Source organism: Sphingopyxis sp. J-6 (assembly GCF_046603995.1).
Classification (GTDB): domain Bacteria; phylum Pseudomonadota; class Alphaproteobacteria; order Sphingomonadales; family Sphingomonadaceae; genus Sphingopyxis.
In genome coordinates, this window is record NZ_CP145810.1 from 3,674,249 (window position 1) to 3,728,019 (window position 53,771).

The 53,771-nt window shown below is 66.3% G+C and carries 62 protein-coding genes (2 of these 62 running past the window's edge); 15 read left to right on the top strand and 47 right to left on the bottom strand.

Translation table 11 applies throughout. From position 1 onward, the window contains the following. A protein-coding gene (locus V6U71_RS17520) for a dipeptidase (protein WP_411339635.1) crosses the window boundary here: on the top strand, positions 1 to 346 show its final stretch. 788 nt of this gene lie to the left of the window's left edge; the window shows 346 of its 1,134 coding nt (coding positions 789-1,134); its start codon lies off the left edge, out of view; it ends in the stop codon at positions 344 to 346. Between the two features lie 7 nt (positions 347 to 353). Here the strand turns inward: V6U71_RS17520 and V6U71_RS17525 are convergent, their stop codons facing one another. Further along, complete coding sequence (locus tag V6U71_RS17525; RefSeq protein WP_411339636.1) at positions 354 to 1,331, bottom strand: NAD(P)H-quinone oxidoreductase; 978 nt, start codon at positions 1,329 to 1,331, stop codon at positions 354 to 356. Between the two features lie 160 nt (positions 1,332 to 1,491). On the opposite strand from V6U71_RS17525, the gene V6U71_RS17530 reads away from it, so the two are divergent. Continuing rightward, positions 1,492 to 1,689: a DUF1192 domain-containing protein gene (locus tag V6U71_RS17530; protein ID WP_411339637.1), complete on the top strand. Its 198-nt coding sequence runs from the start codon at positions 1,492 to 1,494 to the stop codon at positions 1,687 to 1,689. A gap of 16 nt (positions 1,690 to 1,705) precedes the next feature. Here V6U71_RS17530 and V6U71_RS17535 read toward each other — a convergent pair whose 3' ends face one another. Both V6U71_RS17535 and V6U71_RS17540 read right to left on the bottom strand, forming a co-directional pair. Next, positions 1,706 to 4,615, bottom strand: a complete 2,910-nt coding sequence (locus tag V6U71_RS17535) for a M16 family metallopeptidase (protein ID WP_411339638.1) — start codon at positions 4,613 to 4,615, stop codon at positions 1,706 to 1,708. A 41-nt stretch (positions 4,616 to 4,656) separates the two neighbouring features. Next, entirely contained in the window at positions 4,657 to 5,802 is a 1,146-nt protein-coding gene (locus V6U71_RS17540; protein ID WP_411339639.1) for a GGDEF domain-containing protein, read from the bottom strand. A gap of 151 nt (positions 5,803 to 5,953) precedes the next feature. Between V6U71_RS17540 and V6U71_RS17545 the strand changes: the two genes are divergently transcribed. Further along, a complete protein-coding gene (locus tag V6U71_RS17545) occupies positions 5,954 to 7,957 on the top strand; it encodes a lipoxygenase family protein (RefSeq protein WP_411339640.1) in 2,004 nt (667 codons plus the stop codon). An 82-nt stretch (positions 7,958 to 8,039) separates the two neighbouring features. On the opposite strand, the gene purC is transcribed toward V6U71_RS17545, so the two are convergent. Then, positions 8,040 to 8,819: a phosphoribosylaminoimidazolesuccinocarboxamide synthase gene (purC, locus tag V6U71_RS17550; protein ID WP_054589128.1), complete on the bottom strand. Its 780-nt coding sequence runs from the start codon at positions 8,817 to 8,819 to the stop codon at positions 8,040 to 8,042. Between the two features lie 239 nt (positions 8,820 to 9,058). Between purC and V6U71_RS17555 the strand changes: the two genes are divergently transcribed. Next, positions 9,059 to 9,958: a crotonase/enoyl-CoA hydratase family protein gene (locus V6U71_RS17555; RefSeq protein WP_411339641.1), complete on the top strand. Its 900-nt coding sequence runs from the start codon at positions 9,059 to 9,061 to the stop codon at positions 9,956 to 9,958. A gap of 78 nt (positions 9,959 to 10,036) precedes the next feature. Here the strand turns inward: V6U71_RS17555 and V6U71_RS17560 are convergent, their stop codons facing one another. From V6U71_RS17560 to V6U71_RS17700, 29 genes are all read right to left on the bottom strand, one after another. Then, complete coding sequence (locus V6U71_RS17560; protein ID WP_411339642.1) at positions 10,037 to 10,573, bottom strand: hypothetical protein; 537 nt, start codon at positions 10,571 to 10,573, stop codon at positions 10,037 to 10,039. Positions 10,574 to 10,769: 196 nt separating this feature from the next. Beyond that, positions 10,770 to 11,297 carry a hypothetical protein gene (locus V6U71_RS17565; RefSeq protein WP_411339644.1) on the bottom strand — a complete coding sequence of 176 codons (528 nt, stop codon included), beginning with the start codon at positions 11,295 to 11,297 and terminating at the stop codon, positions 10,770 to 10,772. Between the two features lie 201 nt (positions 11,298 to 11,498). Beyond that, positions 11,499 to 12,377, bottom strand: a complete 879-nt coding sequence (locus V6U71_RS17570) for a glycine zipper domain-containing protein (RefSeq protein ID WP_411339645.1) — start codon at positions 12,375 to 12,377, stop codon at positions 11,499 to 11,501. Between the two features lie 123 nt (positions 12,378 to 12,500). Further along, positions 12,501 to 12,998, bottom strand: coding sequence for a GAF domain-containing protein (locus V6U71_RS17575; RefSeq protein WP_054731369.1), 498 nt, complete (start codon positions 12,996 to 12,998; stop codon positions 12,501 to 12,503). Positions 12,999 to 13,014: 16 nt separating this feature from the next. Next, positions 13,015 to 14,154: a hypothetical protein gene (locus V6U71_RS17580; RefSeq protein ID WP_411339647.1), complete on the bottom strand. Its 1,140-nt coding sequence runs from the start codon at positions 14,152 to 14,154 to the stop codon at positions 13,015 to 13,017. Further along, the gene (locus V6U71_RS17585; RefSeq protein WP_411339648.1) at positions 14,130 to 16,283 is read right to left on the bottom strand and encodes a prolyl oligopeptidase family serine peptidase; all 2,154 of its coding nucleotides are present in this window, start codon (positions 16,281 to 16,283) and stop codon (positions 14,130 to 14,132) included. The genes V6U71_RS17580 and V6U71_RS17585 overlap by 25 nt, the downstream gene beginning before the upstream one ends. 97 nt (positions 16,284 to 16,380) lie before the next feature. Continuing rightward, a complete protein-coding gene (locus tag V6U71_RS17590) occupies positions 16,381 to 18,036 on the bottom strand; it encodes a DUF4166 domain-containing protein (protein ID WP_411339650.1) in 1,656 nt (551 codons plus the stop codon). 2 nt (positions 18,037 to 18,038) lie between these two features. Next, positions 18,039 to 18,458, bottom strand: a complete 420-nt coding sequence (locus V6U71_RS17595) for a thiol-disulfide oxidoreductase DCC family protein (protein ID WP_411339651.1) — start codon at positions 18,456 to 18,458, stop codon at positions 18,039 to 18,041. After that, entirely contained in the window at positions 18,451 to 19,128 is a 678-nt protein-coding gene (locus V6U71_RS17600) for a DUF4166 domain-containing protein (RefSeq protein ID WP_411339653.1), read from the bottom strand. The genes V6U71_RS17595 and V6U71_RS17600 overlap by 8 nt, the downstream gene beginning before the upstream one ends. A 10-nt stretch (positions 19,129 to 19,138) precedes the next feature. Beyond that, on the bottom strand, positions 19,139 to 19,714 hold the full coding sequence (locus tag V6U71_RS17605) for a GbsR/MarR family transcriptional regulator (RefSeq protein ID WP_411339654.1): 576 nt from the start codon (positions 19,712 to 19,714) through the stop codon (positions 19,139 to 19,141). Positions 19,715 to 19,868: 154 nt separating this feature from the next. Next, a complete protein-coding gene (locus V6U71_RS17610) occupies positions 19,869 to 20,198 on the bottom strand; it encodes a helix-turn-helix domain-containing protein (RefSeq protein WP_411339655.1) in 330 nt (109 codons plus the stop codon). A gap of 187 nt (positions 20,199 to 20,385) precedes the next feature. Next, positions 20,386 to 20,805: a 50S ribosomal protein L17 gene (rplQ, locus tag V6U71_RS17615; RefSeq protein ID WP_411339656.1), complete on the bottom strand. Its 420-nt coding sequence runs from the start codon at positions 20,803 to 20,805 to the stop codon at positions 20,386 to 20,388. A 106-nt stretch (positions 20,806 to 20,911) separates the two neighbouring features. Further along, positions 20,912 to 21,970 (bottom strand): DNA-directed RNA polymerase subunit alpha, encoded by a 1,059-nt coding sequence (locus V6U71_RS17620; protein WP_054589141.1) that lies wholly within the window; start codon positions 21,968 to 21,970, stop codon positions 20,912 to 20,914. A 100-nt stretch (positions 21,971 to 22,070) separates the two neighbouring features. Next, a complete protein-coding gene (gene rpsK / locus V6U71_RS17625; RefSeq protein ID WP_003040416.1) occupies positions 22,071 to 22,460 on the bottom strand; it encodes a 30S ribosomal protein S11 in 390 nt (129 codons plus the stop codon). 104 nt (positions 22,461 to 22,564) lie between these two features. Then, positions 22,565 to 22,933 carry a 30S ribosomal protein S13 gene (gene rpsM, locus V6U71_RS17630; protein ID WP_411339657.1) on the bottom strand — a complete coding sequence of 123 codons (369 nt, stop codon included), beginning with the start codon at positions 22,931 to 22,933 and terminating at the stop codon, positions 22,565 to 22,567. A 219-nt stretch (positions 22,934 to 23,152) separates the two neighbouring features. Further along, complete coding sequence (locus tag V6U71_RS17635; protein ID WP_411339658.1) at positions 23,153 to 23,944, bottom strand: inositol monophosphatase family protein; 792 nt, start codon at positions 23,942 to 23,944, stop codon at positions 23,153 to 23,155. Between the two features lie 11 nt (positions 23,945 to 23,955). Then, positions 23,956 to 25,299 carry a TldD/PmbA family protein gene (locus V6U71_RS17640; protein ID WP_411339659.1) on the bottom strand — a complete coding sequence of 448 codons (1,344 nt, stop codon included), beginning with the start codon at positions 25,297 to 25,299 and terminating at the stop codon, positions 23,956 to 23,958. Between the two features lie 138 nt (positions 25,300 to 25,437). Beyond that, the gene (locus V6U71_RS17645) at positions 25,438 to 25,758 is read right to left on the bottom strand and encodes a hypothetical protein (protein ID WP_411339660.1); all 321 of its coding nucleotides are present in this window, start codon (positions 25,756 to 25,758) and stop codon (positions 25,438 to 25,440) included. Between the two features lie 243 nt (positions 25,759 to 26,001). Further along, positions 26,002 to 27,741 carry a hypothetical protein gene (locus V6U71_RS17650; RefSeq protein WP_411339661.1) on the bottom strand — a complete coding sequence of 580 codons (1,740 nt, stop codon included), beginning with the start codon at positions 27,739 to 27,741 and terminating at the stop codon, positions 26,002 to 26,004. Between the two features lie 57 nt (positions 27,742 to 27,798). Next, on the bottom strand, positions 27,799 to 28,413 hold the full coding sequence (locus V6U71_RS17655) for a hypothetical protein (protein WP_411339662.1): 615 nt from the start codon (positions 28,411 to 28,413) through the stop codon (positions 27,799 to 27,801). A gap of 83 nt (positions 28,414 to 28,496) precedes the next feature. Continuing rightward, complete coding sequence (locus V6U71_RS17660) at positions 28,497 to 29,012, bottom strand: demethoxyubiquinone hydroxylase family protein (RefSeq protein WP_054731389.1); 516 nt, start codon at positions 29,010 to 29,012, stop codon at positions 28,497 to 28,499. Next, positions 29,009 to 29,488 (bottom strand): disulfide bond formation protein B, encoded by a 480-nt coding sequence (locus V6U71_RS17665; protein ID WP_411339663.1) that lies wholly within the window; start codon positions 29,486 to 29,488, stop codon positions 29,009 to 29,011. The genes V6U71_RS17660 and V6U71_RS17665 overlap by 4 nt, the downstream gene beginning before the upstream one ends. A gap of 11 nt (positions 29,489 to 29,499) precedes the next feature. Further along, positions 29,500 to 30,891, bottom strand: coding sequence for a S41 family peptidase (locus tag V6U71_RS17670; RefSeq protein WP_411339664.1), 1,392 nt, complete (start codon positions 30,889 to 30,891; stop codon positions 29,500 to 29,502). Between the two features lie 130 nt (positions 30,892 to 31,021). Continuing rightward, entirely contained in the window at positions 31,022 to 32,236 is a 1,215-nt protein-coding gene (locus V6U71_RS17675) for a murein hydrolase activator EnvC family protein (protein WP_411339665.1), read from the bottom strand. Then, a complete protein-coding gene (locus V6U71_RS17680; protein ID WP_411339666.1) occupies positions 32,233 to 32,661 on the bottom strand; it encodes a 23S rRNA (pseudouridine(1915)-N(3))-methyltransferase RlmH in 429 nt (142 codons plus the stop codon). The genes V6U71_RS17675 and V6U71_RS17680 overlap by 4 nt, the downstream gene beginning before the upstream one ends. 33 nt (positions 32,662 to 32,694) lie before the next feature. Then, positions 32,695 to 33,105, bottom strand: a complete 411-nt coding sequence (gene rsfS / locus V6U71_RS17685) for a ribosome silencing factor (protein WP_084758460.1) — start codon at positions 33,103 to 33,105, stop codon at positions 32,695 to 32,697. Beyond that, complete coding sequence (locus tag V6U71_RS17690) at positions 33,102 to 33,755, bottom strand: nicotinate-nucleotide adenylyltransferase (protein WP_411339667.1); 654 nt, start codon at positions 33,753 to 33,755, stop codon at positions 33,102 to 33,104. The genes rsfS and V6U71_RS17690 overlap by 4 nt, the downstream gene beginning before the upstream one ends. Further along, entirely contained in the window at positions 33,752 to 34,396 is a 645-nt protein-coding gene (locus tag V6U71_RS17695; RefSeq protein ID WP_411339668.1) for a hypothetical protein, read from the bottom strand. The genes V6U71_RS17690 and V6U71_RS17695 overlap by 4 nt, the downstream gene beginning before the upstream one ends. Further along, a complete protein-coding gene (locus tag V6U71_RS17700; RefSeq protein WP_411339669.1) occupies positions 34,393 to 35,676 on the bottom strand; it encodes a glutamate-5-semialdehyde dehydrogenase in 1,284 nt (427 codons plus the stop codon). The genes V6U71_RS17695 and V6U71_RS17700 overlap by 4 nt, the downstream gene beginning before the upstream one ends. A gap of 78 nt (positions 35,677 to 35,754) precedes the next feature. Between V6U71_RS17700 and V6U71_RS17705 the strand changes: the two genes are divergently transcribed. The 6 genes from V6U71_RS17705 to V6U71_RS17730 all read left to right on the top strand — a co-directional run bounded on the left by V6U71_RS17705 (position 35,755) and on the right by V6U71_RS17730 (position 40,220). After that, complete coding sequence (locus V6U71_RS17705) at positions 35,755 to 36,888, top strand: DUF3667 domain-containing protein (RefSeq protein ID WP_411339670.1); 1,134 nt, start codon at positions 35,755 to 35,757, stop codon at positions 36,886 to 36,888. 66 nt (positions 36,889 to 36,954) lie between these two features. Continuing rightward, a complete protein-coding gene (locus tag V6U71_RS17710; RefSeq protein ID WP_411339671.1) occupies positions 36,955 to 38,586 on the top strand; it encodes an alkaline phosphatase D family protein in 1,632 nt (543 codons plus the stop codon). 56 nt (positions 38,587 to 38,642) lie between these two features. After that, on the top strand, positions 38,643 to 38,966 hold the full coding sequence (locus V6U71_RS17715; RefSeq protein WP_411339672.1) for an ArsR/SmtB family transcription factor: 324 nt from the start codon (positions 38,643 to 38,645) through the stop codon (positions 38,964 to 38,966). Next, positions 38,963 to 39,385, top strand: a complete 423-nt coding sequence (locus tag V6U71_RS17720; protein ID WP_411339673.1) for an SRPBCC family protein — start codon at positions 38,963 to 38,965, stop codon at positions 39,383 to 39,385. Before V6U71_RS17715 ends, V6U71_RS17720 begins: the two co-directional genes overlap by 4 nt. Positions 39,386 to 39,408: 23 nt before the next feature. After that, positions 39,409 to 39,819, top strand: coding sequence for a DUF1801 domain-containing protein (locus V6U71_RS17725; RefSeq protein ID WP_411339674.1), 411 nt, complete (start codon positions 39,409 to 39,411; stop codon positions 39,817 to 39,819). Continuing rightward, positions 39,816 to 40,220, top strand: coding sequence for a DUF1801 domain-containing protein (locus V6U71_RS17730; RefSeq protein ID WP_411339675.1), 405 nt, complete (start codon positions 39,816 to 39,818; stop codon positions 40,218 to 40,220). The genes V6U71_RS17725 and V6U71_RS17730 overlap by 4 nt, the downstream gene beginning before the upstream one ends. Here V6U71_RS17730 and V6U71_RS17735 read toward each other — a convergent pair whose 3' ends face one another. Further along, positions 40,221 to 41,150, bottom strand: a complete 930-nt coding sequence (locus V6U71_RS17735; RefSeq protein WP_411339676.1) for an isopenicillin N synthase family dioxygenase — start codon at positions 41,148 to 41,150, stop codon at positions 40,221 to 40,223. Positions 41,151 to 41,269: 119 nt separating this feature from the next. On the opposite strand from V6U71_RS17735, the gene V6U71_RS17740 reads away from it, so the two are divergent. Then, positions 41,270 to 41,695, top strand: a complete 426-nt coding sequence (locus V6U71_RS17740) for an EVE domain-containing protein (RefSeq protein ID WP_054731410.1) — start codon at positions 41,270 to 41,272, stop codon at positions 41,693 to 41,695. Here the strand turns inward: V6U71_RS17740 and V6U71_RS17745 are convergent, their stop codons facing one another. The 7 genes from V6U71_RS17745 to V6U71_RS17775 all read right to left on the bottom strand — a co-directional run bounded on the left by V6U71_RS17745 (position 41,696) and on the right by V6U71_RS17775 (position 45,999). Then, the gene (locus V6U71_RS17745) at positions 41,696 to 42,019 is read right to left on the bottom strand and encodes a PilZ domain-containing protein (RefSeq protein ID WP_054731412.1); all 324 of its coding nucleotides are present in this window, start codon (positions 42,017 to 42,019) and stop codon (positions 41,696 to 41,698) included. 89 nt (positions 42,020 to 42,108) lie between these two features. After that, positions 42,109 to 42,696 (bottom strand): SOS response-associated peptidase family protein, encoded by a 588-nt coding sequence (locus V6U71_RS17750; protein ID WP_411339677.1) that lies wholly within the window; start codon positions 42,694 to 42,696, stop codon positions 42,109 to 42,111. A 10-nt stretch (positions 42,697 to 42,706) separates the two neighbouring features. Continuing rightward, a complete protein-coding gene (gene arfB, locus V6U71_RS17755; RefSeq protein WP_411339678.1) occupies positions 42,707 to 43,108 on the bottom strand; it encodes an alternative ribosome rescue aminoacyl-tRNA hydrolase ArfB in 402 nt (133 codons plus the stop codon). Further along, a complete protein-coding gene (locus V6U71_RS17760; RefSeq protein ID WP_411339679.1) occupies positions 43,101 to 43,784 on the bottom strand; it encodes an RluA family pseudouridine synthase in 684 nt (227 codons plus the stop codon). The genes arfB and V6U71_RS17760 overlap by 8 nt, the downstream gene beginning before the upstream one ends. 6 nt (positions 43,785 to 43,790) lie before the next feature. After that, a complete protein-coding gene (locus tag V6U71_RS17765) occupies positions 43,791 to 44,609 on the bottom strand; it encodes a DODA-type extradiol aromatic ring-opening family dioxygenase (RefSeq protein WP_411339680.1) in 819 nt (272 codons plus the stop codon). Between the two features lie 4 nt (positions 44,610 to 44,613). Next, entirely contained in the window at positions 44,614 to 45,210 is a 597-nt protein-coding gene (locus V6U71_RS17770) for an FMN-dependent NADH-azoreductase (protein ID WP_411339681.1), read from the bottom strand. Between the two features lie 90 nt (positions 45,211 to 45,300). Then, positions 45,301 to 45,999, bottom strand: coding sequence for a pirin family protein (locus tag V6U71_RS17775; RefSeq protein ID WP_411339682.1), 699 nt, complete (start codon positions 45,997 to 45,999; stop codon positions 45,301 to 45,303). A 135-nt stretch (positions 46,000 to 46,134) separates the two neighbouring features. Between V6U71_RS17775 and V6U71_RS17780 the strand changes: the two genes are divergently transcribed. Together V6U71_RS17780 and ctrA are read left to right on the top strand one after the other, a co-directional pair. Continuing rightward, a complete protein-coding gene (locus V6U71_RS17780; protein WP_411339683.1) occupies positions 46,135 to 47,082 on the top strand; it encodes a LysR family transcriptional regulator in 948 nt (315 codons plus the stop codon). 203 nt (positions 47,083 to 47,285) lie between these two features. After that, on the top strand, positions 47,286 to 47,993 hold the full coding sequence (ctrA, locus tag V6U71_RS17785; RefSeq protein WP_054589165.1) for a response regulator transcription factor CtrA: 708 nt from the start codon (positions 47,286 to 47,288) through the stop codon (positions 47,991 to 47,993). Positions 47,994 to 48,078: 85 nt separating this feature from the next. Here ctrA and V6U71_RS17790 read toward each other — a convergent pair whose 3' ends face one another. The 6 genes from V6U71_RS17790 to ald all read right to left on the bottom strand — a co-directional run bounded on the left by V6U71_RS17790 (position 48,079) and on the right by ald (position 53,001). After that, on the bottom strand, positions 48,079 to 48,513 hold the full coding sequence (locus V6U71_RS17790) for a PilZ domain-containing protein (RefSeq protein WP_411339684.1): 435 nt from the start codon (positions 48,511 to 48,513) through the stop codon (positions 48,079 to 48,081). Positions 48,514 to 48,711: 198 nt separating this feature from the next. Continuing rightward, on the bottom strand, positions 48,712 to 50,514 hold the full coding sequence (gene sdhA, locus V6U71_RS17795; RefSeq protein ID WP_411339685.1) for a succinate dehydrogenase flavoprotein subunit: 1,803 nt from the start codon (positions 50,512 to 50,514) through the stop codon (positions 48,712 to 48,714). Between the two features lies 1 nt (position 50,515). Then, positions 50,516 to 50,923, bottom strand: coding sequence for a succinate dehydrogenase, hydrophobic membrane anchor protein (sdhD, locus tag V6U71_RS17800; RefSeq protein WP_054589168.1), 408 nt, complete (start codon positions 50,921 to 50,923; stop codon positions 50,516 to 50,518). Continuing rightward, on the bottom strand, positions 50,916 to 51,365 hold the full coding sequence (sdhC, locus tag V6U71_RS17805; protein WP_411339686.1) for a succinate dehydrogenase, cytochrome b556 subunit: 450 nt from the start codon (positions 51,363 to 51,365) through the stop codon (positions 50,916 to 50,918). Before sdhC ends, sdhD begins: the two co-directional genes overlap by 8 nt. 266 nt (positions 51,366 to 51,631) lie before the next feature. After that, positions 51,632 to 51,865, bottom strand: coding sequence for a hypothetical protein (locus V6U71_RS17810; RefSeq protein WP_411339687.1), 234 nt, complete (start codon positions 51,863 to 51,865; stop codon positions 51,632 to 51,634). A gap of 20 nt (positions 51,866 to 51,885) precedes the next feature. Beyond that, on the bottom strand, positions 51,886 to 53,001 hold the full coding sequence (gene ald, locus V6U71_RS17815) for an alanine dehydrogenase (RefSeq protein ID WP_411339688.1): 1,116 nt from the start codon (positions 52,999 to 53,001) through the stop codon (positions 51,886 to 51,888). 161 nt (positions 53,002 to 53,162) lie between these two features. Here ald and V6U71_RS17820 point away from each other — a divergent pair, with 161 nt between their 5' ends. Further along, a complete protein-coding gene (locus V6U71_RS17820) occupies positions 53,163 to 53,636 on the top strand; it encodes an Lrp/AsnC family transcriptional regulator (protein ID WP_411339689.1) in 474 nt (157 codons plus the stop codon). 128 nt (positions 53,637 to 53,764) lie between these two features. Further along, positions 53,765 to 53,771, top strand: partial view of a methyl-accepting chemotaxis protein gene (locus V6U71_RS17825; RefSeq protein WP_411339690.1) — the 5' portion only. 1,346 nt of this gene lie beyond the right edge of the window; the window shows 7 of its 1,353 coding nt (coding positions 1-7); it begins with the start codon at positions 53,765 to 53,767; its stop codon lies beyond the right edge, outside the window.

Consider the following 53,771-nt stretch of genomic DNA (forward strand, 5'->3'; position numbering starts at 1 on the left):
GATGGTGAAGCGCGATTTCCCGGTGACGATGGAACATTGGCTCGATCACGTCGATCATATCGTCAAGCTGGTCGGCGTCGATCATGTCGGTTTCGGCACCGACACGCTGATCCGCGGCTGGCCGACCGATCCCAAGCAGAAACAGGAATTCCTCGACGCCTATGGCGAGCCCTATTTCAAGTCGAGCTATCGCTTCCGCTATCCGTTCGGGACCGAGGGTATGAACGACGCGAAAAAGTGGCGCTTCGCGACGGCCGGCCTGATCAAGCGCGGCTACAAGGAAGCCGATATCGTCAAGATCCTCGGCGGCAACTGGCTGCGTATCATCGCCGACGTCGTCGGCTGACGGTCGTTCAGGCCGTCAGGACGATCTTGCCGACATGCTCGCCCGCCTGCATGCGGGCGTGCGCGGCGCCGGCTTCGGCGAGCGGGAAGCTCCGGTCCATCGCCGGTTTCCACGCCCCGTCCGACAGGCGCGGCCAGACGGTGCGGTGAATCTCGTCGGCGAGCGCCGCCTTGAAGTCGGCGCTGCGCGCCCGCAGCGTCGATCCGGTCATCGTCAGGCGCCGCCGCATGAGCTGCGAAATGTCGATCTCGGCCTTCGCGCCGCGCTGGAAGGCGATGGTGACGTGGCGCCCGTCTTCGGCAAGGCAGGCAAGGTTGCGCGGCACATAGTCGCCGCCGACCATGTCGAGCACCGCATCGACGCCGCGCCCGCCGGTAAAAGCTTTCACCGCCTCGACATAGTCCTCGGTTGAATAGTCGATGGCGAGATCGGCTCCGAGAGCGCGCGCCGCATCGCATTTCGCGGCGCTGCCGCAAGTGACGATCACCTTGATATCGAACAGCCCGCAAAGCCCGATCGCGGTGGTCCCGATGCCGCTGGTGCCGCCATGGACGAGCACCGTATCGCCTTCCTGCACCCACGCGCGCTCGAACAGATTGTGCCACACGGTGAAGACGGTTTCGGGGAGCGCCGCGGCCTCGGCCATCGAAAAGCCCTGCGGCACCGGCAGGCAGCTTCCCGCTGGCGCGGTGCAATATTCGGCATAGCCGCCACCGGCGACGAGCGCGCACACCGCCTGCCCCAGATGCTCGGGATCGCCGCCCGGTCCGACCGCGACGATCGTGCCCGCGACCTCGAGCCCCGGCAGGTCGGATGCGCCCGGCGGCGGCGGGTAAAAGCCCATGCGCTGCAGCACGTCGGGACGGTTGACCCCCGCTGCGGCAACCCGGATCAGCACCTCGCCCGGTCCCGGCTGCGGCACGGGGCGTTCCACCGGCTGCAACGTCTCGGGCCCGCCCGGCTCGCTGATCGCGATGGCGGTCATGCTTGTCGGCACGCTGGTCACGCTAAATCCCCCACTTTCCACGCCAAAGTCTGGCTCGGATCCCTCGGCCCGCCTTATTGACAGTGCGGGGCCGCGGGTCAACAGTCGCGCACCTTCAATCAGGGCCAGGACCGGACCGACTGGCGAGAAAGGAAACGCCATGGACGATGACGACCTTCCCCGCCGCCGCGACGATGTGCTCGCGGCGTTGACGCGGCAGCCGCTCGATCCGCTGTCGGTCGACGAACTCGACGAGCGCGTGGCGCTGCTCGAAGCCGAGATCGAGCGCGTGAAGGCGCACAAGGCTGCCGCGACGAGCCACAAGGCGGTCGCCGAGGCGCTGTTCAGGAAGGGGTGACGTCCGGTTCCGGGCGTTATTGCCCCGCCGCCGGTTTTCCTGCCTTGTCGCTCACGGCCTTGATCACCAGCGCCTTGTCGTCGACGAGATAGCGCCGGGCGAGCGTCTGCAATTGCGTGGGCGTCGCGGCCGCGACTTCGGCGATGCCGTTGCGGCTGCGGTCGAGGCGCGCCGCGTGGGTTGCCGCTTCGGTGACATAGGGCAGCCAATAGGCATTTTCGCGCCGCGCCTTGGTCATCGCCTCGACGAGCGGCTTGCGCGCGCGGTCGAGCAGGTCGGCATCGACGGGCGTATCGCGCAGTTCCTTCGCAATGGCGAAGATTGCGGCGCGCGTCGTCGCAAGGTCCTTGTAATCGATGTTGCTGGCGGCGAGGAGGAAGCCATAGCCCGGATAGTCGCTCGACAGGCTTGCCGCGGCGCCGGGGCTGTAGCTTTCGCCGAGCTTCTCGCGCAGTTCCTCGGTCAGCTTCAACTGCATGACGCGCGACAGCAGGTTGAGCTGCATCGCCTCGGCAAGGTCGCTGTCATCGCGCGCCGGCCAGTATACGCGCAGTTCGGCCTGCTCGGCCGGCCCCTTGTGGACCAGTGTGCGTTCGCTCAGGTCGGCCGGATATTGGCGGACCCGCGCGTCGGTGCGCGGGTCGAAGGCAGCGCGGCGTTCGGGAAGCGCCCCGAAGGTCGCGGCGATCGCGTCGATTGCCGCCTGTTCGTCGATGTCGCCGACGACGCCGATCTCGATCGCGCCATGCGCGAGGCTGTCGCTCATCGCCGCCTTGAGCCCGGCCCAGTCGAGCGCCATCACCTTGGCGAGCGGCGGCGTCACCTCGCGCGGATCGTCGTTCGCGAGGATACCCCCCGCGTCGCGCGCGATCACCGCCGACGGCGTCGCATCGTTCGCGGCATATTGCTGCGGCAGGAAGCGGCGGATCAATGCGAGCCCGTCGGCGCGATAGCCAGGATGGGTGAGGAAGGCCGCCATCAGCTTTGCCTGCAGCGCGAAATCGTCGGGCGAGGTCAGCGCGCTGCCCCCGAAGGCGTCGGTATCGCTGCCGAAGGCCGGGCTCACCGTCTTGCCGGCGAGGATCGTGCGCAGTTCGTCGACGCTGTGCGCCTCGAGCCCGCCGAGGCTGATCGATCCCGCGAGAGCGACCTTGGTCGGATCGTCCTTCGTCGCCAGCAGTTCGCCGCCGTCGACGCGCAGCGACAGATAGACCTTGTCCTTCTGGAAGTCGGTCTTCTTGATGTTGAGCATGACATTGTTGGCGAAGCGGACGCGGCGGATGCCGAGGTCGTCGATCCGGTTGTCGGCGACGATTTTTCCGGGCGTGCCGAAATCGTCATAGGCGAAGGCGCTGCTTGCCGCTTCGGACGGCGCCGCGACGGCGACCTGCTGTGACGCCCGCAATTCGGCGAGGATCGCGGGGGTGCCGCCCTCGACCGGCTTTTTCGATGTCACATGCGCGAGCGGCGCGCTCAGCCCGTCGACGCGCTTGCGGAACGCCGCACTGACTGCCGCGGCATTCAGCGACGGCGCGGTCGCGTCGAACAGCGCCTGCGTCGTTTCGGGCCGGACGACGACGAAATCGCCCTCCGCGGCCGACAGGAGGACGTCGGCCATCGTCTCGCTGCGCCGGGTCGTCACCCCCGCGACCGCATTCTTGAGCGCGGTGCGGCGGATGGCGAGCTGTTCGTCAACCTCGGCCTGCGTGAAGCCATGTTCCACGGCGCGGCGCAATTCCTGTTCGACGAGCGCCAGCGCTTCCTTCCACGCGCCTTCCTTGGCGACCGCGCCGACGGTCACCTGATCGAAGACCTTCCAGCCCGCCGCTTCACTGAAATAGCCGGCGAGGATCGGCGAATCCTCGTTGAGCGCGATCTTGGCGAGGCGGCGGCTGACGATCGCCTCGCCCACCTCCTCGGCCAGATTCTTCGCGCGCTTCGCCTTGGTGTCGGGCTCCTGCACCCACGGCTTGAATGCGGTGACGGTCACCGCGTCCTGAATCGCGGGATCGACGAAATCGTCGGCCGCCGACGGCCGCTTATAATCGACCGTGCCGAGATCGGGGTCGGGCCCGGCCGGGCCGCGGCCTTTCCAGTCGGAGAAGCGCGCCTTGATCTTCGCTTCGACCGCCGCCGGGTCGAAATCGCCGACCAAGACCAGCGTCGCGCGCTCGGGGCGGTAATAGCGGTCGTAAATGTTGCGGATGCGCGCCGCGGGGGCGGTCCTGATCACCTCTTCCGTGCCGACCGGAATGCGGCTCGCAACGCGCATGCCCTCCATCTGGAAACCGAGCTGGTCGATCAGGCTGCGCAACTGATAGGTGTCGCGCGCGCGGCGTTCGGACAGGATGATCCCGCGCTCGCGGTCGACCGCGGCGGGATCGATTGTCACCTCGCTCGCCGTCTCGCGCATCAGCATCAGCCCGGTGTCGATCAGGTCGTCGGTCGCATTGGGCAGGTCGAGCTTGTAGACCGTATCGTCGAAGCCGGTCACCGCGTTGGTGTCGGCGCCGAAGGCCAGCCCCTTGCGCTCGAGCAGCTTGACCATCTCGCCCTCGGGGACGTTGGTCGACCCGTTGAACACCATATGCTCGAGGAAATGGGCCAGCCCGCGCTGGTCGTCAGCCTCGGCGAAGCTGCCGACGTCGAAGCGCATGCGCAGGACGACGCTGTCCTTCGGCGTGCTGTTCTTCAGCAGCGCATATTTCATCCCGTTCGGCAGCACGCCGAAGACGATGTTCGGATCCACCGGCACATCGCTCGCGGCGAAATTCCATGCCTTCGCGGCGTCGGTCTGCGGATTGACCGGTGCGGTGGCCGGGGCGGTCGCGACGGGCTGCCAGGCCAGCGCGGCAGGCGCGGAAACGGCAAGGAGGGCAAGGGGCGACAGGGCGGTCGAGGCGCGCCGGACGAAGGACGATGTCATGCCCCTGTGTGACCACGCCGCGCCGGGCGGTCAAGCGGCGGTCAGGCGATGTGCTGGACGCTTTCGACAGACGACATGGGATCGCGATCGGCCGCCTTGGCCGCGTAGAGCGCGCGGTCGGCGACCTCGAACAATTTCTTCGCGGTCGCGCCGTCGCCCGGCCAGGCGGCGACGCCGATGCTCGCCCCGACGCGGATCGCCTGACCTTCGATATGATAGGGCGCCGCGAGCGCCGCGAGGATATGGTCGGCGATCGATGTGTTCATGAGCAGCGACCCCGCCGGGACGAGGATGCCGAACTCGTCGCCGCCCTGCCGCGCCACCGCCGCATGGTCGCCGCACGCGCGGCGCAGGCGCGCCGCGACTTCGCAGAGCAGCAGGTCGCCCGCCGCATGACCGTGGCGGTCGTTTACGGGTTTGAACCCGTCGAGATCGAGCAGCGCGATGGCAAAGGGGCTGCCCGGGCTCGCTGCGGCGATTTCCTCGTCGAGCCGCAGGTCGAATTCGCGGCGGTTCGACAGGCCGGTGAGCGGGTCGGTATGGGCAAGCTCACGCATCTGGCGCTGCAGTTCGAGGAGGTCGATAAGCTGCCCGTGCTGCTGGATCATCATCCGGAGCAGGAACAAGGTCGCGACGACGAGGCTGGTCCCCGCGCCGATCTCTGCCGGGTTGCCCGACAACAGCATAAGCAGCGAGATCGGGACGAGGCCGATCGACAGGTTGACGAAGGTCGCGAGACGGATCGACGACAGGCAATAAGCGGTCGCGAGCGACCCCATCGCCATGATCATCGCATAATAGCTGTGCGCTTCGGGCGGCGCGGCGAACCAGTTGATCACCGTCCAGATGCTGCACATCGCGCCCATCGATCCCGACAGCCAGGTCGATTCCTTGACCACCCGGCGGGCGCGGCGCGGGCTCATCTTGCGCCCGCGATTGTGCATCAGGACACCGAAGCCGAGCAAGCAAACGACCGCGAGGATCACCGGAAAACCGATGCGGATGAAGGGATGGACGCTCGCGACGCCGGCATAGATGGCGGTCGGCGTCGTCGCCGCGAGCATCAGGAACAGCATCGGGGTCAGCGTTTCGACGCGATAGGCGCGCAGCATCGCGACATCGTCGCGGATCGCCTCCGGAACCGGCGGGAAAAACCGCCGCTGTATCGATTGAAAGACCCCCGTCATGGGAGGGGGATAGCGGGTCAGGGGTAAAACATCGGTTAAGGAAGGAAGCGTCGCCTTTTCCTCCGCTTGGCAGGGTTTGCCCCGCGGATGGCTCGCGAAATATTAACCATGTTGGGGCACGTCCGCAGGCCTTATCGCAGGAGCCCAGCCCATGTCCTTTGTGTCGCCTTCGCTCGCCCCGTCGCCTACCCCATCGCCTGCCCAGGCATCGCCGTTACCATCGGCGAGCCCCAGCCTGCCGCAGAACGATACGCCCGCCGAACAGACCGCGCGCGCCGCGCAACTCGCCGCGTCGCAAGCCGTCTATGTCTGGACCACCGACGTCCCGACGCTGCCCGGCGTGCCGCTCGCCACCGACGTGCCGAAGAACGACGAACCGACGATCGCCTGGTTCGGCATCTTGATCGGGGTCGGCCTCGCGATCGTGCGCAACGCGCTGACGGTGAAGCTCGGCGGCGTCGACCGGGGCGAGCTCGACACGCCGCGCGCCGAATATGAAACCGCGCTCGCCGAGTGCGACGCGATCGAGCTATCGACCGCGAAGATCGTCGCCGAGCATGGCGTTCACAGCGGCGGCAATATCTTCGAACGCCTCGTCGGCGACGTGGAAAATGCCGTCGCCGCGGCCGAGCGCGACGTGCATCTCGCTTTGCTTCAGGGATATAAGGAGCGGCTCGAGGATCTCATGAAGGTCGACGCGACCGAGGTGGCGGGGCTGGGCAGCAAGACGCCGCGCAGCCTCGACGCGTATCGCGCGCTGTTCGCCACCCTGCCGGTGCCGGGCATCAGCTATATGTTCCAGGGCGACAAGGAGTTCGCCCGCCTGCGCGTTCAGGGACCGAACTGCATGCTGATCGCGGCGGTCGAGGGAGCGCTGCCCGCCAATTTCCCGCTGAACGAAAAGGCCTATGCCGCGGTGGTGAATGGCGACACGCTGGCCGCCGCGCTCGCCGACGGCCGCCTGTTCATGCTCGATTACAAGCCGCTCGCGGTCCTCGACCCCGGCACCTATGACGGCGAGGCCAAATATGTCTCGCAGCCGATGGCGCTGTTCGCGGTGCCGCCGGGCGGTGCATCGCTCATCCCCGTCGCGATCCAGTGCGGTCAGGACCCCGCCGACTGTCCGATGTTCACGCCGTCGCCGGCGGCCGACAGACAATGGGGCTGGGAAATGGCGAAATTCGCCGTGCAGGTCGCAGACGGCAATTATCACGAGCTCTTCGCCCATCTGGCGCGCACCCATCTGGTGATCGAGGCGTTTGCGGTCGCGACGCATCGCCATCTTGCCGAGGCGCATCCGGTGTGGGCGCTGCTCGTTCCGCATTTCGAAGGCACGCTGTTCATCAACGAACAGGCGGCGACCTCGCTGATCGCGGCGAACGGCCCGATCGACCATATTTTCGCGGGGACGATCGCGTCGAGCCAGCTTGCCGCGGTCGACGCGCGGCTGGCGTTCGATTTCCGGGGCAAGATGCCGCACGCCGATTTTGCCGCGCGGGGCGTCGGGGTCGATTCGGCGCTCGCCGACTATCCGTATCGCGACGACGCGCTGCTGGTGTGGGACGCGGTCCACGAATGGGCGCGGCAATATGTCGACCTTTATTATACGGGCGACGCCGATATCGTCGCCGATACCGAGCTGGCGGCATGGGCCGCATGCCTCGCAGGCGAAGCGAAGGTCGGCGGGCTCGGCCCGGTGACGACGCGCAACCAGCTCGCCGAAATCTGCGCGATGGTGATGTTCACCGCCAGCGCGCAGCATGCGGCGGTCAATTTCCCGCAAAAGGACATCATGGCCTTCGCCCCGGCGGTGACCGGCGCGGCGTGGCAACCGGCGCCGAACGGCCAGCGCGGACACGACAAGACAGGCTGGCTCGCGATGATGCCGCCGATGGCCCTCGCGCTCGAACAATTGAACGTGCTCGAACTGCTGGGGTCGGTGCATTACCGCCCGCTCGGCGATTATCGCAGCAACGCCTTTCCCTATCCGCAGTGGTTCCAGGATCCGCACGTCACAGCGGCGAAGGGCCCGCTCGCCTGGTTCCAGGCGGCGCTTGCCGACGTCGAGGCGGAAATCGTCGCGCGCAATGCCGAGCGGATGCAGCCCTATCCCTATCTGCAGCCGAGCCTGATCCCGACGAGCATCAATATTTGAGGCTCCGGAAATGCGAACCCCGGCGAAAGCCGGGGTTCGTTGGCAAGCTATGCTGGCTCCGGCTTTTGCCGGACTGGCCCGCTCAGCTACCCTTTTTCTTCCGGTGGCTTTCGAGGTCGAGCACGGCATTTTCGCTGCCCTCGGGCAGCAGGCCAAGCCGGCGCGCGACTTCCTGATAGGCTTCGACCTCGCCGCCGAGGTCGCGGCGGAAGCGGTCCTTGTCGAGCTTTTCGTTCGTCGTCATGTCCCACAGGCGGCAGCCGTCGGGGCTGATCTCGTCGGCAAGGATGATGCGGCTGAAATCGCCTTCGTAAAGGCGACCGAACTCGAGCTTGAAGTCGACGAGGCGGATGCCGACCGCGGCGAACATGCCCGACATGAAGTCGTTGATGCGGATCGCCATGTCCTGGATGTCGTGAAGTTCGTCCTGGCTGCACCAGTTGAAGCAGGCGATATGCTCTTCGGCGACCAGCGGATCGCCGAGGGCGTCGTCCTTGTAGCAATATTCGATCAGCGTACGGGGAAGCTGCGTCCCTTCCTCGATGCCGAGCCGCTTCGACAGCGTGCCCGCGGCGACGTTGCGCACGATCACCTCGATCGGCACGATCTCGACCTGCCGGATCAACTGCTCGCGCATGTTGAGTCGGCGGATGAAATGGGTCGGGACGCCGATATTGCCGAGCAGCGTGAAGACATGCTCCGAAATCCGGTTGTTGAGCACGCCCTTGCCGTTGATCGTGCCGCGCTTCTGCGCGTTGAACGCGGTCGCATCGTCCTTGAAATACTGGATCAGCGTGCCGGGTTCGGGGCCTTCGTAAAGGATCTTGGCCTTGCCTTCATAGATCTGGCGGCGACGGGACATGGGCGCGGACTTTCTGTCGGAACCAAAAGAATGACCCCGGCAAGCGACTCAGTGGGAGGCGCGGCGCCGGGGCGGTCGGGCGCCCTATAGCGACAAAGGTCGCGCACGTCATCCCCGGCGTAAAGCACCCCTTCTCCCCGTCCGAAGAGCGAGGATTTACATCTTTACGCTTACGTAAACTAGAGCTTGCCTTCCGCCGCTTCGCTTGCGACCATGGCCGCAACCACAAGGAGAGAAACATGAGCTTCGACCAGATTCGCCTCGACAAGCACGAGGGTATCGCGCTGCTGACGCTGTACCGGCCCGAGCGGATGAACGCGTTCACCGGCGAGATGATGCTGGAAATCATAGCCGCCCTCGACGACTGCGACGCCGACGACGGTGTGCGCGCGGTGATCTTCACGGGGCATGGCGAGAAGGCCTATTGCGCCGGCGCGGATCTGGGCGCGGGCGCCGCGACCTTCGACTATGACAAACATGGCGACGGATCGGACAGCCCGGTCGCTGCCGACGGCACGATCGACTGGTCGCACCCGCTGGTTCGCGACGGCGGCGGCCGCGTATCGATGCGCATCTTCGAGGCGAAGAAGCCCGTGCTCGGCGCGATCAACGGCGCCGCGGTCGGCATCGGTGCGACGATGACGCTGTCGATGGATGCGCGCGTCGCGAGCGATACCGCACGCTATGGCTTTGTCTTCGCACGCCGCGGCATCGTGCCCGAGGCGGCGTCGAGCTGGTTCCTGCCGCGCCTCGTCGGCATCCAGACCGCCGTCGACTGGTGCTATTCGGGACGGCTGATCCCCGCCGCCGAAGCGCATGAAAAGGGCCTCGTCCAGTCGGTGCACGCGCCCGGCGAACTGATCGACGCCGCGATCGCCAAGGCGCGGGAATATACCGCCGACAGCGCGCCGGTGTCGGTCGCGCTGACACGGCACATGATGTGGCGGATGCTCGGTGCGCCGCACCCGATGAGCGCGCATCGCTGGGACAGCCGGGTGATCTTTTCGCGCGGGCGCAGCCCCGACGCCGCCGAAGGCGTCACCAGCTTCCTCGAAAAGCGTGCCCCCAATTTCACCGCCAGCGTCGCGAGCGACTATCCGTCGTTCGCCGAATTCGAGGATGCGCCGCCTTACGGGTGATCGCCGCCCGCACTTCACAAACGAAAGGCCCGCCGCATGCCGGAGCATGGGCGGGCCGAAAGGGACTGCTGCTATCGCTTAACGCAGGCCCGAGAAACGGATGTCCTGCACACGGCCATAGCGGATGTCGCAGCTGAACTTGCCCTTGTCGTAATAGCCGCCGCGACCCCAGCGGCCGCCGTAGCCGTCGCGGACGACGACGCGGCCCTTGATCTTGTAACCGTCGCGCTTGCGATCGATACCCGTCACCTCGGTCACGTCGGTGCGGCCGTAACGGCTGCTGCCGCGCTCGACCGCGCTGACGCACTGGCTGACCGCGCTGCGGCTGTTGCCATAGCGGTTATAGTCATAACCATAGCGCGGGTCGTTATAACGGCCACCGTAACGGTCATTATAGCGGTCATTGTAACGGTCGTAGCGATCATAGCGGTCGTTATCGCCGCTCGACAGGATCGCGGCGAGGCCGCCGATCACGACGGCGCCGGCGATGATCTCGCCCGCGCTGATGCCGTCGCGGTCATAGCGATCGCGCGCGGCTGCGGGTGCGGCGCTCATCAGCATCGCACCGGCGGTGGCCGCACCAATCGCGGCCTTGGTCAATTTGGTCATAGCCATGGTTCGGTCTCCTAAAGCGCAGGCTGCATCGTCGCTGCCTGTTGATGCGCTTGTACCGCGGCGGGGGTGACACGGTGCTGAACCCCCTGCTTATCTGCGGTTCAGACTCGGTTTCACTGGCGTTCAGCTTCAAGGAGAAGGGCCCCGCCACCGGGTGGTGGCGGGGCCCTTGTGGTGGCAGCCAGAAACGACCGGGTCAGCCGAAACTGACGTCGACGACGCGGCCGTTGCGGTAGCTGCAGCCGAAACTCCGCGTCTCGCCGCCCAGCCGCGACGCGGTGCCGGTGACGTACCAGCCGCCATCGCTCGGTTCGGTGCTGCCGATGCTGTCGACGCGGGCGTCGGCGCCCATTTCGCCCTCGACCGCCCAGCTGCACGCGTCGGCGGCGCGCGCCTCGGCCTCGCCGCGCCCATAGGCGCCGGGCTGTGCCTCGCCCTGATTCTCGGGCTCGTAGCGCGGGACTTCGCGATAATCGTCGTCGGGGTACGGCGGATCGTAGCGATCGTCGCGGCGCTCGGCCTTGTTCTTGCTCGCGGCGCCCGCGATGGCAGCAATAGCGCCAATCACGAACAGCCCGCCCAGCACTTCGCCGGTGCTGATCCGGTCGCGGTCGCGGTGGCCCCAGCCCCCATGGCGGCTGCGTGCTTCGGCGGGCACGGCGCTGAAGCCCACCGAGGTGATAACGACCGCGGCGGCGGCAGCAAGGCTGGTCAATTTACGCATAGCGGGAAACTCCCCACAGCACGGGCAACGACAGTCGGCCCGTAATCGCTCTCATCTTTAGGCCCACGATGCTGTCGCGCCGGTGAACCGCCCCGCACGCGCGACGGGCCGACGCGGACAGCAAAAGGCCCGCCTTCCTTGCGGAGGGCGGGCCTCACACCTTGTTCAGGTGCCCGTTAGGTGACCAGACCTTCGGGTATATCAGCAGACGCAGCGCGGCTTGGGCCGCGGTTTCCACTTCTTCTTTGCGACATAGCGCTTCCGCACCGGGACATTCTCATAATAGGTGCGGGTCGAGGTCTCGACCGTTTCGGTCACGACCGGCGCGCCATTGGTGATCACCGTCGTCACGACGACGCCCGGCGTGTAATAGCCGTAGGGGGCGCCATAATAGCCGTAGCCGCCCTGCTGGTAGACGGTCGTGCCGCCCTGATAATAGCCGCCGGGATAAGGGGCGCCCTGATAATAGCCGCCCTGCGCATAACCGCCGCGGCTGGCCCACCATTCCTCGCATTTCTTGCGGTCAGCCGCGTTGCCGATCGCGCCGCCGGCGATCGCGCCGATCCCGCCGCCGATCAGCGTGCCCGCGGTGCGGTCGCCGCGTCCGGCTATGCGGTTGCCGGCGATGCCCCCCACGATGCCGCCGACAACCGCGCCGCCTACCGTGCCCCCCCGGCCACAGCGGCGTTCCATATCGACGTCGTAGCGGCCGTCGTAACCGCGGCGATCGTCGCCGTCATAATAGGGATCGTAGGGCGGCGGGGCATAGCTGGTGCCGGTGCCCTCGACCGTGCCCTCGTAACGGCCATCATAGCGGCGGCCGTCGGGTGCTTCATAAGTGCCGTCCCAGGTTCCGGTCCAGCGGCCTTCGGCATCATAGGTGCCATTGACTTGGCGATAGTCGCCGCCGCCGCGATACTCGACCTCGCCCGGCACACGGTCGGGATAGCCGGTGTAGACGCGCGTATCGGGGGCCGCAGGCATGCCATAATCGAGCGTCGGGCGAGGATCGCCAGCAAAGGCCGGCGCCGCCATCAGCATCGACCCCGCCGCGGCCCCCAGGATGAAAATGGTGCGCATGCTAAACTCCCTGCTTCCGTCGGTCGCGCCAGTGCGGCGACAACCAATTGGTTAACAGCTTGTTAGCAAAATCGCTCCTTTTCGGCGAATCCGTTAACCTTGACCTTTGCGTCCCATTTTGGGTCAGAAGCCAGCAGGGGCGAGCGCAGCCGCGATGCGCGCAACGAGCGCCTCGGCGCCCGACTGATCATCGGCGGTGAAGCGGCCGGGAACCGGGCTGTCGAGGTCGAGCACCCCGACCAGCCGGTCGCGCGCCACGATCGGCACGACCAGCTCGCTGCGACTCGCGGCGTCGCAGGCGATATGGCCGGGAAAGGCGTGGACGTCGTCGACGCGTTGCGTGGCGCGCAGCCGGGCCGCGGCGCCGCACACGCCCTTGTCGAGCGGAATGCGGATGCACGCCGCCTTGCCCTGAAACGGCCCGAGGACGAGTTCCTGTCCGTCGAAGCGATAGAAGCCCGCCCAGTTGAGGTCGGGGATCGCCTGCCAGATCAGCGCCGCGATATTCGCCATGTTGGCAATGGCGTCGGGCTCGCCGGCAACCAGCGCCTCGGCGGCATCAGCCGCCTCGGCCCAGCGCGCGTCGGCCTCGGTCGCGGTGAAGGAAAGGGCATAGGACATTGGCGGTTCTTTCCGGTTAGGCGGGGCAGCGGGGGACGGCGACCGGCAGGGCCGGCGCATCGCCGCGCCAGCTCAACCGGAAGACGATATATTGGGCGTCATGGTCCGAAAGGCGAGGACCATTTTTGCCGTCGAACAAGGTCGCGATCGCGAGCGGTTCGATGCGAAGCGCGTCGGAACTGCGAAAGCCGAGCAGGTCGTAAGCATCAGTCCACGCTTTCGCGTCGGTCATCGGCGCCGCGCGCGCGCGCAGGCCCGCACCCTTGGCGGCAAGCCGGAATGCCGGGTCGTTCGCGAAGCGGCCGATCCGGTCCCCGGCGCGATAATTATTGAAATCGCCCGCGGCGATCATCGCACCGTCGCCGCCGAATCCGTGCAGCAGCGCGTCGTTCTCGCGCGTCTGCATTGCATGTGCGGCTTCGGCGCGCGCGATGCTCACCCCCGACGGCTCGCGCGAATTGCGGTGAGTGTTGAAGATGGTCAGCGGAGCGGGCGCGCCGGGGACCGCGAGATGGACGATCATGCCGCCCTTGTTGGACAGGCAGTCGTAGCCGGCGCAGCTATCGGCGTAAAAGGCATCGCTGGTATAAGCGGGCAGCGGCCGCTCGCGCGTCCCCTCGAGCAAAGGCAGGTCGGTCGCGACATACAGACCGCTGTCGAGCCATTTGCCGATGCCCTCGCCTTTCCACCACCGGCCGCCTTCGGCATGTCCCGCAGGCGGTATAGGAATCGGCATATGGCGCGGTCGATCGACCGCCGGACCGGGAAGGATCGAGCGATAGCCCGCGACGCCGGCGATTCGCGACGCCGCGGGGATAAAAGCCTTGTGCAGGATCAATATGTCGGGGCCGAGCCCCGCCGCGCGCCGCGTCGCGATCCAGTCGGCGATGCGGGCCAGCTTGGGATCGCGCCCGCTGCGGATCGGCCAGGGCAGACCCTCGACGTTCCAGAGCAGCACGCTGAGCCGCACCGCCTTCCGCCCGTCGGCGAGCGTTTCGACCGGCGGCTGCCTGGCAGGATCATAGCAATCGGCGCGCCGCTCGACGCGCGCGAGCTTGCCGTTCGGCAGCACGGCCCACACCGCAACCATCAGCCCGAGCAGGGTGACGGCGGCGATGGCGAGCCGGCGCGCTATTTTACGTCGAGGCCGGTCCATCGGGCGGCAAAGGCATATTTGTCGGCGGCTTCGGCGATGATCTTGTCGGTCGGCTTGCCCGACCCGTGGCCGGCGCGCGTTTCGATGCGGATGAGGTGCGGCTTGCCGCCCGTCCGCGCATGCTGGAGCGCGGCGGCATATTTGAAGCTGTGCCCAGGCACGACGCGATCGTCGGTGTCGGCGGTGGTCACCAGCACCGCCGGATAGGCCTTGCCGTCGCGGATATTATGATAGGGCGAGTAAGCGAGAAGGTTCCGGAAATCGGCCTCCTTCGACGGAAAACCATAATCGTCGGTCCAGTAGCGCCCGGCGGTGAAGCGGTCGAAGCGCAGCATGTCCATTACCCCGACGGCGGGGAGTGCGGCGGCGAACAGATCGGGGCGCTGGTTGGTCACCGCAGCGACGAGCAGGCCGCCGTTCGACCCTCCCTCGATCGCAAGCTGTCCCTTGCCGGTAATCCCCTCGGCGATCAGATATTCGCCCGCGGCGACGAAATCGTCGAAGACATTCTGTTTCTTGTCGAGCCGCCCGGCATCGTGCCACGCCTTGCCATATTCGCCGCCGCCGCGCAGGTTGGCGATCGCGAGCACCCCGCCCTTGTCGACCCACGCCAGCCGGGTGGGCGAAAAGGCCGGGGTCATCGACACGTTGAAACCGCCGTAGCCGTAAAGGATCGTCGGCGATCCCTTGGCTCGGTCGAGCCCCTTTTTCATCACGAGGAACATCGGCACTTCGGTGCCGTCCTTCGAGGTGTAGAAGCGCTGCTCGACCGTGAAATCGGCCGGTTTGAAGGTCAGTTTCGGTTCGGCGAAAATCTCGGTCTGTCCCGTCACCGTGTCGAGCCGGTAGATTGTCGTCGGCCGCGCGTAGCTGGAAAAGGCGTAGAAGGTTTCCGCGTCGGTCGACTTGCCGCCAAAACCCGACGCCGACCCGATGTCGGCAAGGTTGATGTTCGCAACCCGCCTGCCGTCGAGCGCGACCATCCGCGCCTCCGATTTTGCGTCGCCGAGATAGGAGAGGATGATGCGGTCGCCGACACGCGAAGCACCGACCAGCGTGCCCTCCTCTTCGCCGACGAGTTCGGTCAGCACGCGGGGCTGGCGGATGTCCATCGACACGAGCCGCTGGCGCGGCGCCCCCTTGTTGGTCAGGAAGGTGAAACGCGTGCCGCTGTTGGTCACATATTCCCAATTATTTTCGTAATCGCCGACCAGCAGCTTCGGTTTCGCGCCCGCCTTGCCCGTCCGGTACAGCGTCAGGCTGTAACGTTCGTCGGTACCCGTCGAACCCGTCACCAGCAGATATTTGCCGTCGTCGGAAACCACCGCCCGGTTGCTCAGCTCCGGCTGGCCGGGCGTCGCGTGGATCAGCCGGTCGGCCTCCTGCGGCGTGCCGAGACGGTGGAAGTAGACCGCGTGATTTTCGTTGAGCGACTGGAAAGCTTCGCCCGCTTTGGGGGCGGGGAAGCGCGAATAATAAAAGCCGCTGCCATCCTTCGCCCAGTCGAGCGCCGAAAATTTCACCCAGCGGATCTCGTCGGGCAGATCCTGCCCGGTCGCGACATCCTTGACCCGGACGATGCGCCAGTCGGTGCCGCCGTCCTGCACCGAATAAAGCAGGTGCCGGCCGTCTTCCGACGGCACCCATTCGGCGAGCGCCGTCGCGCCGTCCTTTGCCCAGCCATTGGGGTCGATCAGCACCCTGCCCTCGCCCTTCAGCCCTTCGCGGACGTAAAGCACCGATTGCGGCTGCAGCCCGTCGTTGCGGGTGTAGAAATAGCGAGTCCCCGCGCGCCTCGGCAGGCCGAAGCGTTCGTAATTATAGAGTTCGGTCATCCGCCTCGCGAACGCATCGCGGCCGGGCAGCGTGTCGAGATAGGCGTCGGTCACCCTGTTCTGCGCCGCCACCCACGCCGCGACCTTCGGGTTGACCCGGACGTCGTCCTCCAGCCAGCGATAGGGATCGGCGACATCGACGCCGAACTGCGGATCGACGATATTGTCGCGCGCGGTGTCGGGATAGGCCAGCGCCGGCGCGGGCGCCGCCATGTCGCCCGCCGCCTCTGCCGTCACGGGAGTCATCATCAGCGCGGCCAGTGCCAGCGGTGCCGAGACGGGTCTGCGGGACATGGCAAGGCGATCCTCATTCTTCGGGTCATGGTCGGGAGCTTCAATGTAAGGACGGACGAGGCGGCGGCAAGGGGATTTGCGCCGCCGACAGGTGAAGTCATGCGGGTTCGAGCGTGCCCTGATAGGCGACGATCAAGCCAATCAGGGGCAGCGAAATCTCGACATGAAAACGGAATTTTCCGTCGCTTTCGCTTTCGAAGCTCGTTCCGCGGGGCAGCAGGAAGCGCGGCATCGGGATGCCGAATGCCGACCAGCGGCGCGGCACCAGATACAGCCGGCCGTGCTCGGCGACGAGCGCCATGGCGAAGGCGAGCGGCCCGAAACGCTCGACCAGCAAATAGGCGTTGCGACCGGTGCCGGCGGACTGGAGCGAAGCGAAGCTGCGGCCCCCGAAGTCGCGCGTCCAGCGCTCGGCATCGCCCTCGGGTGTGAAGCGGACGGTGACGGGCACGCGCGCCGCGGCCTTGGGAAAGCCGAAGAGCGCCGCGAAGAGACGCGCGAGCGGCCCCCGCCCGCGGCGAACCTCGGCCTCGCCGCGCCATTCGCGTGCCTCGCGCTTGTCGTGCAGCGCCTGCACCTCCGGCAGCAGGCCGTCGAACGCCGAACCGAGCAGGCGGCGGTAGAGCGGCGCACCGGAATCGTCGCTGCGAAAGCCGCTGTGGATCGACCGGCCGGCGAACAGATTGTCATAGTCGGCGAGATCGAGCGCCCCGACGCTCGACCGCGCACCCGCCGCCGGCCGCTCGCCGGCCAGCAGCTTGCGGACGATCGCCTCGATCGCCATCGACGGAATGTAAGGGCCATCGTCGCCTTCGGCCAACAAATGCCAGCTCCGCTCGACCGCCTTGCCGTCAGCGACGCCGCGGGCGCGGATGAACATCCCGCCGCGATGCTCGCCGAACTTCATCCAGTTGAGGATGGTGTAGAAGAGGCGCGAGAAGGGCAGCAGCGACGGCAGGCGGAACCGCGCCCGCGCCTTGGCCAGCAGGTTGAGGATGCGGTGCAGAATCTCGGGCACCGGCCCCGCGCCCATCCAGATGTCGGCGATAGCCGGATAGGCGCGCGGCAGGACGAGCAGGTCGGGCACGTCGACCAGCGAGAAATGGATGTTCCTGAGCGGCAGGCGCCCCGGCACCGCGACGGTGAAGCGCAGGCTTTCCGCGAGGCCGATGCCATAGCTATCCCGGCCGCCGCGCCGCAGCCTCACCGGCGCGCCGGCATAGCCAACGACCGCGCGCATGACGTTGAGCCCGATGCCGGCAAAGGGCGACGGCGCGATACCCCCGTCGATACTGTGGATGTCCATCGTCTTCGCCATTTCGGCGAGCACCGCCGCGGTCAGCGCCGGAAAGCTGCTGACCCCCGACAGGACGAAGACCCCCGCCGCCTGCGCCGCCGCATCGAAACGGTCGATGCCGAAGACGAAATCGGCGGCATCGGCGAAATCGAGATAATCGACACCCGCCGCGATGCACGCCTCGACGACGCCGTAGCGCTCGGCGCCGTAATCCTGGAATGGCCCCGACGCATCGACGACCAGGCCGGGCGTGTGGATCGCGAGCGCCTTGCCGATCGCGCGCCGGTCGAGCCGGCAGGGTATCGCGCGCGGGTGGCCGCGATAGCGGGCGCAAAAATCTTCGGCGCGCGCGAGATCGCGGCCGCAGATCAGCAGTTCGATATCGGAGCGGTCGGACAATAGCTCGGCGAGCCGTCCGCCAAAGACGCCATAGCCGCCGAGAATCAGGATTTTCATCGTCACAGGATCCGGTCCCTATATTCAGCTGGCGCGACCCAGCAGCTTTCGCGCCGGCCGAACAAGCGATAGCGATGGCGCGCGACCCAGCGATATGCGGCATCGCGGATTTTCGTCGGAACAAGGCGCAGCGCCCCGGCCAGCCGCCAGGGAAAGCCGAGCTGCTCGTAGATGAAAAGTACGGCATCGCTGTCGCGCCGGACGCGCGCGCCATCGACGACGAGCATAGTGACCGGATCGGCGGGATCGATGCCATGGCGGCGGCAGATTTCGGCACCGATGCCGGTCTGCACCGACGCCAGCCGGAAACGCGCCGCCCGATCGCGACGCAGGACGAAGCGGGCATTGGCACAGCACAGCACGCATTCGGCGTCGAACAGGATGACCGGCCCTCGCGGCGCGGGATCTTCGGGCTCAACCATCGCGGAACATCCCATGCTGGTTCACCAGCTCGCCCAGCCGGCGGTGCACGACCCTGAGGTCGAAAGCGAAGCGGCCGCTGCCGAGATGCTGATGCGTCACGACGGTCGTCCCGGGCGCCAGCCATGACGGAAACTGCAGCCGCAGCCGCCCCGCCTGCCAGAAATAATGGTCGGATGTGAAGATCAGCGCATCGCCCTCGGCCTGCACCGTCAGCGCCATGCCGAAGCCGCCGCCGATATGTTCCTCTAGCCCCGTCGGCCCCGCGAAGCGCTTGGCGCTGTGGATCACCTGCGGGTTGCCGCGCCTACGACCATAGAGGCGCGTCCATATCTGTCCGCCGCTCGCCCGATCTTCGCTGACGGCGACCGCCGCTGGCGCCGGGCCACTGGCGGCCGTCGGCAGCGGCGCGCCGATCAGCCGGCAAAGCTGCGCGAGCAGCCAGCCAGCCGGCGACAGCCGCGTCCAGACGATCTCGCCGCTGTAGGTCGCGGTCGCCCGCCCGGCGAGGCACTTGGAAAAGCGGCGGCGTACGTCCGCGGGCAGCGCGTCCCAGGCGTCGGCGGGGACCAGCCGGCGGAAGCGGTCGTCATGCGGCGCGGCTTCGCCAACGGGCGCCGGAACGGCGACGGCTGCCGGCGTCTCGCCTCGCTCGATCGTCCGCCCGTGCATTGCCCTTCTCCTACCCCGCGTCCTTCGCCTTGCCCGGCCGCCAATTGAGCAACTTGGTCACCCCGGCGCCGAGCTTGATCAGCCGCATCAGCGCGGGCTTCGGGACACCCAGCATCTCGTCGTGCCAGCGGCTCATCGTCGTCACGAAATCGAGCATGTCGGACAGCCGCGCCTTGGCCCCCGCGCTGAGGCCGGGGTCATGTTCGGCGCGTGCCACGCAGGCGCGGAGCGCCGCCTCGGCGGGATCGACTTCGCGCGCCTTGCGCCCTGCGGCGATCCGCGTCACCATTTCCCAGATGTCGGTTTCGGCCGCGAAATGGTCGCGGCGGTCGCCGAGGACGGGCACGCGGTGGATCAGCCGCCAGCCGAGCAGTTCCTTGATCGAGTTCGACACGTTCGAGCGTGCCAGACCGAGCAGGTCGGCGATCTCCTCGGCGTGCAGCGGACGGTCGGAGACGAAGAGCAAGGCATGGATCTGAGCCACCGACCGGTTGACGCCCCATTGTCCGCCGAGATTGCCCCAATGGAGAATGAACTCGGTTGCCGCCGGAGATGGTTGCGCCGTTCTTTCGTTAATTTCTGTCATAACAGAAATATCGGACAAACAGGTTTGGAGTCAAGCAGTCGCGCGTCCGTTGTCCGGCCGCGCCCTTGCATGTCGCGACTGACGATAGGACGTGACCACGAAAGGCCGTCGCGGACGCCCGTTCGAAACGTGATGGGTGCGGTGACCGCTGTCCTTAGACCTCGATGATAATCCGCACCTTTTCCGGCGTCGTGCCGGCGATGCGCGCGATTTCCTCGCGGCTTTGCGCGAGCTTTTCGTGCAACTGTCCTGTCGGGCCGCTGGTCAGCAGCTCGGCGGTCGAAAGGCTGAGCAGCGCGGCGATGGCATGGATCCGGCTGACCTTGGGGCGCGACCGATCCTGTTCCCAGCTGCACACCGCAGCGGTACTCACCGAAAGCGCGGCCGCGAATTCGGACTGGGTAAAACCCTTTGCGCTGCGCAGCCGCCGCAGGCGGGCGCCGAAACTTTCAGCAGAAATATCCTGACGCCGAGCCTGATCCATAACCTCGTGATGACAGAATTTTTAGCAGATGAGAAGCATTATCAAATAAACTTAAGTTAATTTCGCTTTGTTTTCAATTAGAATCGCTTCAAATGCGCTGCCGAGCGCGTGTTCCTGTCAAGCCAACGCACGAAAAAGGGCGGCGATCCTTGCGGACGCCGCCCTTGATTCGATTCGGACCGGAAGCTCAGGCGGCTTCGGCCTCGTCATACTGCTCGACCGGACCCGAGTCCTGGCCCTTGGCATCGACGTCGCGGTCGACGAATTCGATGATCGCCATCGGTGCCGCGTCCGAAGCGCGGATGCCAGCCTTGATGACGCGCGTGTAACCGCCGTTGCGGTCCTTGTAACGCTCGGCGAGGACGTCGAACAGCTTCACGAGCTGCGTGTCGTCCATCAGGCGGCTGTTGGCGAGACGGCGATTGGCAAGCCCGCCGCGCTTGGCGAGCGTGACCAGCTTTTCGACATAGGGGCGCAGTTCCTTCGCCTTGGCGAGGGTCGTCGTGATCTGCTCATGCTTGATGAGCGAGGCCGACATGTTGCGGAACAGGGCCGTGCGGTGCGCGCTCGTGCGCTGCAGCTTCCGGCCACCCGATTTATGACGCATAATCCATTCCTTCGTTCGTTAAGGGCCCGTGTGAGGTAGCCCAGACCAGGTCGATTGCGGGCCGACCCTTCCCGTTGGTGGCCCCGGCCGAAGCCGGGACGCAAGGTCAGCCGAGAAGTTCCTGTTCGAGCTTCTTGGCCATTTCCTCGATGTTCTCGGGCGGCCATCCGGGGATGTCCATGCCGAGGCGCAGACCCATCGACGACAGCACTTCCTTGATTTCGTTCAGGGACTTGCGGCCGAAGTTCGGGGTGCGGAGCATTTCGGCTTCGGTCTTCTGGACCAGATCGCCGATGTAGATGATGTTGTCGTTCTTGAGGCAGTTGGCGCTGCGGACCGACAGTTCGAGCTCGTCGACCTTCTTGAGAAGGAAACGGTTGAGCTGGTTGACGTCCGATTCGTCGGCGGTGGTCGACGGAGCCGCCATGCCGATCATGCCGCTGTCGTTCATCGCTTCTTCGAAGTGGACGAAGACCTGGAGCTGGTCCTGAAGGATGCGCGCGGCGTAAGCGACGGCGTCTTCCGGGGTCACCGTGCCGTCGGTTTCGACGGTCAGGTTCAGCTTGTCATAGTCCAGCTCCTGACCGATGCGGGCATTGTCGACCTTGTAGGCGACCTGGCGCACCGGCGAGTAGAGCGAGTCGACCGGGATCAGGCCGATCGGCGCGTCGGCCGGACGGTTGGCGGTCGCGGGGACATAGCCCTTGCCGGTGTCGGCAACGAGTTCCATGTTCAGCGTCGCACCGTCGTCGAGGTGGCAGATGACATGGTTCGGGTTCATCACCTTGATGTCGCCCGACACCATGATGTCGCCGGCCTTGACGGTCGCGGGACCGGTCGCCGAAAGCTGCAGCCGCTTCGGGCCTTCGCCTTCCATCTTGAGCGCGATCTGCTTCACGTTGAGGACGATGTCGGTGACGTCTTCACGCACGCCGGCCAGGCTCGAGAATTCGTGCAGCACGTTCTCGATCTTGATCGACGTGATGGCCGCACCCTGGAGCGACGAGAGCAGCACGCGGCGCAGCGCGTTGCCGAGCGTCAGGCCGAAGCCGCGCTCGAGCGGTTCGGCGACGAAGGTCGCCTTGCGCTTGCCGTCGCTGCCAGCCTTGATTTCCAGGTTGCTGGGCTTCTTCAATTCCTGCCAGTTCCGGATATTGACAGTCATGGACTTCCCTTTGCTTTGGGCGGGACGGGCGGGGATCGGCCACCTGTCCAGCGAGGATTTTATGCGGGCGGCGCTCCGGCGGAGCGCGCCCGTAGAGACGTCAGACGCGGCGGCGCTTGGCCGGGCGGACGCCATTGTGCGGGATCGGCGTCACGTCACGGATCGACGTGATGTGGAAACCGACCGCCTGCAGGGCGCGGAGGGCCGATTCACGGCCCGCGCCGGGGCCCTTGACCTCGACTTCGAGGGTACGGACGCCATGTTCGGCGGCCTTCTTGCCGGCGTCTTCGGCGCACACCTGGGCGGCGTACGGGGTCGACTTGCGGCTGCCCTTGAAGCCCATCATGCCGGCGCTCGACCAGGCAATCGCATTGCCCTGCGCGTCGGTGATGGTGATCATCGTATTGTTGAAGGTCGCGTTGACGTGGGCCACACCCGACGAGATATTCTTGCGTTCGCGCCGACGAAGACGCTGCGGTTCACGAGCCATGATGAAATCCTGTCCTAAATCCTGAATGGCCGGTTGCGGGCTGCCTTGAGCCGCTCCGGCAGGGGAAATAAGGAAGCGCGCCGAATTCAGGCGCGCTCAAAACCTTACTTCTTCTTACCGGCGATCGGCTTGGCCTTGCCCTTGCGGGTGCGCGCATTGGTGTGCGTGCGCTGGCCGCGGACCGGCAGGCCCTTGCGATGACGCAGGCCGCGATAGCAGGCGAGGTCCATCAGGCGCTTGATGTTCATCGCCGTGTTGCGGCGAAGGTCACCCTCGACCGTGTGGTCGGCGTCGAGCGTTTCGCGGATCTGCAGCACTTCGGCGTCGCTGAGGTCCTGGACGCGACGCGTGTGGTCGATGCCCAGCTTGTCGGCGATGTCGACGGCGGTCTTGCGGCCGATGCCGTGGATGTAGGTGAGCGCGATGATCACGCGCTTGTTGGTGGGCAGGTTGACGCCCGCAATACGTGCCATTTATTCTTTCTCCTGCTCCACAGGGCGCGCTGGCAATCGGCCCCATCTCAAAGCGTCTGATTTCCAACGCAAAAAACGGACCACGATGCGCAGGCGCGCTTCGCCGTCCGGTCAAGATGTCGGAATGGTTGGGCAATTAGGGTGAGTCGCGCGCAAAGTCAAGGGAAGTGCGGCGGATCGCACCAAACTCCTCCCTGTCGCGAAGCGATGGGGAGGTGATCAGGGTTGCGACGTAAGCGCGACCGCGCGATCATGCAAGCGCTCGACGACGGCCCGGTGGATTCCGGGGGCGCAAGCGATGACGCCAAAGGCCTGCGCGCGCGGGGTGTTGAAGACGAGCGGCTGGCCGAAGGCATCGGTGACGGTCGCCCCCGCCTCGGTCCCGATCAGCGCCGCGGCGGCCACATCCCATTCGAAGCCCCAGCGCAGCGTTGCCACCAGATCGGCGCGGTCGTCGGCGACCAGCGCCATGCGCAGCGCGATGCTGTTCGGTTTGGTGACCATGACGAGGTCGCGGTCGATCTTGGGCAGGCTGTCGGCGGGGACGCGGGCGCCGTCGAAACTCGTGCGGCGGCTCGCCTGCAGCGGCTCGCCGTTGAGCAGCGCGCCCTTGCCGCGTTGCGCAACCCACAATTCGTCGAGTGCCGGGGCATAGAGCACGCCCAGCTCGACCGCGCCGTCAACGACGAGCGCGACCGAAACCGCCCAGCCCGGGCGGCCGCGGATGAAATCGCGGGTGCCGTCGATCGGGTCGACGCACCACATCGCGCGGCACGACAGGCGGTCGGCGCTGTCGGCGGTTTCCTCCGACAGCCAGCCGGCTTCGGGCACCATCGCGCCGAGCACTGCCTTCAGCCGCGCATCGACGGCAAGGTCGACGTCACTGACCGGGTTGTCGTGCGACTTGTTCCAGACGTTGACCGCCTGCCCCTCGCCGCGCCAGCGCGCCATCGCCATGTCGCCGACCTCGCGCGTCGCGGCGATCACCGCCTCGAGATTGCGGCCGGGCATCCGCCGTTTGCCTAGCTACTCGCGACGGTCATGCCGTCGATGCGGAGGGTGGGAACGTTGGTGCCATGACGGAACAGCAGGTCGTCGGCGGGAATGAGCGCGGCGAACATGTCGACGAGGTTGCCGGCGACGGTGAATTCGGCGATCGGCCCGGCGATCTCGCCATCGCGAATGATGAACCCCGACGCGCCGCGGCTATAATCGCCGGTCACCGGATTGACCCCCTGCCCGATCAGTTCGGTGAGGTAAACGCCGGTCTTGATGTCGGCGATCAGCTCGGCGGGCGACTGGCTGCCCGGGGCCAGATGGAGGTTGCTCGCGCTCACCCCCGATGCGCCGCCGCCGCGGCTCGCATGGCCGGTGGGTTCGAGGCCGAGTTGTTTCGCCGAGGCGGTGTCGAGCAGCCAGCCGGTGATCTTGCCGCCGGTCACGATGTCGCGGGCCGCGGTCGGCAGGCCTTCGCCATCGAAGGCGCGGCTGCGCAGGCCCCGCGGCCGATGCGGTTCGTCGCGGATGACGATGCCGCTGTCGAACAGCATGCGGTCTTCCTTGCCGAGCAGGAAGCTCGTCCCGCGTGCGATCGCGGGGCCGGCGATCGCGCCGAGCAGATGGCCGACGATGCTGCTGCCGACGCGCGGATCGATGACGACCGGGACTTTGCCGACTGGCGCCTTGCCGGGGTTCAGACGCGCGACGGCGCGGGTGCCGGCGCGAAGGCCGATGTCGCCGGCGCTTTCGAGGTCGCCCAGATAATGCGCGCTATGCCAGCCATAGTCGCGCTGCATGCTCGCGCCCTCGCCCGCGATGACGCTCGCCGACAGGCTGTGCCCGCTCGATCCATAGCCGCCGACGAAGCCGTGGCTGGTCGCGAGCGCGAAGCGGGTGCGGCTGTGGCTGGCGGTGCCGCCCTCGCTGTTGGTGACCCCGGCAACCGCGCGCGCCGCTTCCTCGACCGCCAGCGCCGCTTCGCGCAAAGCCTGCGGATCGGCCTCGCTGCCGTCGTCGAGATCGAGGTCGGGCGCCGGGCCGCGCAGCAGCCGGCCCTGCGGCGCGAGGCCGGCATAAGGATCCTCGGGCGCCTCGCGTGCCATCGCAACGCACCGCTCGACCAGCTTGGCGAGTTCACCCGCGTCCATGTCGGCGGTCGACACGCTGGCGCTGCGCTGGCCGACGAAGACGCGGAGCGCAATATCCTGCCCCTCGGAGCGTTCGACATCTTCGAGCGCGCCGAGACGCATCGAGACCGAGGTCGCGGCGTTGCAATAATAAAGGGCATCGGCGGCGTCGGCGCCGGCTTTGGTCGCGGCGTCGCACAGCATCTGCGCGCGGTCGAGGGCTTCGGCAACAGTCAGCATGGCCGCGCCCTATACGGCGCAGGCGTGGGCGTCAAAATCTATGTCTCCAATCTTCGTCACCCCGGACTTGATCCGGGGTCCAGGGCTCCAGCGCTGGAATGGATCCCGGATCAAGTCCGGGATGACGAGGGGAATGGCTTAGCGCGTGATCGCGGCGATGGCGTCGGTCGCCGCCATCGCGCCGCTCACCCACAGAAAGGGCAGCGTCAGCGCCGCGACCCACAGGCGGCGCACATCGCGGCGAAAGCGCGCGTGCAGCCCCCAGCTGGCGAGCGCCTGGCGGCTGAGATGATACCAGCGCCGCTCGGTCGAGCGGGCGACGGGAAGCGCGAGCGCAAGCAGCACGACCAGTGCGACGACGATCAGCGCCGAAGGGGCGCCCGCGGCGATTGCGCTCGACACCAGCCAGATCTGCAAGGCGGCAAAGGCGATCAGCGCGGCGGCAGTGTGCAATGTCATTCGGCGTCCAAGGCTGCGCGCGGGAGGCACGCTAGCCGATGAGCGCCGGAACAGGCGCGGTCCGAATGTCGATGCCATTATCAGCCTCCCCGGCCGGCGATTCCCAGAAACGCCAAGTTTTCAGCCAAATATTACCTCGTCAAGACAGGCTGCCAGCGAAACGTTAAAATTTGCACTCGGTTCACCCCGGATTCGCAACAAAAGTGCGCCGAGCGGACGAAATGCCCCGGTCTTCCGAGTGTTTTACCAGGCGATTGTAAGACCGCCCGGACGATAGCGATTCCCCAAGTCATCGATCACGCGCTGCGCGGGGATCAAGCGCCAGGCCGCGCCGCCCAAATCTTCGGGAAGAGCATTGGCATTGACGAAGCGGACGCGCATCTGCGCTTCATAGCCCGAGTTATAGCTTCCTGTCGTCCAGCCCACCACGTTCGTCGTGCGGGAGATCGACAAGCGGCCAAGCAAGAGCAGGCTGTCGAATCCTGCCTGCTGGGCAGATTGCGCGGCGCCGAGCATGGCCAATTCCTCGACCGCCGCCATCGGGGCAAGACGGTGGGTGTAGCGGATTGTCCAGACGTCGCTGCTTCCCTCCCGATTGCGCGTCAGACCCGAATCGCTCAGGAAAGAACCGTCGCCTGCCGGCTTCAGCGTGGGGACCACCTTGGGCGTCTCGGGACGGGGAAGCAGGGGGAGCAACTCGTCGACGGGAAGGTCGAGTGCGGTGATCCGCTCTTCCTCCAGGCGGTTGCGAATATTGGCCATGACGCCATCGACCTCGGCTTTTTCGGCGGCGGACTGTTGGGGCAGGTTCGCGAGGACATCGGGCATGATCGGCAGCGTGTTCAGCCTTTTCCGGGAGAATTCCACTTCGGTTACGTCGACCGGTTTGAGGGCGATCATCGGACGGAACGCGATCGCAGCCTTCCAGAGCGCCAGTTCGTCACGCGCTTTAACAGCATGGGGCTCGCGCCGCCGATAGTCCTCCACATCCTGCTTTTTCGGTGGCCGCCCGTCCGAACGCGGCGGCGGCGGCACCATGATCTCGTCGAGTTCCTTGTTGGCCTCTGCCAACAGACTATGGGAACGGTCGTCATGGCCCGCGACGGTTTCGGCATAGGCCCACGCGCCATAGAAGGAGTTTCGCGACCCGATCGCCTTCAGAGCGGCTTCGTCGGCGCCGCGCAAAGTCCAGCCGCCGCGTTGCTTGGGAAGGTCGAAACTGATCGAAGGAGCGATGTCGCGCGCTTCGGCGTAATTGCCGTAGAGAAACTCCATCCAGAACAGCGCTTCTGCCTTTTCGGGCGATAGCGGGATCGCGCCCTTCAACTCCGCGGCTTGACCAGCGAAGCCCGAATCGAGGTGCAATTGAAGGCGGGTTGCGAGCTGCTGAATCGATTGAGCCCAGGGACGACTCCGGCGCAGCCGCTCGATGGCGGCTTTCGCTTCGTCGCGGCGACCGAGCGCGATCAGCGCATAGGCCAGAACGCCCTCGTTTCCGACCCCGATGCTTTGGACGAAATAGCGCTCATCGTGAGCCGTACCGAGCGCGTTGCTTTCGGCCACCAACACAAGCGCTTGCTCGGGTTGTTTCGCGGCGATGCTGTGCAGAGCCTTCGCCTGCATCAAGTTGGCACGGCGTAGCCAGAAATCATCGACCAGCCGCGGATCCGCAAGGGTGCGGTCGCAAGCGGCAAGCCCCGACTCCCCGATGGAATATATCTCGCTGCGGCGGATATCTGCAGAACGTGTCGCGCCGAAAAAGAAGTTTTCGCGAGAGATGCCGTCGGTTTTGCCTTTCGGCGCGGCGTAGCCATCGCAGCTCGAAAAGTCCGTGTCGGAGGCCGCGATCCGCGTTTGAGTCGCCACCGGCGCCGGCAGCGCCGTTTTTGCGCCTTTCCCCGGATGCAGGTTTTCGGACGCAGCCACTGCCGGTCCCGCCGCAGCCAGAACGGCCGGCAGCAACATCGCCGTCGCAAATTTCATGTTTCCCCCAACGCCCCAAAGATCAGCCAAGCATTTAGGGTACCGGGGTTTTTTAGTCTAGAGTTGCGGCGGAACGGGGAGCGGCTCCGCATCGGCGCCGCTTTCGTCCGCAGTTGCGGGTGCAGGCGCCATGCCGCCGGCCTGGCGCTCCAGCTCTTCGGCGGCGCGCTGGCGTTCCTGCAGCGCCTTTTCCTCGGCAACCACCGCGGCTTCGACCTCGTCGGCGGCGGCGTCGATGCCGGCGATACGCTTCGCGCGTTCGTCGGCGATCATCGCCTGCCAGTCGGTCTTGTCGGCCGCCTTGCGTTCGGCCTTGGCGCCCTCGACCAGCGCCCGGGTGCAGCCGGTGAAACCGCCGAGACCCGTCGGCGAACAGCTGTCGGTGCCGAAGCGGCCGACGCGTTCGACCGCGACGATCTTGTTCGCCCAGGCTTCGTTGCGCGGATCGAGCGGGCTGCCGCCACGGAAGATCTGCGGCACGCGATAGCGTTCGGTTTCGGGCAGGCGGTTGCAGACGACGATTTCGTCGGGGCTCGACTGTTCGCACTTGTCGTCGCCATAGACGATGACCTGATTGATCTTTTCGCCGTCGACCGTCGTTTGCTGCGCGGTGGCGGGCACGGCGGCGGCGCTGCCGGCAAGGATCAGCGCGAACAGGGGGAGGCGGGTCATCGATCGTTCCTTCGTCATGTCAGTGCCGTTTTGGCTTCACAGTCCTGCATCCGCGCTGAACGGGCAGGTCGATCCATAGTCTATCAGATACGCTTCGACAGCGCGATGGCTGCACGGCAACCGGCGCGAATGGCAAGGCTGAGTAGCGGATAGCCGGGCGCCTGTTCGGCCCCCGAAGCGAGCGCCTTTTCCTTGTGCTCGAGTTCTTCGGCACGGAAGTCGGCAACCGCGGTGCTGAGTTCGGGGTCGCTGTCCGCAAGTTCGTCGAGCTGGTCGCGGTAGTGGCGGTCGATCTCGGTCTCGACCGCGGCGGTGCACGCCATCGCCGCCCGCGGCCCCATCGCGGCGGTCACCGCGCCCAATGCGAAGCCCGCGACGTTCCAGACCGGCTGCAACGCGGTGGGGCGCACGCCGCGCCGCGCGACCATCGCGTCGAAGAATTTGCGGTGCCGTTCTTCCTGTTCGGCCATATGCGCGATCTCGCGCGCCATCGGATGGCGGTCACCCATCACCGCGAGCTGCCCGGCGTAGATGCGCGTCGCGCCATATTCGCCGGCCTGATCGACGCGGATCATCGAGGCGGTGCGCTTATTGGTCATCGGACGGCCTTTCCGCGGCGAAGCAGCGCGAGGACGAAAGCCGCGCCGGCGAGCGAGAAGATCGCGTTGAACCCGGCGAGCGAAATGCCCGCCAGCGTCCATTGCGGGACGTCGCAGCGGGTGATCGGTGCGGCCATGATGTCGTCGAGCGAAATCGGCCCGCTCGCGGTCGTGCTGCACGTCGTCAGCCCTTCCCACCAGCCATATTCGACCCCGGCGTGGAAGATGCCGATCGCACCGCTAACGGCAATCGCGAGCGCGGCGAGGATGGTGAGCAGGCGCATCGCGCCATCGTTACGCCGCAGCAGCAGCGCGAGCGCGGCAAGCACCATCGCCGCCTGATGCGGCCAGCGCTGCCAATAGCACATTTCGCACGGGTGCAGGCCAAAGCCATATTGCGACACGAGCGCGCCGCCATAGAGAAGCAGCGGCACCGCAAGCGCCGCGATCGGCGCGGCAAGGCGCGAATTCAGCATCTCTGGCAGCCTCAATTACGCTGCGCGGGCTTCGCGGCAGGCGGCTTCGTGCCCTGCGCCACGCGCGTCGCTGCCGGTCCGATCCGGCCGATCGTCTGCAGCGCGTAATAAAGCTGATAATCCTCTATGCCCTTGGCCTTGAGCTGCTCGGCGGTCTGGCTGAAGCGCGGATCGGTCTTCTCGTCCTTTTCGAGCAGCCCGTCGTCGACCTTTTTCTCGTTGATCAGATGGCGGCGCAGGTCGCTCTCGCGGAACTTCGGCCGCGACGCATAATCGGGGTCCGAAAGCTGCGGCACACGGATGTCGGGCGCGATGCCGCCTTCCTGCACGCTGCGTCCCGACGGCGTGTAATAGCGCGCGGTGGTCAGGCGCAGCGCGGTGGTGTCGGTCAGCGGCAGCACCGTCTGCACCGATCCCTTGCCGAAGCTGCGTTCGCCCATCACCAGCGCGCGGTGCTGATCCTGCAGCGCACCGGCGACGATTTCGGAGGCCGAGGCCGAGCCCGAATCGATCAGCACGACGACCGGAGCGCCCTGCGCCACATCGCCCGGTTCGGCGAAATAGCGTTCGATATCGCCCTTCTTGCGCCCGCGCTGCGAGACGATTTCGCCGCGTTCGAGGAACAGGTCGCTGATCCCGACCGCTTCGTCGAGCAGCCCCCCGGGGTTCGAGCGGAGGTCGAGAATCCAGCCGCGCGGTTTCTTGCCGAGCGACTTTTCGACCGCGAGCATCGCGGCCTTGACGTCGGTCGTCGCGTCGGCGGAGAAGCTGGCGACGGTCAGCACTCCAACGTCACCCTTCACCTCCCATTTGACCGGCTTCAGGTCGATGATTTCGCGCGTCAGCGACAATTCCATCGGCTTGTCCTGGCCTTCGCGCACGACCGTGATGTCGATCTTGGTGCCCGGACGCCCCTGCATCTGTTCGACCGCTTCGTCGAGCGTGAGGCCGAAGATGAGCTGGCCGCCGATGTGGGTGATGAAATCGCCCGCCTTGATCCCGGCGCGCGCCGCCGGGGTGTCGGCCATCGGCGCGATCACCTTGACCACGCCGTCCTCCATCGTCACCGACAGGCCGAGCCCGCCATATTGGCCGTCGGTCTGGGTCCGCAGCGTCGAATAGCCGCGCTTGTCGAGATAGCCCGAATGCGGGTCGAGGCTGGCGAGCATGCCGTTGATCGCGCCTTCGATCAGCTTGTCGTCGCTGACCGGCTCGACATAATTGGCCTTCACTTCCAGATAAACGTCCATGAAGCGCGCGATTTCCTGCTGCGTCGAGGCATCGACGCTGGCCATCGCGCCGGTCGCGAGCGGGATCAGCGCCAGCGTGCTGAGCGCGGCCGCGCCCTGCCACAGCGCGAAGCGGCGCTTGGGAGTGGCGGAAATCTTCGTCGTTTCGGTCATGATCGTCTTTCGGACATGCGGGCCTTTGCCGCCTTATAAACCCCGGCGCGCCAACCTCCAACGCATTTGCGCGGGCGTCAAGCGCGACATCCCGATACGGTTCAATTGCCGAACCGGGGCTTAATGCCGCCTAACCCAGCATCTGCGCGACATCGACCGGACGGCCGCCGCGGCGCAGTTCGATCGTGATGCGGCTGTCGTCCGATCCGGCGCGGCCAATCGGCGTTCCGGCGTCGACCGTATCGCCGACCCCGACCGAGAGGCCGATCATCCCGGTGAGCAAGGTCGTCCAGCCACCGCCATGGTCGATGATGACGATCTTGCCATAGCCGCGATAGTCGCCGGCGTAACTCACATGTCCGGGGGCGGGCGCCACGACCTGTCCGCCGGGCTGCGCAGCAACGGTCAGCCCGCGCGAACGCACGCCGCTTTCATTGACCTCGCCAAGGCCCGCGACGATGCGTCCGACGACGGGCAGGCGATAGGCGCCGCGCGACAGTTCGGGTTCGGCGGCGACGGGCGGTGCGGCATTCGGTGCGGCATCGCCGGGGTTGCGCGGACGCGGGACGGGGCCGGACAGCTCGGCGAGCTCGGCGCGCACCGCGCCATCGGCTTCGAGGGCGTCCATCAACTCGACGATGTCGCGCGCCTTTTCGCCGAGACCGAGCGCGCGGTCGGCCTCGAGCCGCGCGCTGCTCATCAGGTCGCGCGAGCGCAGCCTGCCTTCGTTCTCGAGCCGCGTCAGCGCGTCGCGACGCGCGGCAAGCTGGGTCCGGCTCGCGCCGAGCGCCTGCAACGCGATCGATTGCTGGCGGCGAATCGTGCGCAGCGCGCCGAGCTCGCGGCGGACGCCGGCGGTGCGGCGCTCGATCACCGGCATCACCGCATCCAGCACCGCGCGGGCATGGACCATGTCGGTCAGCGACCCGGGCTGCGCCAGCACGCTAACCGGCGGCTGACGGCTGAGTTGCTGAAGCGAGGCGGTGAGTTCGAGCAGGGGCTGCTGCTGTTCGGCCAGCCGTGCCTCCTGCGCCGACAGCCGCCGCCGGACGAGCGCAACGCGAGCCTCCCCGGCGCTGATATCGGCCTCGGCCGACTGGATGCGCGCGGCGAGCGCGGCGCTGCGCTTCTTCAGCCGGTCGGCTTCGCTGAGTGCCGCGGTCGCCTGTCGTTCGAGCGTCGCGCTCCGCGCCATCGCTTCGGCCGACTGCTGCTTGGCGGTCAGCAACTGCTCGCGCTCGCGCGCCGCGATCGCCTGCGGATCGAAGACGTCGCTTTGTGCCACGGCAAGCGCGCCACCCGCTGCGGCGGCGAGGATCGCGAGCGCGGCAAAGGCGCGCCTCATTGCCGGCCCTCGCGGTGATAGGGATGCCCCGCGACGATGCTCGTCGCGCGCCACAATTGTTCGGCGAGCATCGCGCGCGCCATCAGGTGGGGCCAGGTCGCGCGGCCGAAGGCGATGACCTTGTCGGCGCCCTCGCGCTCCTCGGGCGTAAAACCATCGGCGGCGCCGAGGCAGAAGCGCGCCTCGCGCACCCCGCTGTCGCGCCATTTTTCGAGGAGCCGGGCAAATTCGAGTGACGACATCTGCTCGCCACCCTCGTCGAGCAATATGGTCCGGCTGTTGTCGGCGGGAAGCGGTATGCGCCCGCCGGTATCGGGAAGTTCGCTGATCTTCTGCGCCCAGGTCACGCGCTTCATATAGCGCTCGACCAGCTCGGCCTCTGGTGAGCGCCCGATGCGCCCGCGCGCGATGATGTGCAGCAACATGACCGTCCGCCTAGCCCGCAGGCGGGGCGGACGTCAATTTGCCGCAGCAACCGGCGGCGCGTCGCCGAACGACCACATGCGTTCGAGGTTGTAGAAGCTACGCACCTCGGGACGGAACAGGTGGACGATGACGTCGCCCGCGTCGATCAGCACCCAATCGGCGTTGGGAAGTCCTTCGACGCGAACGCTGCGGCCCGCTTCCTGCTTGATCCGCTGCGCCAGCTTGTCGGCGATCGCCGAGACATGGCGCGTCGACCGGCCGCTCGCGATCACCATATGATCGGCGATGCTGCTCTTGCCGGCAAGCGGGATGGAGATGGTTTCCTGGGCCTGGTCCTCGTCCAGCTGGTGGAGGATCAGCGCGTGGAGCGCGTCCACGCTGTCGCCGGAAGGCGTTGGGGCGGATGCGGCGCCGGAGGCGGCATCCTGGTTGGCGGAGATCAAATGCGTCCTTTCCTGATCGGTTCCACCAGCCATGAACGCGTCAGCGGGTCGCGCATCGCGCGGCCTTCATAGCGTTCGAACCAGCGGGGGTTGGCCTGCCGTATCGCAGTCGCGGATCGCACATCGGGCGAAAATCGCAAGAACACGAGGGCGGGCGGTCTCCAGTCTGTCCAATGCTTCTTCTGGTCTGCGGGCCGGACAAAGCGCCGCAGCCATCCCATCGCACGTCTTGCATGGGCACGGTCATTATAGCCCGGACGCGCGACAACCGCAATCGGCATGAGTCGGGCAATTCCCCGCCAGTCGCGCCATTGGGGCAACTGGACCAGATTGTCGGCGCCCATGATCCAGATGAACCGCCGGTCGGGGTAGCGGCGCACCAGCTTCTTCAGCGTGTCGATGGTATAACGCGTGCCAAGCTCGGCCTCGATCGCGGTCGCGCGGATCGGCGCGCGGCGTGCCATGTGCTGCGCCGAGCCGAGCCGCGCGGGGAGCGACGCCATGCCGGCCTTGGGCTTGAGCGGGTTGCCCGGCGACACCAGCCACCAAAGCTCGTCGAGACCGAGCGCATCGATCGCATTGAGGCTGATCGCGCGATGCCCGCCATGCGCAGGATTGAAACTGCCGCCGAGGAGACCGGTGGTGATCATGGGCGCGGTAAATCGTCGGCTTGGGAGACTTCGGGAAGGATGTAGCAATAACGATCTTGCGCATCGGCTCTGCGTGCGATGATCCCGAAAGTGGTCAGAACCTCATCGCTAACTTTGCGATAGGACGCATCTAGTCGCTTCGACACGCGAGTCTCGCAAGCACCCGCGAACGGAGTCGCCGCCAAACACGCGTTGAACAGAACCATTTCTGAACCAGAAAAACCTTCGGACACGGCTTTCTTGTGAATATTTTGTTCGACGAAAAGCTCCGCAAGCAGCCCATGTTCGAGCAGTATGTTATTCAGCGATGGCTGCCGTCCTCCCCGAAAATCAGATGGCGCAGCGGGTGTGTCACTCGGAAGAAGCTTTGCACCTCGCAGAACGAAACAACTCGGTTCTCGAAAAATCGTCAGATATAAAGGCTTAAGCATCCTCGCGGATATCTTGGATTCATTGATGGTATTGGCGAAACGATCGGCCAAAAGCCAGTGAGCCTCATCTTCGCTCATGCTGTCACCAAAGCGAAGCAACAGGATTGCATCGCGAGCGACCAGCCAGCAAAACGGGGTAATTGCAAGGAGCAAGAGCAGCGCGGCACACCGGAGCCACTTGGTCCGTACCGCGCGCTCAACCGGCTTCAAGGGCGGACCTGTCCTGTGCCGCGGACCAGCCATTTATAGGTGGTGAGCCCTTCCAGCGCGACCGGACCCCGCGCGTGCAGCCGTCCCGTCGCGATGCCGATTTCGGCGCCGAGGCCGAATTCGCCGCCATCGGCGAACTGTGTCGAGGCGTTGTGCATCACGATCGCGCTGTCGACTTCGGACAGGAAGCGTTCGGCCGTCGCTGCATCCTCGGTGACGATGGCATCGGTGTGGCGGCTCGAATGCGCGTCGATATGGGCGAGCGCGCCGGCGAGGCCGTCGACCTGCCCGATCGAGACGATCGCATCGAGATATTCGCAGTCCCAGTCGCCCGCCGTCGCAGGTTCGACATACGGGCTGAGCGTCGCGATGGCCTTGTCGCCGCGCACTTCGCATCCCGCCGAGATCAGCGCATCGACGATCGCGAGCGGCGCCGGATAGGCGCGGTCGATCAGGATCGTCTCGGTCGCACCGCAGATGCCGGTGCGGCGCATCTTGGCATTGACCGCCAGTTCGACGGCTTGTCCCGGATCGGCAGCGGCGTCGATGTAGAGGTGATTGATCCCGTCGAGATGCGCGAGCACCGGTACGCGCGCCTCGTCCTGGACGCGCGCGACGAGGCCCTTGCCGCCGCGCGGGATGATGATGTCGACCAGCCCCTGCGCGCGAAGCAGCGCACCGACGGCGGCGCGATCCTGCGTCGGGACAAGCTGCACCGCATCGGCGGGCAGGCCCGCTTCTTCGAGGCCCGCGGCAAAGGCGGCATGGATCGCGCGGTTCGAATAGACCGCCTCGCTGCCGCCGCGCAAGATCACCGCATTGCCCGACATCAGCCCGAGCGCCGCGGCGTCGGCGGTCACGTTGGGGCGGCTTTCATAGATGATCCCGACGACGCCGAGCGGCACGCGGACGCGGCTGAGTTCCATCCCGTTCGGCCGCACGGTACGTTCGATTTCGGCGCCGACCGGATCGGGCAGCGCCGCGACTGCATCGACCGCGTCGGCGATGCCCGCCAGCCGGCCTTCGTCGAGCCGCAGCCGGTCGAGCATCGCGGCGGTGAGGCCGGCCGTCGCGCCCGCCGCCATGTCGCGCGCATTGGCGTCCAATATCGCTGCTGCCTGCGCCCGGAGCTGATGCGCAGCGGCGTGCAGCGCCGCAGCCTTGTCGGCGGTCGGCGCGACGCCAAGCCGTTTCGCGGCAGCGCGCGCGCGCGCGCCCATCTCGGCGATCAGCGTGGCGGCATCGGCCAGCGGCGGCAGGGTCAGAGCTTCGGCGTTCATGGGCGCGCCATTATCACGTTTAAAGTGATTTCAGGAAGCCCCGTTGCGCCGCGCGCCGCGCGCCTTTAGGCAGGGGCCATGAGCGGGGATATCGAGGCAATCGGCGCGGCGGTGACCGCGGGGCTGGCGGGACATGCGGTCGAGCCGCGCCATGGCGGCGACGCGGCGCATTCGGGGGAGCGCTGTCTCAACTGCGGGACGAGCCTCGCCGGGTCGCACTGCCATCATTGCGGGCAAAAGGCCGATATTCACCGCAGCTTCGGCGCGATCGGCCACGACCTCGTCCACGCGATCTTCCATTTCGAGGGCAAGATCTGGAACACGCTGCCGCTGCTCGTCTGGCGGCCGGGCGACCTGACGCGGCGCTATATCCATGGCGAGCGTGCGCGCTTCATCTCGCCGCTCGCGCTGTTCCTGTTCGCGGTGTTCCTGACCTATGCCGTGCTGGCGATGGTCGGCAGCGGCGGCGGCGTCGGCGAGGAACTCAGCAAGGCGGCCGCCGAGCAGACGCGCACCGCGGCGATCAAGGACAGCATGCAGCAGGAGGTCGACCGGATCGACGCCGAACTGGCGAAGCCGGGGCTCGCCGCCGACGCCCGGCGCGAGCTGGAGACCGAACGCGACGTGCTGCAGAAGAGCGCCGACTATCTCGGCGTCGCGCGCAGCCGCAGCAAGACCGAACGCGCCGCCGATCGCGCGGCCGGGCCGCCGGTGCTCGACGATCCCGCCGCCCAGATAAAGACCAGCGCCGATTTCATCTCGCAGAACAAATATGACACCGGGGTGGAGTTCATCGACCACGGCCTCGCGAAGGCGTTCGCGAACCCTGCACTCGTCCTCTACAAGCTTCAGGCCAACGCCTATAAATTCGCCTGGGCGCTGATCCCGCTATCGCTGCCCTTCATGTGGCTGCTCTATCCGTTCAGCCGCCGCTTCCACACCTATGATCATTTTGTCTTCGTCACTTACTCTATCTCGTTCATGCTGCTGCTCTTCGTCGTCGTGCGGCTGTTCAACCTGACGCTGCTTGGCGAAATCGCGACCTTCTGCGCGATGCTTTACGTGCCGTTCCACATGTACCGGCAAATTCGCGGCGCCTATCGCGCGTCGTGGTTCGGGGCGCTGGTGCGCACGACATTATTGCTGTTCTTCAGCCTGTTCGCAGTGATCACCTTCATGCTGCTCCTGCTGGCGCTGGGGGTGATGGGATAGACGGCGAGACGTAACAAAGGGCGGGCAGGACCGGATGGGCCCGCAAATCCGCAAAGGAGAGAGGCGATGCATCGGCTGTGGGGCGAGATGGACAGGCGCCTGCTGATCAAGCTCGGTACCGCGGGGCTTGCGGCGCTGGCCTTGCCGGGCGCGGCGAAGGCGGCGATGGCGGAGGGGTTCACCCACGGCGTCGCGAGCGGCGAGCCGGGGCCTTATTCGGTGCTGCTGTGGACGCGCTATGCCGCGGCGAACGACGCCGCGCTGACCGCCGAGCTTTCTGAAAACCCCGATTTCGCGCGCATCGCGGGCGGCGGCACGGTGACGGCGACCGGCGCGCGCGATCATACCGCCAGGCTGCTCGTCGACGGGCTCGAACCCGGGCGCTGGTATTTTTATCGCTTCATCGCCCCCGACGGGACGATATCACCAACCGGGCGAACGCGGACGCTGCCTGCGGGACCGGCGAGCGCGTTCACCCTCGCGCTTTTCTCCTGCGCCAACATGCCCTTTGGCTGGTTCAACGCCTATGGCCATGCCGCCGCGCGGGGCGACATCGACCTCGTCGCGCATGTCGGCGACTATCTCTACGAATATCGGGTGGGCGATTATCCGTCGCTGCAGGATGCGGTGCCGGGCCGCGAGGTGCAGCCCTCGAACGAACTGATCGCGCTCGCCGACTATCGCCTCCGCTATGCCGCCTATCGCAGCGATCCCGACCTGCAACGGCTGCACCAGTTGTTCCCGATGATCGCGCAATGGGACGATCATGAATTCGCCAACGACACATGGAAGGGCGGCGCCGAGAACCACAATGAGGGCGAAGGCGAATGGCGCGCGCGCGAAGCCGCAGCCGAACGCGCCTATCGCGAATGGATGCCGGTCGCCGACACGCGCTGGCGCCATTATCAGGTCGGCGACCTCGCGACGATCTTCCTTCCCGAAACGCGGATCACCGCGCGCGACAAGCCGTTCGAGATCGAAGAGATCGTTGCGGGCGGCGGCGACGCGGCGGCAAAGCTCAAGCGCTTTGCCGAAACCGCCTATCGCGACCCCGCGAGGCAATTGCTCGGCGGCGATCAGGAAAAATGGCTGTTCGACGGCTTTGCGGCGTCGGTGAAGGCGGGGACGCGCTGGCAGGTCTGCGCGCAGCAGATCGTCATGGGCAGCCTGTTCACGCCGCCCGAATCGGCGGGCTGGTTCGGCGCCAATCCGCCCGACATCGTCCGCCGCCGCGTCGCCGCGGCACAGCTCGCGGCGAAGGCCGGACTGCCGCTCAACCTCGATGCATGGGATGGCTATCCGGCGGCGCGCGATCGCCTGCTCGCCGCGGCGCAGGGCGCCGACGCCGATCTCGTCACCCTCGCCGGCGACAGCCACAATGCGTGGGCGTTCGACCTGTCACACGACGGCCGGCCGGCCGGGATCGAGGTCGGCGGGCACAGCGTCAGTTCGCCGGGGTTCGAAGCCTATACGCCGGAGATTTCGGACGCGACGCGCGTGTCGGCGCTCCGCGCCTCGTCGCCCCAGCTCAAATGGGCGAACACGCAGGACCGCGGCTATGTCTCGGTCGCGCTGACGCGCGAGAGCGTCACCGCGAACTGGCACAATGTGGCGAGCATTCGCACCCGCAATCCGGCGCTTTCGGGAACGCATAGCATGACCGCCGAACGCGGGCGGCGAACCTATAACGCCACTTGACTCACTCATAACCCGATGGTTATGGAATACTCATAACCAGAAAGTTATGAATGTCGATGACCGCATCCCCCGATCTGCTGTTCCGGGCGCTCGCCGATCCGACGCGGCGCGCGCTTTTCGAACGGCTTTGCCTCGACGGTGAGCAGACCGTCGGGACGCTCACCGCGGGGGCCGGCATTTCGCAGCCGGCGGTGTCGAAGCATCTCGGCGTGCTGCGGCAGGCGGGCCTCGTCGTCGACCGCCACGAAGGGCGCCAGACCCATTATCGCGCGCAGCAGCGTGCGCTCGCGCCGCTGGTCGACTGGACCGGCCGGATGGCGCCCTTCTGGGAAGCGCGCTTCGACGACCTCGAAGATCTGCTGAAAAGGATGGATCAATGACGGCGATCGAACTGCGCAGCGTGACCGTCGAGCGCGACATCCCGCATCCGCCCGAAAAGATCTGGCGGGCGCTGACGACGCAGCATCTGATCGAGGAATGGCTGATGCGGAACGACTTCGGGCTCGACCTCGGCCACCGGTTCCAGCTCTGCGGCGACTGGGGCCATGTCGATTGCGAGGTCCTCGCCGTCGATCCCGGCCGCAGCCTGTCCTACACATGGAATTACGCGCACGACGATCCGGCCTATCGCCTCGACAGCAAAGTCACCTTCACGCTCGAGCCGAGCGGATCGGGGACGCTGCTGCGCATGGAACAGGTCGGCTTCCGCCCCGACCAGAAGCAGGCGTTCGGTGGCGCCAAGAGCGGCTGGCGCGTCCATCTCGAAAATCTCGAGAAGCTCGTTGCCGGGCTCGATTGAAGATTGGCGAAGGAGAAGAAGCGATGACCGGCAAGTCCCCGAAACTCCTCTCGGGCGGCAATCCGCAAATCCCGAAAGGTTATGGCGATGCGCCGGTGCAGGCCTATATCGCCGGGATGCCGGGATGGAAGCGCGCGGTTGGCGAACGGATCGACGCGCTGATCGCAGAGGCCGTCCCGGGCGTCCAGAAGGCGGTCAAATGGAACACGCCCTTCTATGGCCTGGACAAGGACATCTGGTTCACCGCGTTCCATTGCTTCGACAAATATATCAAGGTGACCTTCTTTCGCGGCGGGTCGCTCGATCCGGTGCCGCCGGTCGCATCGAAGGTTGCCGATACGCGCTATTATCATATCCACGAGGATGAGTTCGACGAAGGGCAATTCGCCGACTGGGTGAAACAGGCAAGCACGCTACCGGGAGAGAAGATGTGAGCGCTGACGATAATCCCTCCGACCTCATCGATGCGCGCATCGCAAAGCTCGCCGACTGGCGCGGCGAGGCACTGGCGCGGATGCGCGCGTTGATCCGCGCGGCCGAACCCGAAGTGATCGAAGCGGTCAAGTGGCGCAAGCCCTCGAACCCGATGGGGGTTCCGGTCTGGGAGCATGGCGGGATCCTGTGCACGGGCGAGACCTATAAGGACAAGGTCAAGCTGACCTTCGCGCGCGGCGCCGCGCTCGACGACCCCGCGCAGCTCTTCAATTCGAGCCTCGACGGCAATGTCCGGCGCGCGATCGACATTTTCGAAGGTGATGCGATCGACGAACAGGCGTTCAGGGCGCTGGTCCGCGAAGCAGTGGCGCTGAACGGATCGAAGGCGCCGCGGAAATAGCTATGCCTTCAACCCGATCTCGCGCAGGCGCTGCTGAAGATAGGTATCGGCGGTGATCGGGTCGGGATAGAGGTCGGGGTGCGCCGCATCGACGCAGCTGGCCAGCGTCTCGATCGGATAATCGGACCGGAAGTGCAGGAAAAAGGGCATCGAATAACGCGCGACGCCCGCCCGCCCCGCGTCGGGATTGCGGACGCGGTGGGTGGTCGATGGCAGGCGGTTGTTGGTCAGCCGCTGCAGCATGTCGCCGACATTGACCGCCATCGCCCCCGGCGGCGGATTGACGGGAAGCCAGCTGCCGTCCTTGTCGAGGATTTCGAGCCCCGCCTCTTCGGCGCCGAGCAGCAGCGTGATCGTGTTGATATCCTCATGCGCCTCGGCGCGGATACCCTTCGCGGGGGCGGCGACCGGCGGATAGTGGAGCAGGCGCATCACGCTGTTCCCGTCGGCGATGGTGTCGTCGAAAAAGTCGGGGTCGAGCCCCAGATAGCGCGCGATCCCCGACAGCAGCCGTCCGCCGACGCGGTCGAACTCGGCGAATAGTCTGTCGTATACGGCGCGGAAGCCCGCAACCTCGGCGGGCCAGACATTGTTCGGCTGCTGCGCGGCGAGCCGGTGCCCCGGCGGCAGGTCGCGCCCGACGTGCCAGAACTCCTTGAGGTCGACCTCCTTCGCCCCCTTCGCGATCTCGGTACCGAACGGCGTATAGCCGCGCGCACCGCCGCCGCCGGAGATATGATAGGCGCGCTTCACATCTTCGGGCAGCGCGAAGAAGGCTTTCGCCTTGTCCCACGCCTCGTCGATCAGCGCCGGGTCGATGCCATGATCGGTGATCATCGCGAAGCCGAAGCGTTCGAAGGAGGCGCCAAACGCGCGGGCGAATTCGTCGGCGGGAAGCGACATCGAAATAGTGGGGACGGCGGCGGTCATGATCTGGATCCATATGGGGCGGGCGATGCCGCGACTCTGCCCCCGCATGTAAGGCCGCCGGCGTCGCGGCGAAAGAGGCTCGCTCTTTTCAAACCGGCGATGGTTGCTAAGAGAGCGGCATGGCAAAGCAATATTGGCTGATGAAATCCGAACCCGACGCCTATGCGTGGGAACAGCTCGTCGCGGACGGCACCGGCATGTGGGACGGGGTGCGCAACCACACCGCCAAGCTCAACCTGATGGCGATGAAGAAGGGCGACGAAGCGCTTTTCTATCACAGCAATATCGGCAAGGAATGCGTCGGGATCATGAAGATCGTCGAGGAAAGCTTCCCCGACCCGACCGCCGAAAAGGGCGCGCCGTGGGTGGTGGTGCGCGTCGAACCCGTCCGCGCGCTGAAGCATCCGGTGACGCTGGCGGCGATCAAGGCCGATCCGAAGCTCGCCGACATGGACCTGATCCGGCAGTCGCGCCTCTCGGTCGGGCGTGTGACGCCCGACGAATGGAAACATATCCTCAAGAAATCGGAAAAGCCCGCCGGCTGATTATTTGCGCAGTTTCGACTGCATATGCTGCGTCACCGACGGATGCAGCGGGCTGACGAATTCGCAGCCGCAATTGGTTTTGTCGACGCGGCGGACGACCGCTTCGAGCAGTTGCAGGCCGGGCAGGTTGACCCACAGATGCGTGTCGACCGCGGGCGGCGAATAAGAGAAAAAGCGAAAGCCGGTTGCCGACAGGTCGAACAGGTCGACGTCGAACGGGTTCATGCCGGCGACGCGCAGGCGCGCCCGCGCGGAAACATCGGTGCGTGCGGCGCGGCGGCCGTCGGGGGCGGATTGGGCGATGCTGCTGTTGTTACCCGGCACGGTTAGCGATCCCTGAAGCGATTCGATTCGGGCTTTTCTACTCCGCCGATGGTTACCGTTGTGTCAAAACGCGTGGTGAAATCTTCGGGTTAAGGCGGGGTGTCGCCGACCGTCATCAACTGGCTGGGAAAGGCGGATACGAGTGCTTTCGCCTCGCGCCAGTCGGCCGACAGCCAGCGACCATAATCTTCGGCATGGATGATGACCGGCATCGCGCCCGGACGGTGATGCGCGACCAGCCGATTGGCGTCGGTGGTGACGATCGCAAATCCGGGCCAATCCTCGATCTGCCGCTGGATTCCGGCGAAGGCGAAGATGCGGCGCGACGATACCGAAAACCAGTGCTGCCGCTTCGCACCCGCCGCCCCCGACCAGGCGGGAAACGCCGTCGCGGGGACAAGGCAGCGCAGTTCGGGGTGGCGCAGCGTGCCGATCCAGAAGGGGCTTTCAAGGTTACGCACGGTGGTTACCGGCTGCGTTCCCTGCGGCGGCGGCGGCACGCCCCATAATTTCGGACGCAAATATCGCCGGGCTCCGCCGCGGCCGTCGCTGACGATCACCGGCGCGGGCCGCCCCGGCGCGACATAGCCGCCCATCCAAGGATCGTTGCCCGCCTCGGCACCGAAGGCGGCGGCAATCGCGCCCGCCGGCGCGTCGAGGCGGTAGAGGCTGGTCATGTCGGGGGCGCTAATCGATCCCGCGAACCCGCCCGCGACCGGCCTTTACCGAGCTGCGCGCTTTCTTGCTGTCGACGCGCTTCGCCTTTGCCGCCTTGCTCGGCTTCGTTTTGACGCGGCGTTCGGGGCGGACGAGCGCAGCGTCGATCAACTCGCCCAGCCGCGCCCGCGCATCGGCGCGGTTCGCCTCTTGCGTGCGGTAGCGACGGGCGAGGACGACCAGCTCGCCTTCGCTTGTCATCCGGCTTCCTGCCAGTGTTTTCAGCCGCTTATAGGCATCGGGGGCAAGACCGAGAGCATAGACGTTGACGCGGAGCTGGCATGCGGTCGCGACCTTGTTGACATTTTGCCCCCCGGGACCCGATCCCGCGAGAAATTTCTCGCTGATCGCGCTTTCGGGGATGTCAGCCACGGGTCGGCTCCGCGCCCTCCGGCGCCGCGAAACCCAGCGCGGCAAAGCTTTCCGGAAAGGGCGCCTCGGCGATGATTGGCGGCTTGACGTCACGTTTTACGACCAGCCTTTCGGCGTGAAGCAAGGTGCGCGTCCGGGTGCCGCCGCGCCCGTAAACCGGATCGCCGACGAGCGGAAAGCCGAGCCCTTCGAGGGCGTGGACGCGGAGCTGGTGGGTGCGGCCGGTTTCGGGGCGGAAGCGGAGCAGGCTGCGGCCATTGGCAACGGCGAGCTTTTCCCAATGCGACACCGACGGCTTGCCTTTCGGATCGCCGACCATGCGCCAACCCTCTTCGGCGGTCGAGGTCTTGGCGAGCGGCAGGTCGATGGTGCCGCCGTCGCCGTCGGGCACGCCGTCGACGATCGCGAGATATTGTTTCTCGACCTCGCGATTCTCGAACGCGCGGGTGAAACGGCCGTGCGCCTTCGGATTGCGGGCAAGGAGCAGGCAGCCCGAGGTATCACGGTCGAGCCGGTGAACCGCCAGCGGCCAGCGCTTGAAGCCGAAACGCAGGCCGTCGAGATGATTTTCGAGGCTGAGGCTGCCGTCGCGCGGGGCGTCGACGGGCAGGCCCGCAGGCTTGTCGATGACGAGGGCCTCGCCGTCGAGGAACAGGACACGGTCTGAAAGGAGCATGGCGCGCTATAGGGCGGCGGCTTCTCCACCGAAAGCGTAAACGTCCATCGCGAGCAGGCCGTAGGTGACGCTGGCGTGCAGGCGCTCGGCAGCGAACGACTCCCCACCCGCGCCCATCGCGACGAACAGCGGCAGGATATGATCGGGAGTCGGGTGATTGTCGCGGCCATGCGGCGCGCGCTCGACTGCGTGGAGGATATCGTCGACGACGCCTGCCGCCATGCGATCGGCGACCCAGTCGGTGAAATCGCCGACCCACGCCGGTGCGGGAGCATCGATCGGCAGGCGGGCGGCGAAGAGCGCGCGCAGATTATGCGTCATGCTGCCCGAACCGACGATCAATATGCCGTCGTCGCGCAGGGGAGTAAGCGCCTGACCGAGCGCATAATGCCATTCGGGACTGGCGTTCGAGTGGATCGAGAGCTGGACGACGGGAATATCGGCTTGCGGATAGATCAGCGACAACGGCACCCATGCACCATGGTCCAGGCCGCGGTCGGGATCGGCGGTGACAGCTAGGCCGTGGCCCGCGAGCAACTCCGCGATCCGCGCCGCCAGCGCCGGATCTCCCGGTGCCGGGTAGCGCATCGCAAACAGTTCGTCGGGGAAGCCGCCGAAGTCGTGGATTGTCGGCGGCGCTGGCGACGCGGTCACCGTCGCCCGGCCGCCCTGCCAGGCCGCATCATGATGCGCGGAGACCATCAGGATCGCGCGCGGGCGCGGCAGGCGGTCGCCCAGCCCGGCGAGGAAAGTCCGCGCCGGGCTGGGCTCGAGCGCCATCATCGGCGAGCCGTGCGAAACGAAAAGGCTCGGGAGACGGCGCATCGGTTCAGGCCGCCTGCCGAAGATCGTCGATCGCCGAGGTGGCACGGCCCACGGCTTCGCCATCGGTCAGGTGGCCGTCGGCCGCGATGATCGTGACGTCGGTGATGCCGACGAAGCCGAGGATATGCTTCAGATAACCGCTCGCGAAATCGACTGCGCTGCCGAGCGGCACCCCGCCCGAGGCGAAGACGATGAAGGCGCGCTTGCCCTTGAGCAGCCCTTCGGGTCCGGCTTCGGTGTAACGGAAGGTGCGGCGGGCGCGGGCGATCAGGTCGACCCACGCCTTCAGCGAGGCGGGGATCGCGAAATTATAGATCGGCGCGGTGATGACGATCGTGTCGGCGGCTTCGAGTTCGGCGATCAATTCGTCCGATCCCGCGAGCAGCGCCTTCTGTTCGTCGGTGCGCGCCGCCTCGTCGGTGAAATTGGCGCCGACCCAGCCTTCGGTGAGCAGCGCCGGCGGCGCGGCGTTGAGGTCGCGGCGGGTAACGGTCGCGCCATAGCCCTGTTCGACAAGGCGGTTCACCAGTTGGTCGGCGAGCAGGCGCGTCGTCGAACCTTCGTTGCGGGCGCTGGCGTCGATGCGAAGAATATGGCTCATTTCGGTTACTCCTTTGACGGGGATGGGAGGGAAGAAGGGGGTGGGCCGCCGCACCAGGGAGGGGGACATGCGGCGGCCCGGGGGGAGGGCTTAAAGGCTGTCGACGAGCACCAACTCGGCATCGTCGAGCGCCTCGACTTCGATCGTGCCGACGTCGCGGAGCGCGATGCCGTCGCGGGGGTCGGCATCGGTGCCGTTGACGCGGATACGCCCCTTGGCGGCAACCAGATAGGCGTGGCGCCCGCCGGCAAGGTCATAGGAGACCTTTCCTCCGGCGTTCACCGTCGCCGCCGCGACGCGGGCATTGGCGCGGATCGGCAGCGCATCATCGTCGCCTTCGATACCGCTCGCCAGCGTCACGAACTGCCCCGAACGGTCGGCCTTGGGAAACTGGCGCGCACCCCAGCCGGGATTGCCGCCCGCCTGGTCGGGGATGATCCAGATCTGGAACAGCGTCGTTTCCTCGTCCTCGAGGTTGAACTCGCTGTGCGTCACGCCGGTGCCGGCGCTCATCACCTGCACGTCGCCCGCTGCGGTGCGGCCGGCGTTGCCCATGGAGTCGCGATGGCTGATCGCGCCGCTGCGGACATAGGTGATGATCTCCATGTCGCGGTGCGGGTGGGCGGGAAAGCCCGACTGCGCCGCGATGGCATCATCGTTCCAGACGCGCAGCGCGCCCCAGCCCATGCGATCGGGATCGTGATAATTGGCGAACGAGAAATGATGGCGGGCGTCGAGCCAGCCGTGGTCGGCGTGGCCCAGCGTGTCGAATTTGCGAATGTCGATCATGGCCTTGTCCTTTCAATCGGGCCGCTCGCAGGCATCGGGCCCGGCGGCGCATCGTGTTGAGGCCAAGATAGGGATATGTATCGTTTCGAAAATAGCGTAGATGGAAAACCATCGTTTCCATTTACGAGATAATCAATGTCGCTTCCCGATTATGAAGGCTGGGCCTGTTTCGTCGCTGTCGCCGACGGCGGCAGCTTCACCGCCGCCGCAACCGCGCTCGGCCTCTCGAAGGCGAGCGTGTCGAAAGCGGTGACGCGGCTCGAAGCCTCGCTCGGCATCACCCTCCTCCACCGCAGCTCGCGCGTCGTGGCGGTATCGACCGCCGGCGAGGGCCTGCTCGCCGAAGCGCGGGCCATGGTCGCCGCGGCAACCGCGGCGACCGAAGCGGCGCGCGGCGACCGGGTCGATCTCGCGGGGCCGATCCGGCTCGCGGCGCCGATGAGCTTCGGGATCAAGGTGCTCGGCCCGCCGCTCGCCGCCTTTCTGGACAGGCATCCGGCGGTCGAGATCGAGGTATTGCTGAGCGACGCGCGGCACGATCCGGTCGCCGAGGGTATCGACCTTACCTTGCGGATCGCGCCGCTCGCCGATTCGAGCCTGCTCGCGCGGACGATTGCGCCGGTCGCCGCCTCGGTGATCGCCAGCCCCGCCTATCTGGAGAAGCATGGCACACCGAAGCATCCGCTCGAACTGTCGGGACACCGGCTGATCGGTTACGGGCATCGCCAGCGTGCGCTGCCGCTCCATTTCCAGCGCGCGGGCGAAGAGGCGACGGTGCTGCCGACCGGACCGTTGTTCGCGAACAACGGCGACATCATGGTGCCGCTAATCGTGGCCGGCGGCGGCATCGCAGTGCTCCCCGATTTCATCGCGGCCGACGAACTGGCGTCGGGCGCGGTCGTCCCGATCCTTGCCGACTGGTCGTTGCCGCAGTCGCACCTGCACCTGCTGTCGCCGCCGTCGCGGCTCCGCCCCGCCCGCGTGCGCGCGCTGTCGGACCATCTGGTCGATGTGCTCAAGATCAGTTGCACGGGGGCGCACGAGCGCTTCGTAAAGCAGCATCATGGCATCGAAAACAGCTAACCGGGTGTGGCAAATTGGCCGCGACTCGTGGAGTTCTGCGGGTTAAATCAAAATTAACCTTTTCCCTTCATTAGTTTCATGGTTAATGTTCCGGCAGTCCTGCAACAGGGGTCGGTCGGCGCATTTCCACAGGGTCGCGCGGATGGATCGCGGGATCATCGTGGGAAACAGTCCCAATCGGGATAGAGGTTAAGGGGTGCCCAATGCGCGTACTGCTGATCGAGGACGAGCCGACGACCGCGAAAGCGATCGACACGATGCTCACCACCGAAGGCTTCAACGTCTATACCACCGATCTCGGTGAGGAAGGCCTGGACCTGGGTAAGCTCTATGATTACGACATCATCCTGCTCGACCTGAACCTGCCCGACATGCACGGCTATGACGTGCTGAAGAAGCTGCGTACCGCGAAGGTGCAGACGCCGGTGCTGATCCTGTCGGGCATTTCGGAAATGGATTCGAAGGTGCGTTCGTTCGGCTTCGGTGCCGACGATTATGTCACCAAGCCCTTCCACCGCGACGAACTGGTGGCCCGCATCCATGCGGTCGTCCGCCGTTCGAAGGGCCACAGCCAGAGCGTGATCAAGACCGGCAAGCTCGCGGTCAATCTCGACACCAAGACGGTCGAGGTCGACAGCACCCGCGTGCATCTGACCGGCAAGGAATATCAGATGCTCGAGCTGCTCTCGCTGCGCAAGGGCACGACGCTCACCAAGGAAATGTTCCTGAACCACCTCTATGGCGGGATGGACGAGCCCGAGCTGAAGATCATCGACGTCTTCATCTGCAAGCTGCGCAAGAAGCTGGCGCTGGCCTGCGGCGGCGAAAATTATATCGAGACGGTCTGGGGCCGCGGCTATGTGCTGCGCGACATCGACGACGACGGCAACGAAGTCCGCCGCGTGGCCTGACGCCATCTAACCGAACAACCGGGGGAACCGGCGCGGAGCGATCCGCGCCGGTTTTCCTTTGTCCGGCGGCAGCGCATGCGGCCGTTCAGTGCCGTTTCCAGCTATCATTCCGGGGAGAGACGCCGAGCGTGAGCCCCGGCCGGCGCGACGTCAGCTTGGGCGCGGGGACGATCTGGAATTCCGCCTTGCTGTCGGCGGTCGTCAAACCGTCCCCCTGCGCACCGCGCAGGCGTGCGGTGTCGATCGCCCGGTCGGTCTCGATGCCGAACCGCCGGTCCTGGACCCAGCGGACCGTTCCCGGCATCGGGTCGTGGCCGGGCAGGAATATCGTCATTCGCTCGCCGATCTGCAGCATATGCGGGCCCTGCCCGCCGATGCCGGTGTGCGATACATTGCGGATCGTGACGTCGAACCGGCCAAGCCGCGCACAGCCAAGCTCCGCCTTGACCAGACGCGACTGGCGCGGCTGGCGTTGGTCGGCGGCGGCCGGCAAATCGGTCTCGGCCCCAGGATCTGGCATGGGCGACCCAAATGCTGCCCCCCGGCATCCCACTCCGGGCGGTGACGATGGTCCCGTCCGCCGGAGTAGCAGCGGAAGGTAAATTTTCGTTATAGATGTTCGGTCATATTTGGCGGCGTCCGGCGCGAAACGCGATCGGGCCCCGGCTTTCGCCGGAGCCCGACAAGGATCGACCAAGATCGACCGCCCTGCGGCGCCTTAGTAAACGCGCGCCTTCGGCTTGATATATTCGACGTCGTCCGACAGCGTATATTCGTGGACCGGGCGGTAATCGAGCTTCACGCCGCCGCCCTTGCCGCCCCAGCCGTCGAACCAGCTGATCGTGTGCTTCATCCAGTTCGGATCGTCGCGGTTCGGGAAATCCTCGTGCGCATGGGCGCCGCGGCTTTCCTTGCGATTATACGCCGAATGCATCGTCACCGTCGCCTGCGCGATCAGATTGTCGAGCTCGAGCGTCTCGATCAGATCGGTGTTCCAGATCAGGCTGCGGTCGGTGACGTGAACGTCGTTCATCCGCTCGTAGGTCTTGGCGAGCTTTTCCTTGCCTTCGGCCATCAGCTCGTCGGTGCGGAACACCGCGGCATGCTGCGACATCGCGCGCTGCATCTCGGTCCGGATTTCCGCCGTCGGCGAACCACCGCTCGCGTTACGGAAATGATCGAGGCGGCCGAGCGCCAGATCGGCGCTGTCCTTGGGCAGTGCGGCCTGCGCCGCGCCGGGCTTGATCAGTTCCTTGAGGCGATGCCCGGTGGCGCGGCCGAAGACGACGAGGTCGATCAGGCTGTTCGAGCCGAGGCGGTTGGCGCCATGGACCGACACGCACGCCGCTTCGCCGACCGCGAACAGGCCGGGGACGACGGTGTCGGGGCCGTCCTTGCCCAGCGTCACGACTTCGCCGTGATAGTTACAGGGGATGCCGCCCATATTGTAATGGACCGTCGGCACGACCGGCAGCGGCTGCCGCGTCAGGTCGACGCCCGCGAAAATCTTGCCGCTCTCGGTGATCCCCGGCAGGCGCTCGGCGAGCACCGCGGGATCGATATGGTCGAGGTGCAGATAGATATGGTCGTTGTGCGGCCCGACGCCGCGGCCTTCGCGGATTTCGAGCGCCATCGAGCGCGACACGACGTCGCGCGATGCGAGGTCCTTCGCAGAGGGGGCATAGCGTTCCATGAAACGCTCGCCTTCGCTATTGGTCAGGTAACCGCCCTCGCCGCGCGCGCCTTCGGTGATCAGCACACCCGCGCCATAAATGCCGGTCGGGTGGAACTGGACGAATTCCATGTCCTGCAGCGGCAGGCCGGCGCGCAGCACCATGCCGCCGCCGTCTCCGGTGCAGGTGTGCGCCGAGGTCGCGGTGAAATAGCAGCGGCCGTAGCCGCCCGTCGCGAGCACGACGGCCTGCGAACGGAAGCGGTGGATGCTGCCATCCTCCATGCACAGCGCGATCACGCCGCGGCACGCGCCGTCTTCCATGATCAGGTCAAGCGCGAAATATTCGATGAAGAAGTCGGCGTCATACTTCAGGCTCTGCTGATAGAGCGCGTGGAGCATCGCGTGACCGGTGCGGTCCGCCGCGGCGCAGGTGCGCTGCACCGGCGGGCCCTCACCCATATTCTGCATATGGCCGCCGAACGGACGCTGGTAGATCGTGCCGTCCTGATTGCGGCTGAAGGGCACGCCGGCATGTTCGAGTTCGTAAACCGCGGCCGGTGCCTCGCGGACCATATATTCGATCGCGTCCTGGTCGCCGAGCCAGTCGGACCCCTTGACGGTGTCGTACATATGCCACTGCCAGTGGTCGGGCGAGTTGTTGCCGAGCGAGGCGGCGATGCCGCCCTGCGCCGCGACCGTGTGGCTGCGCGTCGGGAACACCTTGGTGATGCAGGCGGTCTTGAGGCCGGCCTCGGCGCTGCCCATCGTCGCGCGCAGGCCCGATCCGCCGGCGCCGACGACGACGGTGTCGTACACATGGTCGATGATCTTGTACGCTTCGGTCATCTTACATTCCCCCCGGAGCGAGCCCGGCGGCGGGCGCAAGCACGATGCGGACGATCGCGAAGATGCCATAGGCGGCCCCGCCGATCGCGTAGAAATTGAGCAGGACGAGCGCGAGCAGGCGCGTCCCGTCGCCGTGGACATAATCCTCGATCAGCACCTGCAGGCCGAGGCGAAGGTGCCAGAAGACGCTGACCACCATCAGGATCAGCGCCAGCGCGACCGTCGGGTTCGACGCCCAGCGCACGACCGCGCCGTGGTCGGTCATCGGCAGGCGCAGGAAAGAGACGAAGAGAAAGCCGACGAGCAGGATGTTGCCGAGCGCGGTCAGGCGCTGCTGCAGCCAATGGTGCGAGCCATGGTGCGACGATCCAAGCCCGCGTACCCGGCCGAGGCGCGTTCCGTTACCCATTGAGCGCCTCCTTGAAGATATAGAGCCAGGTCACCGCGGTCGCGAGCAGCGCGCCGAGGATGACGACGGTCGACCACAGCTTGTTGGTCTTGAGCTCGTACCCCGCGCCGGTGTCGAGGACGAGGTGGCGGAGGCCCGAGAAAAGATGCTGGAAAAAGGCCCAGGTCAGCCCGATCAGCACGACCTTGCCGAGAATATTGGTCACCTGATGGAAGGCGCCGGCTTCGGGGCTGGGGTCGTGCCAGACGCAGGCGACGAAGGCGGCATAGGCGTCGGGACCGGCGGCAAGTGCGCCAAGCCACCAGAGGAACATGCACGCGCCGACGATCGCAAGACCGTCGCCGCTGACGCGGTGGAGGATCGAGGTGGCCATCGCGGGCCCCCATTTATACACCTGCAGGTGCGGGGCGCGCGGACGCGCACTCGGTTCGTTGCCAGCCATATCAGCCCTGTCCTGACTCTAAACGGTCGATGCGGTGCCGGTAAGCCCTCCTGTCACGATATGCAATTGCCTTAAGTCCATCTTGACGAGATTGGGGCGAAGACGAAGACGATCGCGCGACGATCATGTCCCACAACGGCTTGCGGATGGAAGCTGCCAATGCGTCGCGCAGAAAAAAGGGCGGCACAGGGCCGCCCTTGGAATCCCGCCTTCAGGGGAGATGACGCATTTCCAAGCCACGCGCTGTCAGCTCGCGGGGAAAGGGGTCACTTGATCTTGCCGCGGTTCGCGTAAAGCAGCGCGGCGATCACCGCTGCCGACCCGATGCCGAGACCCGCCGCCGCCGCGGTTTTCCAGCCGCGCTTGCCCTTCGCGGCGTCCTCGTCGGCCGCTTCGGTGGCTTCGGCTGCCTCGCGCTGCTGCTGACGCTCGCGCGCGGCGCGGATCACTTCATTCTCTTCTTCCTCATCCTGCGGGGGAGGCGGCACCTGGTCGGTCATCGGGTCTTCTGTCCTTGTTGTCAGGCGAGTGCCTGATCAACAGGCACATAATCGGTTCCGATCGCTTCCGCTACGGCTTCGAACGTCACCTTACCATTCCAAACGTTCAAACCCTGCGCAAGATGCATGTCGCGCTTCAAAGCCTCTTTCCAGCCGAGGTCGGCGATGCGCAGTGCGTGCGGCAGGGTGACGTTGTTGAGCGCATAGGTGCTGGTGCGCGCGACGCCGCCCGGCATGTTGGCGACCGCATAATGGACGATGCCGTCGACGACATAGGTTGGCTCGGCGTGCGTCGTCGCATGACTGGTCTCGAAGCAGCCGCCCTGGTCGATCGCGACGTCGACGAGCACCGACCCGGCCTGCATCGTGCCGAGCATGTCGCGGCTGACCAGCTTCGGCGCCTCGGCGCCGGGGATCAGCACCGCGCCGATGACGAGGTCGGCTTCGGCAACGCATTCGGCCAGGTTGGCGCGGTTCGAAAAGCGCGTCTTGGCGCGCGATTCGAAGAAGGTGCCGACGCGTTCGAGCACTTCGGGATCGCGGTCGAGGATGGTGACGTCGGCGCCGAGGCCGGCCGCCATCTGCGCCGCGTTGAAGCCGACGACGCCGCCGCCGATCACGCAGACCTTGCCCGGCGCGACGCCGGGGACGCCGCCGAGCAGCACGCCGCGGCCGCCATGCGCCTTTTCGAGCGCGGTCGCGCCGGCCTGGATCGACATCCGGCCCGCGACCTGGCTCATCGGCTTCAGGAGCGGCAGGCCGCCGTGCGGGCTGGTGACGGTTTCATAGGCGATGCACACCGCACCCGACTTCATCAGGTCGCGCGTCTGCTCGGGATCGGGCGCGAGGTGGAGATAGGTGTAGAGGATCTGCCCTTCGCGGAGCATCGCGCGCTCGACCGCCTGCGGTTCCTTGACCTTCACGACCATTTCGCAAGTGGCGAAGATTTCCTCGGCGGTCTGGACGATCTCGGCGCCCGCTTCGACATAATAGCGGTCGTGCGCGCCGATGCCTGCGCCGGCGCCGGTCTGGACCAGCACGCGGTGGCCGTGGACGACGAGTTCGCGCGCGCTTTCGGGGGTCAGGCCGACGCGATATTCGTGGTTCTTGATTTCCTTGGGGGTGCCGATGATCATGCTTCGCTCTCCATTGCCAAGCCGCCGCTCGCGCACTGCCGCGATGCCGGCGACCTTATGGACGCGATATAGCAGAACCATGGTGCGAGGTGCTTGCATATCGTCGTTCGTTTCGCGACAAGGACGCGCGATTTTTGCGCGTAATCGGCATTGGACGCACAATGATTGATCGAATCGACATAAAGCTCCTCAGCTTGCTGCAACGGCACGGCCCGCGCCCCGCCGCCGAACTCGGCGAGGCGGTCGGCCTGTCGGCGTCGGCATGCCATCGGCGCATCCGCGCGCTCGAAACCGCGGGGATCATCACCGGTTACACCGCGCGGCTGGCGCCGGACCGCATCGGGCTCGGCCTCGACGTGTTCGTCGACATCAGCCTGACGTCGCAGAGCGAGGAGGCGCTCAACGCGTTCGAAAGCGCGGTCAAGAGCTATGACGAGATCCTCGAATGCCAGCTCATGTCGGGCGCGTCGGATTACCGGCTGCGCGTCGCGGCGCGCAACGTCGCCGACTTCGACCGGCTACACCGCCACTGCCTGTCGCGCCTGCCCGGCGTCGCCGCGATGCACAGCGCTTTCACCCTGCGCACGATCAAGGCGTTCGAAGGCTATCCGGTCCGCGCCGCCGACGGGCGATAAAGCGAAAAATAGCGCGGTTGGTTAACGGCGAATTTACCCGGCCCGCAGCATATCCCGGTTACGAGTTTCGCGGACCAATGCGGGCGGCAGATCCGCGCCTCCGCGCGCGATCGACGAGGGCACGGGATATGGTGA

Excerpts from the sequence above, each read along its gene's own strand:
- V6U71_RS17525 (WP_411339636.1), bottom strand. The coding sequence starts at position 1,331 with ATGACCGCCATCGCGATCAGCGAGCCGGGCGGGCCCGAGACGTTGCAG.
- V6U71_RS17530 (WP_411339637.1), top strand. The coding sequence starts at position 1,492 with ATGGACGATGACGACCTTCCCCGCCGCCGCGACGATGTGCTCGCGGCG.
- V6U71_RS17535 (WP_411339638.1), bottom strand. The coding sequence starts at position 4,615 with ATGACATCGTCCTTCGTCCGGCGCGCCTCGACCGCCCTGTCGCCCCTT.
- V6U71_RS17540 (WP_411339639.1), bottom strand. The coding sequence starts at position 5,802 with ATGACGGGGGTCTTTCAATCGATACAGCGGCGGTTTTTCCCGCCGGTT.
- V6U71_RS17545 (WP_411339640.1), top strand. The coding sequence starts at position 5,954 with ATGTCCTTTGTGTCGCCTTCGCTCGCCCCGTCGCCTACCCCATCGCCT.
- purC (WP_054589128.1), bottom strand. The coding sequence starts at position 8,819 with ATGTCCCGTCGCCGCCAGATCTATGAAGGCAAGGCCAAGATCCTTTAC.
- V6U71_RS17555 (WP_411339641.1), top strand. The coding sequence starts at position 9,059 with ATGAGCTTCGACCAGATTCGCCTCGACAAGCACGAGGGTATCGCGCTG.
- V6U71_RS17560 (WP_411339642.1), bottom strand. The coding sequence starts at position 10,573 with ATGGCTATGACCAAATTGACCAAGGCCGCGATTGGTGCGGCCACCGCC.
- V6U71_RS17565 (WP_411339644.1), bottom strand. The coding sequence starts at position 11,297 with ATGCGTAAATTGACCAGCCTTGCTGCCGCCGCCGCGGTCGTTATCACC.
- V6U71_RS17570 (WP_411339645.1), bottom strand. The coding sequence starts at position 12,377 with ATGCGCACCATTTTCATCCTGGGGGCCGCGGCGGGGTCGATGCTGATG.
- V6U71_RS17575 (WP_054731369.1), bottom strand. The coding sequence starts at position 12,998 with ATGTCCTATGCCCTTTCCTTCACCGCGACCGAGGCCGACGCGCGCTGG.
- V6U71_RS17580 (WP_411339647.1), bottom strand. The coding sequence starts at position 14,154 with ATGGACCGGCCTCGACGTAAAATAGCGCGCCGGCTCGCCATCGCCGCC.
- V6U71_RS17585 (WP_411339648.1), bottom strand. The coding sequence starts at position 16,283 with ATGTCCCGCAGACCCGTCTCGGCACCGCTGGCACTGGCCGCGCTGATG.
- V6U71_RS17590 (WP_411339650.1), bottom strand. The coding sequence starts at position 18,036 with ATGAAAATCCTGATTCTCGGCGGCTATGGCGTCTTTGGCGGACGGCTC.
- V6U71_RS17595 (WP_411339651.1), bottom strand. The coding sequence starts at position 18,458 with ATGGTTGAGCCCGAAGATCCCGCGCCGCGAGGGCCGGTCATCCTGTTC.
- V6U71_RS17600 (WP_411339653.1), bottom strand. The coding sequence starts at position 19,128 with ATGCACGGGCGGACGATCGAGCGAGGCGAGACGCCGGCAGCCGTCGCC.
- V6U71_RS17605 (WP_411339654.1), bottom strand. The coding sequence starts at position 19,714 with ATGACAGAAATTAACGAAAGAACGGCGCAACCATCTCCGGCGGCAACC.
- V6U71_RS17610 (WP_411339655.1), bottom strand. The coding sequence starts at position 20,198 with ATGGATCAGGCTCGGCGTCAGGATATTTCTGCTGAAAGTTTCGGCGCC.
- rplQ (WP_411339656.1), bottom strand. The coding sequence starts at position 20,805 with ATGCGTCATAAATCGGGTGGCCGGAAGCTGCAGCGCACGAGCGCGCAC.
- V6U71_RS17620 (WP_054589141.1), bottom strand. The coding sequence starts at position 21,970 with ATGACTGTCAATATCCGGAACTGGCAGGAATTGAAGAAGCCCAGCAAC.
- rpsK (WP_003040416.1), bottom strand. The coding sequence starts at position 22,460 with ATGGCTCGTGAACCGCAGCGTCTTCGTCGGCGCGAACGCAAGAATATC.
- rpsM (WP_411339657.1), bottom strand. The coding sequence starts at position 22,933 with ATGGCACGTATTGCGGGCGTCAACCTGCCCACCAACAAGCGCGTGATC.
- V6U71_RS17635 (WP_411339658.1), bottom strand. The coding sequence starts at position 23,944 with ATGCCCGGCCGCAATCTCGAGGCGGTGATCGCCGCGACGCGCGAGGTC.
- V6U71_RS17640 (WP_411339659.1), bottom strand. The coding sequence starts at position 25,299 with ATGCTGACTGTTGCCGAAGCCCTCGACCGCGCGCAGATGCTGTGCGAC.
- V6U71_RS17645 (WP_411339660.1), bottom strand. The coding sequence starts at position 25,758 with ATGACATTGCACACTGCCGCCGCGCTGATCGCCTTTGCCGCCTTGCAG.
- V6U71_RS17650 (WP_411339661.1), bottom strand. The coding sequence starts at position 27,741 with ATGAAATTTGCGACGGCGATGTTGCTGCCGGCCGTTCTGGCTGCGGCG.
- V6U71_RS17655 (WP_411339662.1), bottom strand. The coding sequence starts at position 28,413 with ATGACCCGCCTCCCCCTGTTCGCGCTGATCCTTGCCGGCAGCGCCGCC.
- V6U71_RS17660 (WP_054731389.1), bottom strand. The coding sequence starts at position 29,012 with ATGACCAATAAGCGCACCGCCTCGATGATCCGCGTCGATCAGGCCGGC.
- V6U71_RS17665 (WP_411339663.1), bottom strand. The coding sequence starts at position 29,488 with ATGCTGAATTCGCGCCTTGCCGCGCCGATCGCGGCGCTTGCGGTGCCG.
- V6U71_RS17670 (WP_411339664.1), bottom strand. The coding sequence starts at position 30,891 with ATGACCGAAACGACGAAGATTTCCGCCACTCCCAAGCGCCGCTTCGCG.
- V6U71_RS17675 (WP_411339665.1), bottom strand. The coding sequence starts at position 32,236 with ATGAGGCGCGCCTTTGCCGCGCTCGCGATCCTCGCCGCCGCAGCGGGT.
- V6U71_RS17680 (WP_411339666.1), bottom strand. The coding sequence starts at position 32,661 with ATGTTGCTGCACATCATCGCGCGCGGGCGCATCGGGCGCTCACCAGAG.
- V6U71_RS17690 (WP_411339667.1), bottom strand. The coding sequence starts at position 33,755 with ATGATCACCACCGGTCTCCTCGGCGGCAGTTTCAATCCTGCGCATGGC.
- V6U71_RS17700 (WP_411339669.1), bottom strand. The coding sequence starts at position 35,676 with ATGAACGCCGAAGCTCTGACCCTGCCGCCGCTGGCCGATGCCGCCACG.
- V6U71_RS17705 (WP_411339670.1), top strand. The coding sequence starts at position 35,755 with ATGAGCGGGGATATCGAGGCAATCGGCGCGGCGGTGACCGCGGGGCTG.
- V6U71_RS17710 (WP_411339671.1), top strand. The coding sequence starts at position 36,955 with ATGCATCGGCTGTGGGGCGAGATGGACAGGCGCCTGCTGATCAAGCTC.
- V6U71_RS17715 (WP_411339672.1), top strand. The coding sequence starts at position 38,643 with ATGACCGCATCCCCCGATCTGCTGTTCCGGGCGCTCGCCGATCCGACG.
- V6U71_RS17720 (WP_411339673.1), top strand. The coding sequence starts at position 38,963 with ATGACGGCGATCGAACTGCGCAGCGTGACCGTCGAGCGCGACATCCCG.
- V6U71_RS17725 (WP_411339674.1), top strand. The coding sequence starts at position 39,409 with ATGACCGGCAAGTCCCCGAAACTCCTCTCGGGCGGCAATCCGCAAATC.
- V6U71_RS17735 (WP_411339676.1), bottom strand. The coding sequence starts at position 41,150 with ATGACCGCCGCCGTCCCCACTATTTCGATGTCGCTTCCCGCCGACGAA.
- V6U71_RS17740 (WP_054731410.1), top strand. The coding sequence starts at position 41,270 with ATGGCAAAGCAATATTGGCTGATGAAATCCGAACCCGACGCCTATGCG.
- V6U71_RS17750 (WP_411339677.1), bottom strand. The coding sequence starts at position 42,696 with ATGACCAGCCTCTACCGCCTCGACGCGCCGGCGGGCGCGATTGCCGCC.
- V6U71_RS17760 (WP_411339679.1), bottom strand. The coding sequence starts at position 43,784 with ATGCTCCTTTCAGACCGTGTCCTGTTCCTCGACGGCGAGGCCCTCGTC.
- V6U71_RS17765 (WP_411339680.1), bottom strand. The coding sequence starts at position 44,609 with ATGCGCCGTCTCCCGAGCCTTTTCGTTTCGCACGGCTCGCCGATGATG.
- V6U71_RS17770 (WP_411339681.1), bottom strand. The coding sequence starts at position 45,210 with ATGAGCCATATTCTTCGCATCGACGCCAGCGCCCGCAACGAAGGTTCG.
- V6U71_RS17775 (WP_411339682.1), bottom strand. The coding sequence starts at position 45,999 with ATGATCGACATTCGCAAATTCGACACGCTGGGCCACGCCGACCACGGC.
- V6U71_RS17780 (WP_411339683.1), top strand. The coding sequence starts at position 46,135 with ATGTCGCTTCCCGATTATGAAGGCTGGGCCTGTTTCGTCGCTGTCGCC.
- ctrA (WP_054589165.1), top strand. The coding sequence starts at position 47,286 with ATGCGCGTACTGCTGATCGAGGACGAGCCGACGACCGCGAAAGCGATC.
- V6U71_RS17790 (WP_411339684.1), bottom strand. The coding sequence starts at position 48,513 with ATGCCAGATCCTGGGGCCGAGACCGATTTGCCGGCCGCCGCCGACCAA.
- sdhA (WP_411339685.1), bottom strand. The coding sequence starts at position 50,514 with ATGACCGAAGCGTACAAGATCATCGACCATGTGTACGACACCGTCGTC.
- sdhD (WP_054589168.1), bottom strand. The coding sequence starts at position 50,923 with ATGGGTAACGGAACGCGCCTCGGCCGGGTACGCGGGCTTGGATCGTCG.
- sdhC (WP_411339686.1), bottom strand. The coding sequence starts at position 51,365 with ATGGCTGGCAACGAACCGAGTGCGCGTCCGCGCGCCCCGCACCTGCAG.
- V6U71_RS17810 (WP_411339687.1), bottom strand. The coding sequence starts at position 51,865 with ATGACCGACCAGGTGCCGCCTCCCCCGCAGGATGAGGAAGAAGAGAAT.
- ald (WP_411339688.1), bottom strand. The coding sequence starts at position 53,001 with ATGATCATCGGCACCCCCAAGGAAATCAAGAACCACGAATATCGCGTC.
- V6U71_RS17820 (WP_411339689.1), top strand. The coding sequence starts at position 53,163 with ATGATTGATCGAATCGACATAAAGCTCCTCAGCTTGCTGCAACGGCAC.